The sequence below is a fragment of the Xanthomonas dyei genome (assembly GCF_002939865.1).
Classification (GTDB): domain Bacteria; phylum Pseudomonadota; class Gammaproteobacteria; order Xanthomonadales; family Xanthomonadaceae; genus Xanthomonas; species Xanthomonas dyei.
The window spans coordinates 1-57,671 of the sequence record NZ_MDEE01000008.1 but is presented as its reverse complement, the minus strand read 5'-3'; the positions used below and the strand labels follow the sequence as shown (position 1 = coordinate 57,671).

Genomic DNA, 57,671 nt, shown 5'->3' with positions numbered 1-57,671 from the left:
GCAGCGCCGCGAAGGTCAATACGGGCTGGCCTGGGCCAACTTGCGCTACGTGCTCACCACCGGCAAGAACTGGAACGGCCCGATCAAGGACTTCCAGCTGACCATTCGCAAGCAGGCCGCCAGCGACATCCTCAGCCTGTGCTTCGACGGCGAGCTGAAAAAGATCGACCCGCTGACCTTCCAGTTCAAGCAGGCCAACTTCGTCCCGATGCGCGATCTGAACGTCTTGTTCGTGCGCGCGCCGGAGTAAACGCCAAAGCCCCACACGTAGGAGCGCACCCGGGCGCGATGGGGCTTTTCCGGTAAGGCTCATCACCGTCGTACGCGCCAACGCGCGTCAGGGTTCTTCTGCAAAACAAGCTTTGCCGGTAACGCCCATCGCGCCCAGGTGCGCTCCTACGCGGGTGTCGTTTCGTGTTGCGTTGCACGGCACAGCACAGCAAATCTATCGATTGCCCACCAACGACGACGGCAAACGTAGCGGGATCACACGTAGGAGCGCACCCGGGCGCGACCGCGCTTTCCAGACCAACCCCAATGGCCCACAGACTCACCGCTGCGCGTCAGTCCTCTTCCGGCGGCGGCAACACGATGCCGTCGGAGTCGATGGCGAGCTTGCCGGCCATCAGCACGGCCTGGGTACGGTTAGTGACGCCGAGCTTGCGCAGGATCGCAGTGACGTGCGCCTTGATGGTGGCTTCGGACACGCCAAGGTCGTAGGCGATCTGCTTATTGAGCCGGCCTGCGCCCAGCATCTGCAGCACGCGGAACTGTTGCGGGGTGAGATCGCGTAACCGTTGGCCGACCTCGCGCTCTTCGCTATCGGTGGGCGGCAGGTTTTGTGCTTCGGCCGGAATCCAACGTTCGCCGTCCAGCACGGTGGCCAACGCGCGGCCGATGGTGTCCGAGTCGGCGGATTTGGGAATGAATCCGAACGCACCATGGTCGATCGCACGCCGCATCACCGTGGGCTCTTCGCGTGCGGACACCACCACCACCGGCAACTGGGGATGCAGCGAGCGCATATGCACCAGCGCGCTGAAGCCCTGCGCACCCGGCATGTTGAGATCCATCAACAGCAGGTCCGCATCCGGTTGCGCATCGGCCAGCGTGTACAACGCATCCACGTTGTCGGCTTCGAACAGTTGCACGCCCGGCATGACCCGCTGCACCGCCCCGCGCAAGGCCTCGCGAAACAGGGGATGGTCATCGGCAATCAGCAGGGTGGTCATTGAGGGGCCGGGAATCGTGAGTCGGGAATGGGGAATCGCAACAGCAACAGCGCAGAGCGGCGAGGCAAATAATGGCAATTTCGGCGTGGTGAGGTTGAGGACGACAGTCGGCAGTGATCAGCTAGGTTGGCAATCCGCTTCAGCGGATCCCCAATCCCCAACCTCAACTCCCAGTCGCTCAGGGAATCGCTCTCACGATTCCCCAATCCCGATTCCCCATTCCCAACGCGCGTCAGCGCGTCAGCCGCTCATTGACCAGCGAATCCACCACCGACGGGTCGGCCAGGGTAGAGGTATCGCCGAGTTGATCGGGTGCGTTTTCGGCGATCTTGCGCAGGATGCGGCGCATGATCTTGCCCGAGCGCGTCTTCGGCAGGCCCGGTGCCCACTGCAGGTGATCGGGCGAGGCGATCGGGCCGATCTCCTTGCGCACCCAGTTCACCAGTTCCTTGTGCAGTTCTTCGCTGGGGTTTTCGCCGGCGATCAAGGTGACGTAGGCATAGATGCCCTGGCCCTTGACGTCGTGCGGGAAGCCCACCGCCGCCGCTTCGGCAACCTTGGGGTGCGAGACCAGCGCGCTTTCCACTTCGGCGGTGCCGATGCGGTGGCCGGACACGTTGATCACATCGTCCACGCGGCCGGTGATCCAGTAATAGCCATCGGCATCGCGGCGGCAGCCGTCACCGGTGAAGTAGCTGCCTGGATAGGTACGGAAATAGGTGTCGATGAACCGCTGGTGGTCGCCGTAGACGCTGCGCATCTGGCCCGGCCACGAATCCAGCAGCACCAGGTTGCCTTCGGTGGCGCCGTCCAGGATCTTGCCCTCGGCATCGACCAGCGCCGGTTGCACGCCGAAGAACGGCAGCGTGGCCGACCCCGGCTTGAGGTCGACCGCACCGGCCAGCGGCGAAATCAAAATGCCGCCGGTTTCGGTCTGCCACCAGGTGTCCACGATCGGGCAGCGGCTGTCGCCGACCACTTCGTAATACCAGCGCCAGGCTTCCGGATTGATCGGCTCGCCGACGCTGCCGAGCAGGCGCAGGCTCTTGCGCGAGGTCCGCTTGACCGGCGCTTCGCCATCGCGCATCAGCGCGCGGATCGCGGTGGGCGCGGTGTAGAACAGGGTGACCTGATGCTTGTCGATCACATCCCAGAAGCGCGAGACATTGGGGTAGTTGGGCACGCCTTCGAACATCACCGCAGTGGCGCCATTGGCGAGCGGGCCGTAGACGATGTAGCTGTGGCCGGTGACCCAACCCACGTCGGCCGTGCACCAATAGATGTCGTCCTCGCGCAGGTCGAACACCACTTCGTGCGTGTAGCTGGCAAACAATAGATAGCCGCCAGTGGTGTGCAGCACGCCCTTGGGCTTGCCGGTGGAGCCGGAGGTATAGAGGATGAACAACGGATCTTCCGCGTTCATGCGCTCGGGTTCGCATTCGGCCGGCTGGCCATCGACCACGTCATGGAACCAGCGATCGCGCGGCGCCTGCATGTCCACTGCGCCACCGGTATGGCGCACCACCAGAACGGTTTCGACCGTGTTGGTGCCGGGGATCTTCAGCGCCGCATCCACGTTGGCCTTGAGCGGAATCTTCTTGCCGCCGCGCAGACCTTCGTCGGCGGTGATGATCAGCTTGCTCTGGCAGTCGATCACGCGGTCGGCGATCGAGTTGGCGGCAAAGCCACCGAACACCACCGAGTGCACCGCACCGATGCGCGCGCAGGCGAGCATGGCCACGGCCGCATCGACGATCATCGGCAGGTAGATGGTGACCCGGTCGCCCTTCTGGACGCCGAGGTTGCGCAGCGCGTTGCCGAGCTTGCAGACGCGCTCGTACAACTCGCGGTAGGTGACCGGGTAGGATGCCGCATCCGGGCTGTCGGGTTCGAACAGCAACGCGGTCTTGTCGCCGCGCGTGGCGAGCTGGCGGTCCAGACAGTTGACGCTGGCGTTGAGCTCGCCATCGCCGAACCAGCGGATGTGGAAGTCGTCCAGCGCAAAGCTGACGTCCTTGACCTGGGTGGGTTGCTTGAACCAGTCCAGCCGCTGCGCGGCCTTGCCCCAGAACTGCTCGGGATGCTCGATCGATTCGCGGTACAGCGTTGCGTACTGCTCGCCATTGACGCGTGCGCCGTTAGCGAACGCGGGATCGACGGGATAAACATCAGCCATGGCACCCTCACTTGCGATGAACTTGTCGGGAGAGGGCGTTGCGGCTGCCCTCGGTAGGCAATCAGTGTGCCGTATCCATTCTGTCCCGGTGGTCAACGGCGCGTTAGACCATGGTCGTAACCGAAGGGCGTGCGCTGGCGCACATCCATTGCGGGTCCTGGTGCGACCATCGCTCACCCGGTGGAATGCTGCGTTGCAGCTACGACCAAAGGCGAATAGGCTGCAAAGCGCGGACTGCCTCACGCTCCGCACAGCATCGCCATTAAGCGCGAGGCCTTCATTGGGGAGAGGGTTCCATGAAACACCGTACTGCACCGCTGGTGCGCCATCCGTTGGCGGCCGCCTTGTTCGTGGCCAGCATCCTGCCAGGCGTCGCGTTTGCGCAGACGCCAAAGGAAAAGGCGCTGGAAGCACGTATTGCCGAGCTCGAGCGTCAGGTCCAACTGCTGGTGACCGCGCAGCAACAACAGCAGGGCCAGATTGCCCAGACGCAGACGCAGGTCACCGAGGTGCGCACCTTGCAGGCGCAGACTCCGCCCGCGCCTGCGCTCCCGGCCGGCAAGAAGCCGATCCAGCTGACCAGCATCACGCCGAACGCGTTGCCGGGGACAACGTTTCGTTACGGTGGTTTCATCAAGGCCGACTTCATGACTACCCGCACCAGCGACGGCGCATTGCCTGAAGGTGCGGTGGGGCGCTACCTGTACATCCCGACGCAGACGCCTGTCGGGGGGCAGGCGTCGAGCACCGATACCGACTTCCATGCCAAGTTCTCGCGCTTCAATCTGGGCGTGGACACGGTCACCGAAAACGGCGACAAGCTCACCGGCTTCATCGAACTGGATTTCTTCGGCAACGCGCTGGCCAACCAGGTCAACAATCTGTACGGCGGCACCTTGCGGCACGCCTACATGAGCTGGAACAACTGGCTGGCCGGCCAGACCTGGTCCAACTTCGTCGACTCCACGATCCTGCCGGAAGCGGCCGACATCGTCGGGCCGACCGACGGCGCGCTGTTCAGCCGTCAGACCCAGATCCGTTACACCCGCGGCGCTTTCAGCGTGTCGGCGGAAAATCCAGAAACGCTGACCACGCCATACCAGGGCGGCAACACCATCCTGGCCTCGGACCATGGCGCGATGCCGGATCTGACCGCGCGTTACAACTGGAAGGGCACCTGGGGCACGTTCGGCCTGTCTGCGATTGCACGCCAGTACCGCACCCGCAGCGCGCTGACCAACGACACCGACTTCGGCGGCGCCATCGCCGGCGGCGGCCGCTGGATCATCAACTCCAACAACGACCTGCGCTATCAGCTCAGCTACGGCGAAGGTCTTGGCCGCTATCTGGGCCTGGGCAACGGCTCGGATGTGGAAATCGACATGGATGGCAACATCCAGACCGTCAGCACCGTGGCCGGCTGGTTGGCCTGGCGCCACGATTACAACGCCAAGTTACGCAGCACCATCATGTATTCGCGCGTGGATTACGACCACGACATCGCCAATACCGGCGGGCTGGCGAGCAAGTCGCAGCAGAGCATCCGCGCCAACGTCTTCTATTCGCCGCTGCCCAAGGTCGATGTGGGTGCAGAGCTGATGTACGGCCGCCGCGAAGCAGAGAACGGTGATTCCGGCGACATCTCGCGCCTGCAGTTCACCACCAAGTACAGCTTCTAAGATTCACCCCGCCGGTGGCCCGCCACGCATGTGGACGGGCCGTGCCGCCCGCACTCCAGGAGACAGACCATGACCGTCTCGAATGACGCATTGATCGCCAAGATCGATGCCAATCCGAAGTACCACGCGCTCAAACGCCAACGCAACACGCTGGGCTGGACGCTGACCGTGCTGATGTTGCTCGCCTACTACGGCTACATCGGCCTGATTGCCTTCGACAAGGAATTCCTCGCCAAGCCGATCGGCGCCGGGGTGACCTCGATCGGCATTCCGATCGCGATCGGGGTGATGGTGTTCACCATCATCATCACCGCCATCTACGTGCGTCGTGCCAACAGCACCTACGACCAGCTGACCGCGCAGATCCTGGAGGAAGCCCGCAAATGAGCAAGACTTCGCGCCTTCTTCTGATTTTGGCCGGCCTGCTGCCGGCCGGCCTCGCGCTGGCCGCCGGTGGCGACATGGGCCAGGTCGACAAGCAGCCCACCAACTGGGTGGCGATCGGCATGTTCGGCTTCTTCGTGCTGGGCACCTTGTGGATCACCAAATGGGCGGCGGCCAAGACCAAGTCGGCCGCCGACTTCTACACCGCCGGCGGCGGCATCACCGGCTTCCAGAACGGCCTGGCGATCGCCGGCGACTTCATGTCGGCGGCTTCGTTCCTGGGCATCACCGCGGCGGTGATGGCCAACGGCTACGACGGCTTGATCTATGCGATCGGCTTTCTGGTCGGTTGGCCGATCCTGACCTTCCTGATGGCCGAACGGCTGCGCAACCTCGGCAAGTACACCTTCGCCGACGTGGCCGGCTATCGCTTCGCACCGACCGCCATCCGCAGCTTCGCCGCTTCCGGCACGCTGGTTGTGGTGCTGTTCTATCTGATCGCACAGATGGTCGGTGCCGGTGCGCTAATCAAGCTGCTGTTCGGGCTGGATTACTGGGTCGCGGTGACCCTGGTCGGCGTGCTGATGATGGTCTACGTGTTGTTCGGCGGCATGACCGCCACCACCTGGGTGCAGATCATCAAGGCGGTGCTGCTGCTGACCGGCGTGACCTTCATGGCCGTGGCGATCATGTGGCACTTCAACTTCAGCTTCGAGGCGCTGTTTGCCGAGGGCGTGCGGGTGAAGACCGCGATTGCGGCCAACGGCGGCGCATCGCCCGACGACGCGGCCAAGGCTGGCCTGGCGATCATGGGCCCGGGCGGTTTCGTGAAGGACCCGATCTCGGCGATCTCGTTCGGCATGGCGCTGATGTTCGGTACCGCCGGCCTGCCGCACATCCTGATGCGCTTCTTCACCGTCCCCGATGCCAAGCAGGCACGCAAGTCGGTGCTGTGGGCCACCACCTGGATCGGCTACTTCTACATCCTGATCTTCATCATCGGCTTCGGTGCGATCGCCCTGGTGCTGACCAACCCGCAGTTTGCGGACGTCACCACCGGCACCATCCACGGCGGCAAGGGGGCGGCCAACATGGCGGCGGTGCTGGTCGGCAATGCGGTCGGCGGCAACGTGTTCATGGGCTTCATCTCGGCGGTGGCCTTCGCCACCATCCTGGCGGTGGTTGCAGGGTTGACCCTGTCCGGTGCCTCGGCGGTGTCGCATGACCTGTACGCCACGGTGATCAAGAAGGGCAACCCGGCGCCGGGCTCGGAGCTGAAGGTCTCGCGCATGACCACCCTGGTGCTGGGTGTGATCGCGGTGCTGCTGGGCATCGTGTTCGAGAAGCAGAACGTGGCCTTCATGGTGTCGCTGGCCTTCGCCATCGCCGCCTCGGCCAACTTCCCGGTACTGATCCTGTCGTTGCTGTGGAAGAACTGCACCACGCGTGGCGCAGTGACCGGCGGTTTCCTGGGTCTGATTTCCTCGCTGGTGCTCACGGTGCTGTCGCCGTCGGTGTGGGTGGACACGCTGGGCAACGCGGCCGGGTCGGCGCCGTTCCCGTACACCTCGCCGGCACTGTTCTCGATGACGATTGGCTTTGTCGGCATCTGGCTGTTCTCGGTGCTGGATCGCAGCCCGCAGGCGGCCAACGAACGCGCAGCGTTCAAGGCGCAGCAGATCCGTGCCGAAACCGGCCTGGGTGCCAGCGGTGCGTCGGGTCACTGAGTGCAGCGTCACTGGATGTAGTCGCAAGACGCCGGCCTAGTGCCGGCGTTTTGCGTTTTGGAGTCCTTCGGACCAGGCAGCGTCGCTGCTGCCACGTATCCATGCGCATCCGCAGAAGCCAAGGCTCTGTCTGTATCGCTCGACCGTGCGCGCAGTTGCCGATGCCGGCGGCGATCCAATGTCGGGATTACCCAGGCACGGCGCGACATCAGACATCGGTGCGCAGGCGCCCGCCGCGTTACGCGCAGGGAAACCAATCGCCGCGTACTTGCGCGCCAACGATGCGATCGCCGTCGTCCACTTCGTTTTTCACGCAACGCCTGCGCGATCGCGAACAACCGCAACACCAGCGAAGAAATTAAGTCATCGATAGTGACTAAATTGGCTCGCAAGCCGAACGCTGATCACGCACGGCTTGGCCTCTCCCCCGGCATCGACCGGCTGGCGAGTGCGCTGCAAGCGAGTTCGCCGATTGCGTCGACCCGTCGGCTCTCGTCCATCCCTTGCCCTTCCTGCACCTACGAGCCGGGACACAGAGACCATGCTTACCCTCCTCGCTCCACATCCGCTGGCGCGCGCCTGCCGCCTGCTCGGCGCACTGGCCCTGCTGGCGGCACTGCCGCAGTTGGCACTGGCCGCCTGCAGCGACAGCTCCGACGTCAAGATGCAACGCATCCTGTTCAACTCCTCCAATACCGTCGTGCTGGCGCACCGCGGCTTATGGGGCAACTACGCCGGCATCGCCGACATGCCGGAAAACTCGCGTGGTTCGCTGCAGACTGCCAACGACCAATGCATGGATGGCGTGGAGCTGGACGTCAAGCTCACCAGCGATGGCGTGCCGGTGTTGCTGCACGACTACAACCTGGGGCGCACCACCACGGTGTGGCAGCACCATCCGGGGGTGAAGTACGACCCGATCACCAATCAGGGCGTAAACCCATCCGTGTTGGTCACCCCGTGGTCGGAAGTCAGCCAGTTGTTCCTGCTGGCGCCGAATCGTCGTACCACCACCGGCTATCACGTGCCGCGTGTGGATGAGCTGTTCGCCTATTACAAACAGCGCCAGCTGCGCACACCGATGGTGTTAGATATCAAGGACGCCAAAACCGTGCGTGCGGTCAGCAGTGCAGCCAATAAGGTGTTTGGCATCGCTTCCGGCAGCTACGTCGCCGCCAAGGTCAATGCAACGCTGTACACCAGTCGCGATGCTTACCGTGCCGATGGCAGCGGCATGGTCGGCATTCCGGTGTTCACCACCAACATGCTGGGCAAGATCAATGTGCGCCAGACGATCTCGGCATGGATGAACTCGGGTAACCAGACGATGGAGATCAACGTCAAACAACTCGGCGGCTTGCTGCAGAGCGATGCCGATTTCATTCGCGAGCGTGGTTATCGCGTGGGCGTGTTCCAGGCAATTCCGGACGGCCCGTCTGCCGGCAAGTTCTATCAGAACAGCGGCGCTTGTTGCTACGCGCTGTCGGATCTGTATTTCTCTTACGCCGGTGGCCGCGACACGGCCGACAATCGCGGCAATCTGGATTTCATCGTGCGCGACGAGGCCTTCGGCCTGATCACCAGCGACAACCCGAAAGCGGCCATCGCCTACCTGCATGCGCGCGGCAAGCACGACTAAGAGCGACTCACAAAACGACTGCGCGGCCGCCAGGCGGGCGCGGACGGTGCTCTGAATCGGCATGTATCACTCATACACGTCGGTTCTGAGCGCGCCGTCCACGCCCACCTGACGACCGCTCACTACGTTGTGTTAGCCGCTTCAAGCAGCTGTTACCGGCCCGTGCGGGCCGGCTGTCCCGGCGACGGCACCTGCCGCCGCCGGTTCATGCCATCACGGAGATTGCCCATGTTTTCCACATCGCATTTTTTCAAAGTGCTTTCGCTGAGCCTTGCCTGCTGCACGCCGCTGGCGCAGGCCGCCACGGCCGATGCACACCTGCAGGCTGGCCCGGCTTCCGGAAAGGTGCTGCAGATCGGGCAGCAGACGTTCACTGTGCCGGAATATCGCGCGCTGGCCCTGGCCGATCTGCCGCAAAACGCCAATCCGGCCGTTGCGGCCGACCCGAGTTTCGTTCGCGAATTTGCCGACCGGCTGCTGCTGGTGGACCAGGCGCGTCAGACGCATCTGCAAGACGACCCGGTGGTGGCCGCGCACATCCGTCAGGCCACCGATGCGATTCTTGCCGAGGCGATGCAGCGGCGCGCACGCGATGCCGCACCGATCGAGGCGACCCAGGTGCAAGCGCAGTTCGATGCGCATCCGCACGATTACGACGAGGTGCGCCTGAGCCATCTGTTCGTCGCGTTGCAGCCACAAGGCGATGCGCGGCGTGGCATACCGTTGACCGATGCGCAGGCGCTTGCACGCGCACAGCAGCTCAAGCAGCAGCTGGATGCCGGGACGCCCTTCGAAGAACTGGCGATGCGCGAATCCGACGATGGCAGCACCGCGGCCGAGGGCGGCCAGTTGTCATCGATTTTCCTGCGCAATGTGGCCGATGCCTTTGTTGCGCCGGTAGAGGGAATAGGCGTGGGGGAGGTGTCGGCCCCCGTGCGCGGGCCGGAGGGGTATCACCTGATTCGGGTGGATGCGCGTAGTCCCGCCACGCTGGAGACAGCGCGCGGGCAGATCGAAGTGCAATTGCGCGACCAGGCCGCCACCGCTGCACTGGAGCGTCTGCGCCAGGCCAATCCGTTGCAGTTCGATCGCGCCGCGCTGGAAGCGGCGCTGCGTTGATGCCGGCGCCTGCGCTGAACGTCGGCACGCAGCCATGCCATCGGCCCCGGCTGCTCTGGCCGGTGGCGGGTGCGATGTGTGTGATTGCAGCGGTGTCGGCAGCAGGGATGTGGGGCCTGCGCACGCCGGCTGCATCAGCTCTGCAGCGCAGCGTCGCTGCGCCCCAGTTGCTGCCTGCCGGCGTTGCGTCCGCGCAACCGTCTGCACGCGCCGCGCAGGGCCTGTTCGACAGCGCCATGCAACAGCTGGCCTGTCGCGACCAGGGCGAGGAACGCGCGGCGCAGATCGCGCACGGCGGCACGCACAGTCCGCCGTTGGACGCGCGTCGCTGCGTCGCCGGGACGCCGTTGCAGATCGAGGCACTGCTGCGCACGGCCGCAGCGCACGGCGATGCCGACGCGCAACGCTATCTGCTTGCACAGCATGTGACCGAGTTAATGCAACGTGCGGTGGCCGTCGCACCCGCCGGCATGCCCGCGCAACTGTCGGCGAGCGACGAACAGGAGGTGGCCGCGATTGTGGCCGAGCTGGAAACGCTGGCGCTAGCAGGCCATCGCGATGCCATCGAGACCCTGGCGCAGGTGGTGGAATCGCCGCTGTTGCACGCGCCCGATCCGGTGTATGCAGCCGCGTGGCGACTGGCCGCGCGGCAACCGCCGGGCCGCGCGCTGGATGCAGCCGCACCGTTGCAGGCAGAAGACGAGTTGCTGGAGTCGATGCCGCAACAGCAGCAGCAACAGGCACGTGCGCTGGCAGTGGAAGTGTTCGGCTATTGCTGCCGCACGCGTGTTGCGGCAGAACGGTGATGCGCCCTATCCAATGTAGTCGCCGAGCGCATGTGTGTTCGACGGCCAGGCACTGTGCGTGCCAGCGCCGCTGCAGCGCTGCCGCCACTCAACGGAAGTAGCGCGCCTTCAACGGCAGCGTTGCCGCGCCGATCGCGCACGCATCGGCCGGTGCTTCGGCCGGCAGCAGCAGTGGCATCGGGCGGCCCTGGCCGCGGCGCGGCTGGTTGTCGATCTGCACGGCGGCGATCAGCCGTTGCGCCAGATCGGCCGGCAGGCGGCCGCCGAAGACGATGGCTTCCGGGTCGCACACTGCAGTGATCGCCGAGACGATCAGCGACACGCCTGGCGCGCTGCGCGCGATCCAGCGATCGATTGCCGGCCATGCCGGGTCGTAGGCAGACAGCAACGCGCGCACATCCGGCAGCGCGATGCCGTCTTCTGCCACCAGTTCGCGTAGCAACTCCAGCGTGGCGCGCTCGAGCTGTTGCGCCGGCAGCATACCGGCGAACTCACCGGCGTTGCCGCGGGCGCCGCGCAGCACCTGGCCGTCGACCACCAGCCCGCCACCGAAGCCGTAACTGAGGTAGAGATAGGCGAAATCGCGATGCCGCCGGCCCACGCCCAGCATCGCTTCGCCCGCCGCTGCCACGCTGCCGTCGTTGTCCATCCACACCGGCTGGGTAAACGCATCGGCCAGCCACGGACACAGCGCGACCTGGCCCAAGGCGCGCAGCGGCTCGGGCGGATTGATGAAGGTGTCCACGCCGGTAAAAAACCCGCTCATCGCCACGCCGATGCCCAGCCGCGGGCCTGCATCGTCGACGCTCGCCAGCAACGCGGCATCGGCGGCCTGCAACTGGGTCAGCACGCCGTACAAGGTGGTATCGGTCAGCGCGACCTCGGTGACGGCCAGTACCGCACCGGAAAAATCCATCAGCGCCAGGCTCAGCGCATCGGTGGCGATGGAGATGCCCAGCGTGTGGCCGTGCCCCGCGTTCAACGACACCGCCACGCCCGGCTTGCCGCGCCCGGCGCGCGCGATGCCGCTGCCCAAGTGCACCATGCCGCGCGCCTGCAGGCCCTCGATCAGGCGCACTGCGGTCTGCACGGTCAGCCCGGTGCCGCGGCTCAGGTCGGCGCGGGTCAGCACCCCGGCCAGCCGCAAGCGGTCGAGCATGTCGCGCTCGTTGAGGCTCAAGCCGGGCACGGCGGGCGTGTGCGGTGGCAGCGCAAAGGCGGCGGGAGAGGCCATGGGGGAGGGTAGCGCGGGGGAGACACAAGCTTACCCGCCCGCGACTGAAATAATTAATTCACAGTAAGTTATTAAATTAGCCACCTCATCCTCGACCGGCCGCCCCATGTCCCGCCTCAGCACCCGCCCGTGCCCCCGCCTGTGTCTGCTGGCCCTGTGCGTCAGCGCCAGCCTGAGCGCCCATGCCGCCGAGCCGGCGCCGTCCCCGGCGGCTTCCGCCAGCGACGCACCCGTCCAGCTGGACACCGTGCAGGTCTCCGGCCAGCACCTGTCGATCCGCCAGGCCATCGGCGCCAAGCGCGAAGCGGCGGTGGTCTCCGATGGCGTGGCGGCCGACGATATCGGCTCGATCCCCGACTTCGGCCTGGGCGAGGCGTTGCAGCGCGTGCCGGGCGTGTCGATGGTGGTCAACAACGGCCGCGGCGAGGCGCAGTTCATGAGCCTGCGCGGCTTCAATCCCGACTACAACACGGTGCTCATCGACGGGGTGGCGCTGCCGTCCACCGAAACCAACCGGCGCGTGCAGTCGCTGGATGTGATTCCCGCATCGCTGGCGCAGCAGGTGGACATCTACAAAACCTTCAACGCCGACATGGACAGCAATGCCATCGGCGGCATCGCTGCGCTGCGCACGCGCAGCGCGTTCGATCACGACGGCCCGTTCGCCACCGTGCGCGCGAATCTGGCCGATTGGGAAAACCGCCGGCAGCTGCAAGGCAGCGGGCCGTCCGGGCAGGTACAGGGCAGTTTCAGCAACACCTTCGGGCCGGACCACCGCTTCGGTGTGGTGCTGTCGGCCGATTATTTCCGTCGCGATTCGTCGTCGTTGAACACCGCCATCGACAGCTACAGCTACTACGCCAACGGCGCGCGGCAGACCCTGGTCCCCACGCTGGACACCAACGGCATGGCGATCGCCCCGGACCGGTTCCGCCCGCTCAGCTACGACAACGTGCGTCAGCGCCGCAGCGTGTTCGGCAAGCTGGAATACGACGATGGCGATGCGCTGAAACTGGCGTTGAGCGCCGGCTCCTTCGAACACGGCAACGACGAACAACGCCGCTCGCAGTGGATCAACCGGGTCGGCAATGCGCTGGTGGCCGATGCCGACGACGGCCGCTACGCGCAGGGCAGCGCACAGACCGATGCCAACCGCTTCGACCAGACCCGCACGCTGCGCTATGCGCAAGCCAGCGGCAGCTTCCGCCTCAATCCGCAGGGCCACATCGATGTGTTGTTCAACCGTGCCACCGGCAAGTATCGACAAGACACGCGCGAAGACGTGTTCACTGCGGCCGCCTCCGCACGGCTGGGATTCGGCTACGCGCTGGGCAACGACACGCGCCCGACCATCGCCCTGGTCGACCCCGGCTACTACAGCAACCCGGCCAACTACCTGCAGTCGTACTTTCTGACCCGGGTGGAAAAGAGCAGCACCGATACCACCACGGTCAAGGTCGACTACAGCCAGAACGCCGATGCCGATGCGCAGGGATGGGGGCTGCGGACCGGCCTGCAGTACCGCGATCTGCAGCAGCGCTATAACCTGGACGAAGTGCGTCGCAATCCGCTCGGGCGGGTCAGCCTGGCGACGGTCGGGACCGACGATGCGCGCATCTGTCCGTATGCAGATTTCAGCTGCCTGCTGCTGGTCGACCCTGCGCGGGTGGCCGCGTTTGCGGCCGCTTCGCCAAGCGCCTACGTGCTGGCCAACACCAATGCGCGCAATAGCGCGATCGGCGATTTCCGCATCGACGAACGCAATGGCGCGGCCTACCTGATGGGCACCTGGCATGGCGAACGCACGCAGGCCACGTTCGGCCTGCGCAACGAGTATCTGCAGCGCGAGGTGCTCAGTGCGGTGCCGCAGCCGCTGAGCAGCACCACCAATTATCTGCAGCAATCCGACGCCAGCGACCGGCGCTTCTTGTTGCCATCGGCCAACCTTGCCTGGGACCTCACTCCGGCGCTGAAACTGCGCATGGCCGGTAGCCGCACCATCGGCCTGCCCACCTATGGCGATATCGGCCAGAACAGCAGCCCGGTGGTCGATACCACCGGCCTCACCATCAACCGCAGCATCGCCAACCCGCAGCTGCGCCCACGCCGCGCCGACAATCTGGACCTGTCGCTGGAGTGGTACCCGGACCAGGATTCGCAGGTGTCGATGGCCGTGTTCCACAAGCGCATCGACGACGAGATCGTGCGCGTCACCAACACCGATCTGCAGCGCGATCCCGGTGGGCTGGTCGGCACGTATCAGGTCACCACCACCCAGGCGATCAATACCGGCGCGGCCAGCGTGCGCGGCGTCGAGTTCACCGCCATCGATACGCGGTTCGATTTTCTGCCGGGTGCGTGGTCGCATCTGGGCGCGATGGCCAATCTGACCGTGCTCGACCCGCGCACCGCCGACGTGCAGATGAGCGATGGCAGCCTGCGCGCGCTGCCCGGCCTGATGGAATCGCCCAAGCGCAGCGCCAATGCCTCGCTGCTGTACGACCTCGGCCGCTTCAGTGCACGCGTCAGCGCCAATTACACCGGTCTGCAATTGCTGTCCGCAGCCACCGACAACCGCGTCAATGATCGCTACTACGATGCCATCACCAGCTACGACGCACAGCTGGCGTGGCGCTTGTCCAGCAAGCTGCGCATGACCGTGCAGGGCCGCAACCTCAGCAACGCGCGGCTGACCCGCGTCATCGGCGCCGATCAGCAATTGATGCGCGAGCAACTGGATAACGGCCGCGCGTATTACCTGGGAGTGGACTATGCGTTCTGATCGACGCTTTGCTGCGGCACTGGGTATTTGTCTGATGGCCGCATGCATCGGCAATGCGTGTGCCGACCAAGCGGCCACGCCCGCAGCAACGCCGCCGTTCGTGGCGATGGAGACCATCGTCAGCGGCAATTGCTGGGGCCAATGGCCCGACGACGTGCTGGCGGCGGTAACCCGCTGCAAACCGGCCGCGCACAATCGTATTGCGTTGCAGGTGCTCGACGATGCCGACGGCCCGGCACGCGTGGGCAGCGACGCGGCACCCTGCAGTGGCGCGCGCTGCATCGGCCTGGCACAGCTGCTGCAGTCGGCACCGGCGCAAGCGCTGCTGTTGCGCACACCACCGGCACGCATCGATGCGGTCCTGGCTGCGCTGGATCACGCGCAGGCGCGTGCGCGCGCGACCATCGAGCCGCTGGTGCAACCGGTGCCCGCACCTGCCGCGCCGGTCACGCTGGCGCCGGGCGTGCGCTATTGGCGCCAGCGCGTGGATGGCCCACAGCCGGTGATGCTGCACATCGCCCAGATCGACCTGACCACGCCGGGCCTGCACCTGGTCGGCACGCATGGCGACCGCAGCGGCGGTGGCGAATTTCTCGCCAACCCCACCACTGCCTTCGTGCGCGATAACGGGCTGGCGTTGGCGATCAATGCCGACTATTTCTTACCGTTCGATGGTGGTCATTTGTTCGACAAGGCGTTCGTCCCGGCAGCCGGGCAGGGCGTCACTGCCGAAGGCCTGGCCATCGACGATGGCCACCTCGATTCGGCCGCCGCAACCAGTGATGCGCGCGTCGATGCCGCTTTTTGCGTGAGCGCGCGCAACGCCGTGCGCATCGTGCGCGCCAGTTGCCCGTCCGGCACGCGCGTCGGTGTGGGCGCCGGCCCGCTGCTGTTGCTCGATGGCAAGCGCCAACCGCGCGAAGCCACCCAAGCCGACTACTACGACGGCCCCGAGCCGCGCAGCGCGCTGGGCCTGGACCGCGCCGGCACAATCCTGTGGATGGTGGTGGCCGACGGCCGCCAACCCGGCTACAGCGCCGGCATGACGCTGGACGCGCTGACCGCCGTGCTGCAGCAGCTCGGTGCCTATGCGGCCATCAACCTGGACGGCGGCGGCTCCAGCACCCTGGCCGCCCGCGTGGACGGCCGCGTGCGCACGCTCAACCGCCCCATCCACACCGGCATTCCGGGCCGCGAACGCCCGGTCGCCAACCAGTTGGGTGTGCGGATCGTGGGGCAGCCCTGAGGCGTCGGCAGATGGCGCGGTACCATTGGTGGTTTGGACCACGGCCCCCGCCATGAAGATCGCCTCCTGGAACGTCAACTCGCTCAACGTGCGCCTGCCGCACCTGCAACAGTGGCTCACCGATGTCGCGCCGGACGTGGTGGGCATCCAGGAAACCAAGCTGGAAGACCACAAGTTCCCGGATGCGGCGCTGGCCGCGCTTGGGTACCGCAGCGTGTTCTGCGGGCAGAAGACTTACAACGGCGTGGCGATCCTGTCGCGCGCGCCGGCGTTGGACGTGCAGATGGGCATCCCCGGGTTCGATGACGTGCAACAGCGCGTCATCGCCGCCACCGTCGATGGCGTGCGCATCATCAATCTGTACGTGGTCAACGGCCAGGACGTGGGCACCGACAAATACGCCTACAAACTGCGCTGGCTCGATGCGGTGCACGCCTGGATCGCGCAGGAGCTGCAGCGCCATCCGCAGTTGGTGGTGCTGGGCGACTTCAATATCGCCCCGGACGCGCGCGACGTGCACGACCCGGTGGTGTGGAACGAGACCCACATCCTCACCTCCACCGCCGAGCGCGCCGCGCTGGAAAAATTGCTGGCGCTGGGCCTGCACGATGCGTTCCGTTTGCACCATGACCAAGCCGAGCAGTTCAGCTGGTGGGATTACCGCCAGGCCGCGTACCGCCGCAACCTGGGGCTGCGCATCGACCTGACCCTGGTGTCGGATGCGCTGCGCGCACGTGCGGTGGCGGCGGGCATCGACCGCGAACCGCGCACCTGGGAGCGGCCCAGCGACCATGCACCGGCCTGGGTGCAACTGGCGGAGGTGGGCGCATGAGCGAGCGTCACCTGCGTCGCAGCACGCACAAGATCGGCGACGTGACGCTGGGGCCGGTCCACCGTTTGAGCTGCCATTGCGGCGCCGTGCAGATCGACCTGGAATTGCCGCACGGCCTGCTCGATCCACGCCGTTGCGATTGTTCGATGTGCCGCCGTCGTGGCGCCATCGTCGCCTCGGTCGCGCTCGATGGCCTGCACGTCCGGCAGGGCGAAGACGTGCTGCGCCTGTATCAGTTCAACACGCACGCCGCCGCGCATTATTTCTGCGGCGTGTGCGGCATCTACACCCATCACCGCCGCCGCTCCAATCCCAACGAATACGGCTACAACGTCGGCTGCCTGGACGGCGTCAACCCGTACGCGCTGAACATTGCGGTGCAGGTGCACGATGGCGTCAACCATCCGGCAGATCGCGCCGCTGCCGGCAGCTGAAACGACACTGCCCGGGCAAGCCCGGGCAGTGTCGTCACCGATGTGGCGCGATTCAGATCGGCTAACCAATCGACCGCGTAGTCGTTGGGTGCGCGGACGGTGCTCGAAGCCAGTATGTACCGCTCGTACGCTGCGGTTCTCCCGTGCCGTCCATCTCCACCGGCGACTGCTCTTTAGCCGTTCTTAAAGCGACCAGCAAAACAGCCATGAGACTACTGGGTGGATGCGGCCGATGCCCGGAGGCATATGCCGCGCGTACGCTAAGATGACGCCGTGTTATCCGCATGCACCTGACGGCCGCACCCACCAGTTTGTCCGACGCTGTTAGCGCAACCGGCCACGGGTAAACAGATTGACGATGGCCAGCAGAATCACCGCACCCACCAGCGACCAGACAAAGGTCATCAGCGTGATCGCCTGATTGATGCCGCCGCCTAAGAACCAGCCGGCGATCATGGCACCGACGATGCCGACCACCACATTGAGAATGATGCCCTGCTGTGCATCGCGACGCATGATGATGCTGGCCAGCCAACCCACGATGCCGCCGATGATCAACCAGATGATGATGCCCATGGTGCCAATCTCCTCGTTCGCTTGCACCGGGAGTGGTGCATGCGCGCCATTGGACGCAGCGCGCCGTGAAGCAGCTGTCGCGTGCGACCCACGCACTGTCCAAGCGTTGGGGTTGGTGTGCACGGCGTGACAGCGCACGCTGGGTGGCAGCATGGCCCGGTGCAGCTATGGCTATGCCCGCATCGGCCCGGTGAGCGCGGCGAACCGCAGGCGCGGCAGCTGCTAGGCCCGGCCCTGGCGATCGACCCGGCCGCGGTGCCGCTGCTGCGCGATGCGCGTGGTCGCCCTTCGCTGCAGCCGGCGCTGCCCGACTGGGATACCGGCTGGAGCCACAGTGGCGATTACTTGCTGGTCGGGCTGGGCCGCGGCGTGCGGCTGGGGGTGGATCTGGAACGCATCCGCGCCCGCCCGCGCCTGCTGGACATCGCGCAGCGTTTCTTTCATCCGGACGAACTGGCGTTGCTGGCGGCGCTGGAGGCCGATGCGCAACAGGCGCTATTTTTCCGCCTGTGGTGCGCCAAGGAGGCCTTGCTCAAGGCCTACGGGCATGGCCTGTCGTTCGGTCTGCATCGGCTTGCGTACGCCGTTGACTCGGATGGCGCATTGCACCTGCAGTGGTGCGACCCCGAACTAGGTGATGCCGCACAGTGGCAGCTGCACGAATGGTGGGCCGCGCCGGACTGCCGCGCCGCGTTGGCGTTCTATCCTCAGCCCGCCGCGTGAGGCCCCGCGCCATACGGCAGGATCGGCTGACGGAACTGCGCCACGCCATCGAGATCGCGCAAGGTCACCGTCAACACGCCGCTGGCGCCGTCGATCTCCACCTCGCCGAAGAACTGATACCCGGCCAACGGTGAGGTGTTCGGCGCGGGCGGCGCCTTCTGGAACACGACCGTCGGGCCGAAGGTGGCATCCAGCGCATTCGGCCCGAAGCTGCCGGCATTGAGCGGGCCGCCGACAAATTCCCAGAACGGCTCGAACTGCTGAAACGCCGCGCGGTCCGGGTGGTAGTAATGCGCGGCGCAATAATGCACATCGGCCGTCAGCCACACCGTGTTGCGGATGCGCGCGCGGCTGATGAAGCGTAGCAGCGCGGCGATCTCCTGCTCGCGTCCGCGCGGCGCGCCGTCATCGCCGTTGGCGATCGCTTCCCAGCGCAGGTGCCCGTTACCATCTTCGCCATCGGGGACCTGCAAACCGATCGGCATGTCGGCGGCAATCACCTTCCACTGCGCGCGTGAGCCGGCCAGCTCGCGCTGCAACCAGGCCAGCTGCTCGACCCCGAGAAATGCGGTGTCCGCGCTTGGCGTGGGTTGCAGATTGTCGCTGTTGGCAGCGCGATAACTGCGCATGTCCAACACGAATACATCCAGCAGCGGGCCATAGCCGATCTTGCGATAGATGCGCCCATTGCCATCGGCGCGCACCCCGCGCATCGGGGCGTATTCCAGGAACGCCTTGCGCGCACGTGTGGCTAGCACGCCGATGTCGCGCACCTGGTAGCGCGCATCCAGTTGCTTGCCGGGCGACCAGTTGTTGGTGGTTTCGTGGTCGTCCCATTGCCACAGTTGCGGCACCTCGGCATTGAAGCGGCGCACATGGTCGTCGAGCAGGTTGTAGCGGTAGTTGCCGCGAAATTCGTCCAGCGTTTCGGCCACCTTGCTCTTGGCCGCGGTGGTGAGATTGCGCCAGCGTTTGCCGTCTTCCACGGTGAGTTCGGCCGGGATCGGGCTGTCGGCGTAGATGGTGTCGCCGCTATGCAGGAAGAAATCCGGGTTGCGTGCGCGCATCGCGCTTTAGATGCGCATGCCGCCGATGTCGGGATTGATGCCGAAGCCCTGGCCCACGGTGTCGCCGCTCCAGACAAAACGCACATCGCGGCGCGTCTGTGGTGCGCTACGCAGATGGCCATGCACCGGCGCACTCAGTACACCGCTGTCGGCGTCCTCGAAACGCACCCGATAGAAGATTTCCTGATCGCACGGCAACCCGCCCAGGTCCGCGCGCGCGGTGAAATCGTGGGCGGGTACCGCCATGCCTCCCTCCACGCGGCGCGCCTGGCGCAGGCTGGGCCGCGTATCCCATTCCACCCGCATCCGCGCCGGGCGGTCTGCGCGGCTCCACAGCAGTGCGCGACCGTCGCGCACATCGCCGCTCTGCACGCCATCGGTGATGATCGGTCGCCCGGAGGGCGCGGCCAGGCTGCGTGCAGACCCACCGCCGGCGGCCGGCAGCAACAGCCCGGCGCCCAAACCTTGCAACACGCGGCGGCGCGCGGGATCGGAAGCGGTCATGGGGTGTCCTTCGCACAACGGGGGAGCCTGCAGATGTAGCGCCGCTGTCTTACCGCTGCGTGTCCGGCAACGGCACAGCTCCAGGCCGCGTGACCGGGATCACGCCGATGCCGGCCAGGGATGCGCCGGCATCGGCGGACGGGATATTCGCAATGCGTCGCCGTATCGCGGCCGCCAGCCGATGCGGTGAACCGCCGGCCGATTGTGTCGATGCACGCTCCGGTTGCTTCAGATCATTCCCGCGAGCATCGACGCTTCCCGCTTCCCGCTTCCCGCTTCCCGCTTCCCAATCCCCAATCCCCAATCCCCAATCCCCAATCCCCAATCCCCAATCCCCAATCCCGCCACGCCACGCCACGCCCACCTGCGATAATCGCGGCATGAACGATGCCGCACTTCCCCCCGATGTCTCCGCCGCGCTGGCGCATGGCCTGCAGGCCCAATCCCTGAATGCGGATTTCGCCGCGCCGTTGCTGCGCTATCTCACGCTGCTGGTGCGCTGGAACAAGACCTACAACCTCACCGCCGTGCGCGACCCGCGCGAGATGGTCACCCGCCATCTGCTCGATTCGCTGGCCATGCAGCCGTACATCGCCAGCGGTACCCTGGCCGATCTGGGCACCGGCCCCGGCCTGCCCGGTATCCCGCTGGCGATCACCCGCCCGCAGCTGCAGGTGACCCTGGTGGAAAGCAACGGCAAGAAGGCGCGCTTCATGCGCGAGGCCTTGCGTCACCTGGCGCTGGGCAATGCGCGCGTGGCCGAGTCGCGCGCCGAAGCGCTGGATGAGCAGGCCGCCTACGACCACCTCACCGCCCGCGCGCTGGATACGTTGGCCGGCATCATCGACGTCGGTGGTCACCTGCTGCGCCCGGGCGGCAGCCTGCTGGCGATGAAGGGGGTCTACCCGCACGAGGAAATCGCCGCGCTCCCGGCCGGCTGGACGCTGGCCGAGGTACACCCGCTGCAGGTGCCTGGCCTGGATGGCGAACGGCATCTGGTGGTAGTGCGTAAGGCCTGAGCCGAAGCCACGTTTATCTGCCTCGAGCGGCCCTCACCCCGACCCTTTCCCGCAAGCGGGAGAGGGGGCGATACTGCCCTCGCCAAGCGCGTCACGTCCTTTACCTCCGGCGAACCTTTACCTCCGGCGAAGAGGTGACGACCGGCTTCTGACAAGCCCACCACGTCTCTTCCCCCGCCTACGGGGGAAGGTGCCCGCAGGGCGGATGGGGGCAGTCCCTGACTCGCCCCGCCATATCAATCCAGCCGCCGATACTCCAGCCACACCCGTGCGCCGGCCCGCGTTGGGACTTCCGGCCCATGGCAGCGCTCCCGGGGGCTGCCATGATCGGGCGTTCGCTCCAGATCAGGCTCTCCGCACGTGACCTCTCCTCTCGCCGCTGCACTCTCGCTCGCCCTGCTGGGCCTGTCCTTCGGCGCTGTCGCCGCTCCGCCCGTCGCCGCTCCGGCCACGCTGACTGCCGAAGCACCTGCCGACGCGCGCTTCCGCGCGATCTACGAAAAAGAGTGGGCATGGCGTCAGGCCGAAACCGGCCAGGCCGATGAAGACACCGACACCACCGGCGACAACACCAAGCTGCCGGACGTCGGCGCGACCGCGCAGCAGGCGCGTCTAGCAGTGTGGGAGGGTGTGCTCAAGCAGCTCGACGGCATCGACCCCAAGCAGCTCTCGTCCGCCAACCAGGTCAACCTTGCGATCTATCGCCCGCAGGTGGAAAACCTCGCGGCCGAAGTGCGTCTGCGGCTGTACGAGATGCCGTTCAATTCCGACAGCTCGTTCTGGTCCAACCTGGGCTTCATGGCGCAGCGGCCAATGAAGACCGCCGCCGAGTACCGTGCCTATATCGCGCGCTTGAACGATGTGCCGCGCTATTTCGACCAGCAGATCGTCAACATGCGCACCGGGCTGGCGCGCGGCTTCAGCGTGCCGCGCGCGGTGCTGGACGGGCGCGATGTCTCCATCGCCACCGTCGCCGAGGTCAAGGACCCCACCGAGTCCACCTTCTACGCGCCGTTCAAGCAACTGCCGGCGCAGATCCCGGCCGCCGAGCAGGCGCAGTTGCGTGCGCAGGCCAAGACTGCGGTCAGCGGCGCGGTGCTTCCGGCCTACGCCAAGTTGCTGACCTTTTTCCGCACCGACTACATGCCCAAGGCGCGCACTACTTTGGCCGCCGAAGCGCTGCCCGATGGCAAGGCGTTTTATCGTCAGCAGATCCGCGAATACACCACGCTGGAATTGACGCCCGAGCAGATCCACCAGATCGGCCTGGACGAGGTGGCGCGCATCCAGACCCAGATGAACGCCATCATCCAGCAGGTGGGGTTCAAGGGCAGCTTCGCGCAGTTCCTCAGCTTCCTGCGCACCGACCCGCAGTTCTACGCCAAGACCCCGCAGGAGCTGCTCGATCGCGCCGCATGGATCTCCAAGCGCGTGGACGGGCAGGTGGGCAAGTTCATCGGCACATTGCCGCGCGGGCGCTTCACCATCAAGCCGGTGCCGGCCGATATCGCGCCGTTCTGGACCGCCGGGCGCGGCGGCGCCACGACTTACTGGGTCAACACCTACAACCTGCCGTCGCGGCCGCTGTACAACCTGCCGGCGCTGACCTTGCACGAGTCTTCGCCCGGCCATTCCTTGCAGGGCTCGCTCGCATTGGAGCAGGGCGAGCAGCCGGCATTCCGGCGCGAAAACTACATTTCCGCCTATGGCGAAGGCTGGGCGCTGTACACCGAAAAACTCGGCCAGGAGATGGGCATCTACGAGACCCCGTACGAGGAATTCGGCCGGCTCACCTACGAAATGTGGCGCGCCTGCCGGCTGGTGATCGACACCGGCGTACACCACGACGGCTGGACCCGCGAGCAGGCGCTGGCCTATCTGCGCGACCGCACCGCGCTCAGCGAGCATGAAGTCACCACCGAAGTGGACCGCTACATCTCCTGGCCCGGCCAGGCGCTGAGCTACAAGCTGGGCGAGATCACCATCGTCAAGCTGCGCGCCGAGGCCGAACAGGAGCTGGGCGAGCGCTTCGACATCAAGGCCTTCCACGACGTGGTGCTGAAGCAGGGCTCGGTCACCCTGCCGGTGCTGGAGCAGCAGGTGCGTGCGTTTATCGCCCAGAGCAAGGCGCGCCCGGCCGATGCCAAGCGGGTCCGCACCGTGGCGCCGTGATGGCTAGGAGCACTGGGAGCACTTGGAGCGGCGGACAGGACCACCTGTAGAGCGTCTGATCTGTGGTTGGGCTGCAGGGCCCTTGCCCGCCCACCATCACGGGACACACCGTGAATCCGTCCCTGGAGGCTCTTACGCGGCATCCATGCCGCGTAAGGTCCCGCGACGGTGGGCGGGCAAGGACCAGTGGACATGGTCGGTATGAACGGTAGGAGCAGTGCTTGATGCGCGTTGTCGGATCGTGACGCGCCGGCGCAATGTTTGATGTGCAGCGCGCTACAAGCGGCTTTTACGCGACCACCGACCAACGTTCTGGTGCGGTGTCCCCGCCGCTTGCGGGACCGTTGGCGGCATGGATGCCGCCACCGAGCCCCCAGGGACGGGTTCACGGCGTGTCCCGCGAGCGGTGAGGGCACCGCACCCTCGGCCCACCAAGGCTCTGCCCTGAGCTTCCAACTAAGAGCGGCTAACAAAACGTAGCGAAGCGGTCGTTAGGTGAGTGCGGGTGGCGCGCTCAGAACCGGAGTGTAGGAGTGGTACATGCCGCACCGAGCACCGACCGCACCCGCCTGGCGGCCGCGCAGTGGTGCTGTTGGCCGCTCTTAGCCGTGCATGCGATTGTGTAACTACCCTGGCCCCGATACGCTGCGCCCCATGTTGCTTCGCCGCGCCCGCCTGTTGCACCCTCTGCTGCGCCTGATGGCGTTGGCGGTGCTGGTCATGGGCGTGCTGGTCGCGCCGGTTGCCTGTGCACTGGGCGATGTGCATGCGCTGGCGCACGACCAGGCGCATCTGGACGACAGCGCGCCGCACGGCCACGACGGCGCCGATGAAGACGATGCCGGCGAGCGCGATGGTGCTGGCCTGCTGCATGCGTTGATGCACAGCGGTTACTGCCATGGGCATAGCCCGGCGATGCTGCCTGCCATCGCCTGGGGTCCACTGCCGATGCGCGCACACGCGCAGCCGGCCGCGCTGACCTCCGACTACCGTTCGCATCTGATCGATACCTTGCTGCGGCCCCCGATCGCGGCCTGATGCCTTGCCGGCGGCTGCCGGCCTGTCCATCGATCCCGATTCGCGGAGATACCCTCATGTGGTTGCGACTGGCGGCACTTGCCGCCTTCGCGGTCGTGCCGTGCGCCATGGCGCAGGACGTACCGCCCCAAACCGTGCTTACGTTGGACGACGCCATCGCGCGCGTCGCTGCCAAGCACCCCGATCTACGTCTGGCCGACGGCCAGCAGGCCGTGCTCACCGCCGAGGCGCAGCGCGATGCGTTGCGCCCGCCGTTGCGCATCGGCGCGGAGATCGAAAACGTATTCGGCAGCGGGCCGACCCGCGCGCTGGACCAGGCCGAACTCACCGTCACCCTGGCCAGCGTGCTCGAACGCGGCGGCAAGCTGGATGCGCGCCGCACCCTGGCGCAGGCGCGCATCGATGCGCTGGCTCCGCAACGTGCCATCGCGCGGTTGGACGTGCTGGCCGACGTGGCGCGGCGCTATCTGGCCACTACCGCCGCCCGCCAGCGCCACACCATCGCGCTGGAAACCCTGGCGCAGCGCCAACGCACCGTGGCCGCCGCCCGCCAGCGGCTGCAGGCCGGCGCATCGCCCGAATCGGTCCTGCTCACCGCACAGGCCCTGCAGGCGCGTGCGGAACTGGACCGCGACCGCGCGCAGCTGGAGGTGGCCGCGGCACGTCGGCAACTGGCGTTGCTATGGGGCGCGCGCAGCATCGAGGCCGACCAGATCAGCGGCGATGCCTTGCAGCTGCCGGCCATCCCGGAGTTCGAGGTGCTGGCGCAGTTACTCGACAGCACACCGGAGCTGGCGCGCTTGAACAACGAGCAGCGCCTGCGTGATGCGCGGCTGCAGCTGGCCCGCAGCCAGGCCAGCCCGGACCTGGACTGGCAAGTAGGTGTGCGCCGGCTCGAAGGCAACAACGCCACCGCGCTGGTCGGCAGTGTGTCGCTCGCACTGGGCAGCGCCGGTCGCGCGCAGCCGGACATCCGCGCCGCGCAGGCCGAGCTATCGCTGCTGGACATCGAACGCCAATCGCAGGCCTTGCAGCTGTACGCCACCTTGGCCGATGCGCATGGGCGTTACCGCGCCGGCCAGCTGGAAGTGGCGCGCATGCGCGAGGAGGTGCTGCCCGCGCTGGCACGCGCCGATACCGCTGCAGAGCGGGCTTACCGCGCCGGAGCCACCAGTTATCTGGATTGGGCGCAGCTGCAGGCGCAGCGCAGCGATGCACGGCAGCAGCAACTCGCTGCCGCCGTGGAAGCGCAGAGCGCATTGATCGAAATCCAGCGGCTGACCGGGCAACCGTTCGTGGTCACGGCGGAGACGACGCCATGACGACGACCATCCAGATGTACGCGCGGTTGCACACACCGTTGCACGCTATCTCGCCCGCACCGCTAGCCGTAACCTGCACCGCAGACGCTACCCACGCGGGCACCGCTACGCGCACGCAGCCGCAGCCGCCTCGCCGCACCTCACTCGCTGCATCGCTCGGCGCACCGCGCCGGCATTCCAAAGGATCTCGTTCGATGACGCCATACATTTTTGCGCCGCTGTTGCTGGCGCTGCTGCTCGGCGGTTGCGGCCGCGCCGACGAAGACGCCCACGGCCATGCAGGCAGCGAGGCCGGCCATGCCGAAGAGGGTGGCGGTGCCGAGGAGGGCGGCATTGCCGAGCACGCCGACGAGGCCAAAGGCAAACACGGCGGCCGGCTGCTCAGCCAGGACGGCGACAGCGTGGAGCTTGCGATTGCCGAAGACGGCCGCCCGCCGACGTTCCAGGCCTGGCTGTATCGCGATGGCAAACCAGTGCCGGCCAGCGCCGGCAGCGTGGAGGTCAAGACCACGCGGCTGGGGGGCAAGGTCGACACCTATCCGCTGCGTGCGCAGGCCGACGGAAGCCTGCTGGCCGCCAGCGAAGTAGGCGAGCCGCATTCGTTCGATGTGGAAGTGCGCGCCAGCGTGCAGGGCAAGACGCATCGCTGGACCTATTCCAGCTACGAAGGCCGCACCACGATCGCCGCCAAGATTGCGCAGGACGCCGGTATCCGCATGGCGCCGGTGGGTGCCGGCAGCATCGCCGATCAGCACGAGGTGCAAGGCCTGCTGACGCCGGCAGAAGGTGCGCAGGCGCAGGCGACCGCGCGCTTTCCCGGGCCGGTACGCAGCTTGCGTGTCAACGTCGGCGATCAGGTGCGTGCCGGCCAGGTGCTGGCCACGGTGGAGAGCAATCTCAGCCTGACCACCTACTCGGTCACCGCGCCGATCAGCGGCACCGTGCTGGCGCGTCACGCCAGCCTGGGCAGCAACGCGGGTGAGGGCCAATCGCTGTTCGAGATCGCGGATCTGTCGAGCCTGTGGGTGGATCTGCACATCTTCGGCGCCGACGCCGGGCATATCGCCGCCGGCGCGCCGGTGACGGTGACGCGCATCAGCGATGGCGTGGTGGCGCAAACCGTCCTGGAGCGCGTGTTGCCGGGCACGGCCACGGCCAGCCAGAGCACGGTGGCACGCGCGGTGTTGCGCAATACCGACGGGTCCTGGCGACCAGGCTCGGCAGTGAAGGCGCGGGTGACGGTCGCGCAGCAGCCGGCCGCGATGGTGGTGCCGGTGGGAGCCTTGCAGCAGTTTCGCGACTGGGATGTGGTGTTTGTGCGCGTGGGCGATGTGTACGAGGCGCGGCCGGTGACGTTGGGCGCGCGCGACGCGCAGCAGGTGGAGCTGGTTTCGGGCGTGTCGCCGGGCGACACGGTGGTGGTGGAGCAGAGTTATCTGGTGAAGGCCGACATCGAGAAGTCGGGGGCATCGCATGATCATTGATCAGCGTGTTTCCGGTTTGATTCGAAGCCGACCGCATGTGCGTGCTTGGGAGCGACTCTTCTCTTGTGCGCTTTTAAGCCACGCTCCCGGTAAGCACGGGTGCGGCGATCTCCTCGATCATCGTGCGTGGAGGTGGGCGTCATGCTGACCAACATCATTCGGTTTGCGATCGCGCAGCGGTGGTTGATGCTGGCGCTCACGGGGGTATTGATCGCGATCGGGGCGTGGAGTTTTTCGCGCTTGCCGATCGATGCCACGCCGGACATCACCAATGTGCAGGTGCAGGTCAATACCGCAGCGCCGGGGTATTCGCCGCTGGAGTCGGAGCAGCGGGTGACGTTTCCGTTGGAGACGGTGCTGGCGGGATTACCGGGGTTGGAGTCGACGCGCTCGCTGTCGCGCTATGGCTTGTCGCAGGTAACCGCCGTGTTTGCCGATGGCACCGATCTGTACTTTGCGCGGCAGCAGGTGGCCGAGCGTTTGCAGCAGGTCAAATCGCAGTTACCGGCCGAGCTTGAGCCGCAATTGGGGCCGATCGCTACCGGCCTGGGCGAGATCTTCATGTACACCGTGGAGGCCAAGCCCAATGCGCGCAAATCCGACGGCACCGCGTGGACGGCGACCGATCTGCGCACCCTGCAGGATTGGGTGGTGCGGCCGCAGTTGCGCAATGTGCCCGGCGTCACCGAGGTCAACACCATCGGCGGCTATGCGCGGCAGATCCATATCACGCCCGATCCGGCGCGCCTGGTCGCGTTGGGCTTTACGCTGGATGACGTGGCGCAGGCGGTAGAAGCGAATAATCGCAACATCGGTGCCGGCTATATCGAACGGAACGGGCAGCAGTTTCTGGTGCGCGTGCCGGGACAGGTGGATGACATCGCGCAGATCGGCGCGATCGTGCTGGATCGCCGCGAAGGCGTGCCGATCCGGGTACGCGATGTGGCGCAGGTCGGCGAAGGCCGCGAGTTGCGCACCGGGGCCGCCACGCAGGACGGCACCGAAGTGGTGCTCGGCACGGTGTTCATGCTGGTCGGCGCCAATAGCCGCACGGTGTCGCAAGCGGCCGCCGAGCGCCTGAAAGTGGCCAACGCCAGCTTGCCGGCCGGCGTGCAGGCGGTGCCGGTGTACGACCGCACCGCGTTGGTCGACCGCACCATCGTCACCGTCGCCAAGAACCTGATCGAAGGCGCCTTGTTGGTGATCGTGGTGTTGTTCCTGCTGCTGGGCAATGTGCGTGCGGCATTGATCACTGCGGCGGTGATTCCGTTGGCGATGTTGTTCACCCTCACCGGCATGGTGCGCGGTGGCGTGTCCGGCAATCTGATGAGCCTGGGTGCGCTGGATTTCGGCTTGATCGTCGATGGTGCGGTGATCATCGTGGAGAACTGCCTGCGTCGCTTCGGCGAAGCGCAGCTGCGACTTGGGCGTGTGCTCGATCGCGACGAACGCTTTGCACTCACTGCCGAGGCCACCGCCGAGGTGATCCGTCCCAGCCTGTTCGGCCTGGGCATCATCACCGCGGTGTATCTGCCGGTGTTCGCGCTCACCGGCATCGAAGGCAAGATGTTCCACCCGATGGCCATCACCGTGGTGCTGGCGCTGAGCGGAGCGATGCTGTTGTCGCTGACCTTCGTGCCGGCGGCGATCGCCTTGCTGCTCGGCGGCAAGGTGGCCGAGCATGAAAACCGCGCAATGCGCTGGGCGCGCGGTGTGTATGCGCCCTTGCTGGATCGCGCGCTGCGACACGGGCGCTGGGTCGGCATTGCGGCGCTGGTCACGGTAGCGCTGTGTGCGGTGCTATCCACACGGCTGGGCAGCGAATTCATCCCCAATCTGGATGAAGGCGATGTCGCCCTGCATGCCTTGCGCATTCCCGGCACCAGCCTGGAACAAGCCATCACCATGCAATCCACCCTGGAAAAACGCATCAAGCAATTTCCTGAAGTGGCGCATGTGTTCGGCAAGCTCGGCACCGCCGAAGTGGCCACCGACCCGATGCCGCCATCGGTGGCCGATACGTTCTTGATCATGCATCCGCGTGCGCAATGGCCGGACCCGCGCAAGCCCAAGGCGCAGTTGGTGGCCGAGATCGAAGCGGCGGTGAAACAGCTGCCTGGCAACAACTACGAGTTCACCCAGCCGATCCAGATGCGCATGAACGAGCTGATTTCCGGCGTGCGTGCGGATGTGGCGATCAAGGTCTACGGCGACGATCTGGAAACCCTGGTGAAAGTGGGGCAGCGCGTGCAGGAGATCGCCAGCAGCGTGCCCGGCGCAGCCGATGTCAGCCTGGAACAGGCCACCGGCCTGCCGATGCTGGCGGTGGTGCCCGATCGCGCAGCACTGGCCGGCTACGGGCTCAATCCCGGTGTGGTGCAGGACACCGTGGCCGCTGCGGTGGGCGGGCAGGAGGCCGGGCAATTGTTTGAAGGCGACCGTCGTTTCGACATCGTGGTACGGCTGCCGGAGGGCTTGCGTCAGGACCCGGCAGCCTTGGCGGATCTGCCGATCCCGCTGCGCGGCGATGGCGAGCGTGGCGATGCCGACGAATCCAGCCGCGCGGCCGGCTGGCGCAGCGGCGAGCCGACCACCGTGCCGCTACGTGAGGTCGCCAAGATCGAGACCGTACTTGGCCCGAACCAGATCAATCGCGAAGACGGCAAGCGCCGCATCGTCATCACCGCCAACGTGCGCGACCGCGATCTGGGCGGTTTCGTGGCGGAGGTGCAGCAGCGTGTGCAGGCGGAGGTCGCCTTGCCCACCGGTTACTGGATCGGCTATGGCGGCACCTTCGAGCAACTGATCTCCGCCGGCCAGCGCCTGGCCTGGGTGGTGCCGGGCACCTTGTTGCTGATCTTCGCGCTGTTGTACTGGTCGTTCGGTTCGTTGCGCGATGCGGTGGTGGTGTTCAGCGGCGTGCCGTTGGCGCTGACCGGTGGCGTGGTGGCCTTGGCCATGCGTGGGTTGGCGTTGTCGATCTCGGCCGGTGTCGGCTTCATCGCGTTGTCGGGCGTGGCGGTGCTCAATGGCTTGGTGATGATCGCCTTCATCCGTGGCTTGCGCGCCGACGGCATGCCGTTGGAGCAGGCCCTGCGCGAAGGCGCATTGTCGCGCCTGCGGCCGGTGTTAATGACCGCGCTGGTTGCCGCGCTGGGCTTCGTGCCGATGGCCTTCAACGTCGGCGCCGGTGCGGAGGTGCAGCGCCCGCTGGCGACAGTGGTGATCGGCGGCATCGTCTCGTCCACCTTGCTCACCTTGCTGGTGTTGCCGGTGCTGTATCGGTGGCTGCATCGGGAGCGATCAGGGCGATCCAGAGCTGTTGTCGCGGCAACGCCACGCGGGGGGCGACGCATGAGCAAGTCCTGTTGCGGGTGTAGCAAGACACTTGGGATGTTGCAGCGATGCAGGCCCGTCAGCGGCGCGTGCTTTGGTGGGTGTTGGCGATCAATGTCGGCGCCTTTGCGCTGATGCTGGCAGGTGCGCTGCACAGTGGCGCCGCCTCGCTGCTGTCCGGCAGCCTGGATAATCTGGGCGATGCGCTCACGTACGCACTGAGCCTGGCGGTGGTGGGCGCCAGCCTGGCGGCCAAGGCGCGGGTGGCCTTGCTCAAGGCCGGGTTGATCCTGCTGGCGGCGCTGGCGGTGGCGGCGGAAATCGGCTGGAAACTGGCTCACCCGCAGTTGCCGTTGTTCCAGAGCATGGGCGTGGTGGCGGCGCTGAACGTTGCCGCCAATCTGGCATGCCTGCGCCTGCTGTGGCCGTACCGCAACGGCGACATCAATCTGGCGTCGACGTGGGCCTGCTCGCGCAACGATGTCTACGAGGGCATTGCGGTGCTGGCTGCCAGTGCGGCGGTGTGGGCGTTCGGCAGCGGTTGGCCCGACCTGGTGATCGCGGTGGCGTTGCTGCTGCTGTTCCTGCGCTCGGCCTGGCAGGTGGCGCATGCAGCCCTGGCGGAGTTGCACCAGGCCTCTGCGATGGCGCAGGCCGGGGGCGGCTGATCGACGCCTGCGCACGCGCCGGGTAGATGCCGTGCGCAGGCGGGCTCGCTGTAAGTGCTTGCGATACAAGGAATTGCCGTGCATAATGCGCGGCTCGCTGTGGCCGGATCGCTCCGGATGGCGGCACTCAGCGCGATGGGGTTGCCGGCCGGTTCCAGCGTAAGTTCTTGATTCCCAACGTTGCGTGGCAGCTTGATGCTGTCGGGGCCGCCGCTCCCCAGGCTATGGGTGGCAATTCATTTATCGAGGTGCGTAATGTCCCGCGTATGCCAAGTGTCCGGCAAGCGTGTGCAGACGGGTAACAACGTCTCCCACGCAAACAACAGAACCCGTCGTCGCTTCCTGCCTAACCTGCACGAGCGCCGTTTCTGGGTCGCCAGCGAAAACCGCTGGGTGAAGCTCCGTGTCTCCGCGCATGCATTGCGCACCATCGACAAGAACGGGATTGATGCCGTTCTGAAAGAGCTGCGTGCGCGCGGCGAAAAGGTCTGAGGAGTAAGCAGTCATGGCAAAAGGCAAGCGTGACAAGATTCGTATGATTTCCTCGGCCGCTACCGGCCACTTCTACACCACGGATAAGAACAAGAAAAACACTCCGGGGAAGATGGAAATGATGAAGTACGACCCCGTCGTGCGTAAGCACGTGATGTACAAGGAAGGCAAGATCAAGTAATCCACCGATTACGCGATCTGCATCCAAGCAAACACCCGCCGAAAGGCGGGTGTTTGCGTTTGGGGAATCGATCCCGACATTCTCGATTGCCGTAACGCGTTCGATCGGCCAACGTTGATGCACGGGTTGTGTTGCGCCCTGCAAACGTTGGGATGCAGTTTGGTTGGCTGCATTCGTTTCCCCCTGCGGCAGAGGGCGAAGGGGGAAGCGGTGGGGTTTCATTTCTGTAGGCGCGTGGCGACGCGTTTGATATCGCAGGCGGTGACACTCTCTGCGTCGCCCCTCATCCGCCCCGTCGGGGCACCTTCTCCCGCTGGGAGAAGGAATCGCTAGAGCCCACGCGCGCGCAATTGCGCGTCCAGGCGTGGATACACGCGTCGCGCGTTGCCTTCGAACACCTTGCGCTTGTCTGCATCGGAGATCGCCAGTGCATCGATATAGCGTTTGGTGTCGTCGAAATAATGCCCTGTCTGCGGGTCGATGCCACGCACCGCGCCGACCATTTCCGAGCCGAACAGGATGTTGTCGATGTCGATCACCTCGAACAGCAGGTCGATCCCGGGTTGGTGATACACGCAGGTATCGAAGAACACGTTGCGCATCACGTGCGTGGATAACGGCGGCTTGCCCAACATGTCGGCCAGGCCGCGGAAGCGACCCCAGTGATACGGAACGGCGCCACCGCCGTGCGGGATGATGAAGCGCAGCTGCGGAAAATCGGCGAACAAGTCGCCTTCCAGAAACTGCATGAAGGCAGTGGTGTCGGCGTTGAGGTAATGCGCGCCGGTGGCGTGGAAATTGGCGTTGCAACTGCCCGATACATGCACCATTGCCGGCACATCCAGCTCGACCATTTTTTCGAAGAACGGGTACCAGGCGCGATCGGTCAACGGCAGGCCGGTCCAGTGCCCACCGGATGGATCTGGATTGAGATTGCAGCCGACAAATCCGAGCTCGGTGACGCAGCGTTCCAGCTCCTGGATCGAGTGCGCGATCGACACGCCCGGCGACTGCGGCAGCTGGCACACGCCGATAAAGCTGTGCGGATACAGCTGCACCACGCGGCCGATGAGGTCGTTGCAATGCCGCGTCCATACCTGGCTCACGGCTTCGTTGCCGATGTGGTGCGCCATGGTGCTGGCACGTGGCGAGAAGATCGTCATGTCCGCACCGCGCTCACGCAGCAGGCGCAATTGATGCTGCTCGATGCTGTCGCGCAGCTGATCATCGGAGATGTGCGGATACACCGGTGCGGGCAGGCTTGCGTCGGTGTAATGCGCAATCTGCGCCTTGCGAAACGCATCGTGTGCAGCGGGTGCGGTGGTGTAATGGCCGTGGCAGTCGATGATCATGGCGATGCTCGTTGAAGTGCGGGTCGGATCCGTCGGGCGCGTTCGGGTGAAGGCGTGCAGCGTGTGACAGCAGCCACTGCTGCGTGTGCGTCTGCCCAGCCGCCAGTCGCACGCAGTCTTTGAGCGGGTGTGCCATCGTTATCGCCCTCCACCACGGCGTCTCCGGAATGCGTTTGTCGCGGTGCGCGGCGATTCGACGGCACTGCATCAGTACGTGCATGCCGCTGCACGTGCGTCGTTTCCCGCTTCAAGCTGCACCCCAGGCCGCCCGCCGCGCCCACCACGTAGGAGCGCACCCGAGCGCGACCGGCATTCGATCCGCTGCAGGTGCTGCTCCCCGTCTGCCACGCACCTGCCTGGCATATTCCCGGCCGGCAACGCGTTACCGAGATGTCACGGGACGTTGCGCCGATGTGCGATCCGCAGCGGCGCAAGCACACGCGCTTGCATGACAACGCAGACGACACCGGGCAGCACATCGACGATCGGACGTGTGCAGGGCGCGCACCACCATCCCCCTGCTCGAACCAGCCTGACGCTGGCAACACAGCCCGAGACTGGCAGTGCTTACCCAAACAACACCCCATCGAACAATTTGCGTGCCGTCCTGACCACCGCGGCGCGCACCACTGCGCCATGTGCATCGCGTTCGATGACGCAGCCGGTCATGCCGCTGGGGTGCTCCACGTCCACCTGCGGGATGTTGCCGCCGGGCAGCTGCGCCAGCGCGTGCGCGGGCGACTCCGGCAGCAGGCACGCGGTGGCGACGGTGACAGCGCCGAGCACGCCGATCGAGGCATGGCAGCGGTGCGGGATGAACGAGCGCACGCTGATCGCGCCACCGTTGCGCGGTGCGGCCACCAGCATCATCTTCGGCACTGTCGCTGCACTGACATCGCCCAACTGCATCACCGGGCCGGCCTGCAGGCGAATGGATTCCAGCCGTGCTTTGAGTGCGTCATCCGCATCCAGCGTGGCACGGTCTTCATACCCGCTGATCCCGACATCGGCAGCGCGCAGCACCACGCATGGCATGCCGTTGTCGATCAGCGTCACCGCCACGCCATCGAGCATGTCCACGGCGCGCCCGGTGGGCAACAGCGCGCCGCAGGAGGAACCTGCGATCTCGGCGAATGCCAACGCAATTGGGGCGGCAGTGCCCGGCACGCCGTCGATGCGCGCATCGCCCGCATACGTGACCCGGCCGCCGGGCGTGCGCACGGTGGCCGTTGCCAGGGTGCCGGTGTTGCGCATGAAGATGCGCACGTCGGTCTGCCCGTCGCGCGTGGGCAGCAGGCCGCGCTCCAGCGCGAAGGGCGCCACGCCGGCCAGCATGTTGCCGCAATTCTGCGCATCGCTGACCTGCGCCTGCTCGACCGCCACCTGTAAGAACAAATAGTCCACATCGGCATCGGCGCGTGTGGAGCGCGACACCACCGCGACCTTGGAGGTGAGCGGGTCGGCGCCACCCATGCCGTCGATCTGGCGCAGGTCCGGCGAGCCGAAGGCACGCAGCAGCAAGGCATCGCGTGCTGCAGTGTCGGCGGGCAAGTCGTCGGCGAGAAAAAAGCCGCCCTTGGAGGTGCCGCCGCGCATCCACATCGCGCGCACCTGCTCAGACATAACGCAGCCCCTTGGCCGCCAGGCGCTCGCGCATGGCGTAGAGATCCAGGCCCAGTTCGCCGCGCGCCAGACGTTCGCGCTTGGTCAGTTCGCGCGCTTCGCGGGCCTGCGCTTCGGCCAGCACGGCGGCCGCAGTGGCGCGCGGCACCACGCACACGCCATCGTCGTCGGCCACCACCACATCGCCGGGCTGGATCAGTTGCCCGGCGCAGACCAGCGGTACGTTGACCGAGCCCAGCGTCTCCTTGATGGTGCCTTGCGCGCAGATGGCGCGGCTCCACGCAGGGAACTGCATGGCGGTGAGGTCGCGCACGTCGCGCACGCCGGCATCGATGATCAGCCCGCGGCAGCCGCGCGCCTGTGCCGAGGTGGCCAGCAGATCGCCGAAGTAGCCGTCGCAGCAGTCGCTGGTGGGCGCCACCACCAGCACGTCGCCGGGCTGCAGCTGTTCGATGGCCACATGCATCATCCAGTTGTCGCCCGGCGGTAACGACACCGTGATCGCGGTGCCGGCGATGCGGCAGCCGGCGTAGATCGGGCGCAGCCGGTGATGCAGCAGACCGCTGCGGCCTTGCGCCTCGTGCACGGTGGCCACGCCGGCCTGTGCCAGCCCGTCCACGAGGGCGATCGGGGTGCGCGCAACCTGGGTGACGACCTGGCTCATCCATCCATCCTCGTTAGTGCTGCGCCAAGTCTGAGCGGCAAGAGTCAATCAGCTCAAGATTCATTTGAGGTATGCGTATTGATTTTGCTTATAGTTAGAGCATGCCATCGATGCCCGAGCCGAACCTGCGTCATCTGTATGCCCTGGTCGTGGTGCACCGGCTGGGCAGCATCAGCGCGGCTGCGCCGCAGGTGAATCTGTCGCAGCCGGCCTTGACCCAGGCGGTGGCGCGCCTGGAACAGCAGCTGGGTGTGCGGCTGTTCGAGCGGCAGCCGGGCGGGATGGCCGCCACCGAGGCCACCCAGCTGGTGGTGCCGCGGATCGAGCGCGCCTTGGCGCATCTGGGGCGTGGCATCCGGGTGGCGCGGCGTGCGCTGCGGCTGCCGGCGCGCCCCGGTCTGGAGCGACGGGTCTCGTTGGGCCAGCTGCAGGCGCTGGTGGCGGTGGACGTGGCAGGCAGCTATTCGCTGGCGGGCGTGCAGCTGGGCGTGTCGCAGCCGGCGGTCTACCGCGCGGTGCAGGCGTTGGCCGATGTGATCGAGGTGCCGCTGACCATGCGCCGCGGCAAGGCGATGCAGCCCACGCCGGTGGCGGAGCGGTTGCTGCGGCAGGTGCGGCTGGCGCTGGCGGAGGTGCGCGCCGCGCTCGATGAAGTAGCCGCCCTGCGCTCGCAGCATGCCGGGCGGGTTGTGGTGGGGGTGATGCCGTTGGCGCGTGCGATCCTGTTGCCGCAGGCATTGGCGCGGTTTGCGCGTGCGCACCCGGCTGCCAGCATCGGCGTGGTGGAAGGTCCGTATGCGGAGTTGCTGGCGCATCTGCGCGAGGGCGGGCTGGACCTGCTGATCGGTGCATTACGCGACCCGCTGCCGGTGCGCGACGTGCTGCAGGAGCCGCTGTTCGACGACGAGCCGGTGATCGTGGCCCGCAGCGGGCACCCGTTGGCGGGTAAGGCGTACCCCTTTGCGCAGCTGCTCGACTACCCCTGGGTGATGGCCGCGGCGGGCACGCCGGTGCGCGAGCGCTGGGAGCGCATGTTCCGCGACCGGCAGCTGGAGCCGCCGCCGCTACGCATCGAATGCGGCGCCGAGCTGACCGTGCGCGGCCTGTTGCTGGAAGACGATTGGCTGACCTTGATGTCGCGCGACCAGTTCCTGTTCGAGCGCCGCGCCGGCCTGTTGCGCGAGATCGGCAGCGCCGGGCCGCGCTTGCGTCGGCAGATTGGCATGACCACGCGCAGCGACTGGCACCCCACGCGCGCGCAGACCGCCTTCGTGCAGACGCTGCGGCAGGTGTGCGCCGAGCGCGTGCATCCGGCGGCGGCAGATGCCGGCCCGTTTCGCCATTGCCTCCAGCCGATGGGCACCGCGCCGTTGCGTTTACGCGCAGCCGGGTCAGAATCGGCTTCCTCATGAGAATGGAGCGCTGATGCTGCCCGACTGGTCGCAAGGCACCTGGCTGCTGGCACTGGACTGGGCGATCCGCCTGGTGGCGCTGCTCTGGATTCCCAGCCGCACCACGCCTGGTGCGGCGCGCAGCTGGCTGTTGTTGATCGGCTTTGTGCCGGTGGTCGGGCTGCCGCTGTATCTGTTGCTCGGCCAACCGTGGGTGTCGCGGCTGCGCGTGGAGCGGCAGGCGACCGCCTCGCAGGTGATCCGCGAGCAGCAGTTGCCCTTGCATGCGCTGCGCTGGACGCCGCAGGCCGACAGCAGCAGTGCCGAGGTGGTGCCGCTGATCGAACGGCAGGGCGACTTCATGCCCACCTTAGGCAATGCGGTGGAATTGCTCGACGACTACGCGCAGTCGCTGCAGTCCCTGATCGCCGCCATCGATGCCGCCGAAAAACGCGTGCATCTGCTGTATTACCTGATGTTCGACGATGCAGTGGGCGATGCGGTGGTGGCGGCGCTACAGCGGGCAAACGCGCGTGGCGTGCGCTGCCGCGTGCTGCTCGATGCGGTAGGCGCCAAGCGCGGCCTGCGGCGTTATCGCAAGCGCTTGCAGGCCGATGGCATCGAGGTGCTGGCCGTGCTGCCCGGTGGGTTGCGCTGGCGTCGCAGCGGGCGCATGGATCTGCGCAATCACCGCAAGATTGCGGTGGTCGACAACCAGGTGGGCTTTGTCGGTTCGCAGAATCTGGCCGACGCCGGCTTTATCGATGGCGTGCCCAATCGCGAGCTGGTGGCGCGCGTGCGCGGGCCGGTGGTCAATCATCTGGAAGCGGTGTTCGCCAGCGACTGGTTCACCGAAACCGGGCAGCGCCTGGATGTCTGGCCGGATGCGCCTGTCTGCGAGGCCAATATCGCCACCCAGTTATTGCCCAGCGGGCCGGCGTATCCGTTCGAAAATGCGCGCGATGCGATCAATGCGATGATCCATCTGGCACGACGAAGAGTGGTGCTGGTGACGCCGTACTTCGTGCCGGACGAAGCCTTGCTGAGCGCCTTGCGCATCGCCGCAGTGTCGGGCGTGGATGTGCAGCTGATCCTGTCCGAGCGCAACAACCAGCGGCTGGCGGCGTGGGCACAAGATGCGTATTTCGACGAACTGCTGCGCTGTGGAGTAAAGATTGCGCTGTACCGCCCGCACTTCCTGCATGCCAAGCACCTGAGCGTGGACGACGACATTGCGCTGGTGGGCTCGATCAATCTGGATATCCGCTCGTTTGCGCTCAACGCCGAGATCGGCATGGTGTGCTACGACCGCACCGTGGTGCAGCGGCTGCGGGACATCGAACAAGACTATCTGGCCCACGCGCGGCAGCTGGATCTGGCGCAGTGGCAGCGCCGTCCGGCCTGGCGACGCAGTCGCGAAGGCATCGCGCGGCTGGCCGATGCGTTGATGTAGTAGCCTGCGGTCAGTCCGGGCGCATCACCTGGAACACGTTTCCCTCCGGGTCGCGGCCGTCGTACATCTGGTAAGCGAAGCCCGCATCGCGTTTGAGTTCATCCACACGCACGCCTGCGCTGCGCAGTTGCTCGCGATGGGCGGCCAGATCGGAGGCGATGGCGAACACCAACTTGGTGGTCGAACCTGCCGTCGGTGCCCCGTTGGATGCGGGCGATGACGGCTGCTGTCGGTCCCTGTCGCCCATCAGGTGCAGCGCCAGTTCGATCTGGCCCGCCGCCAGCACGACCCACTGATCGGTAATCTCCTCGATGACCGGAGGCGCGAAGTGGGTCTGGTAGAACGCCTTGGCCACGGCGACCTCGCGGACATAGATGATGCGCCTGACCAATGCGATGGACATCCTGTGGGCCTCCCGCGGCGTTTGCCGAGCGTGCGCGGCTGATCGTACGTATTCTGATGCCGAGACGGGTGGCAACCGCTCCGCCCCTTGGAGCGGCTGGCGACGCGCCTGCGCAGCCAAGGGGTGCGGTGACCGAGGGGTCTGGTGCAGCCATCGCCTACAATGCGGCAATGAACACATCGCGTGATCCCGGCGTTGCAGCGATCGCCATCGTCGGAGGCGGCGCTTCCGGCGTGCTGGTGGCCTTGCAGCTGCTGCATCAGGCGACCACGCCGCTGCGGATCGTGTTGATCGAGCCGCACCCGGTGCTGGGCGAGGGCGTGGCGTATGCCACCGCACGCCCCGAGCATCTGTTGAACGTGCCCGCCGCGCGCATGAGCGCGCTGGCCGATGCGCCGCAGGATTTTGTCGACTATCTGCGCACGCACGCATGCTGCCCGGAGCTGGACGACGCGCAGCTGCCGCAACAGTGTGTCGGGCGCAGGCATTACGCCCCGTACCTGCGCGATCGTCTGCAGGCCGCGCGTGCAACCAGCCCTGCGACCTTGCGCGTGCGCACCGCACGTGTGCAGACCCTGCAGCCCAACGCAGACGGCGCGCTGTTGCAGCTGGATGACGGACACACCGTGCAGGCCGCCGCCGTGGTGTTGGCGGTCGGTAATGCGCTGCGCCCGTTGCCGTTGCGTGGTGCCACCGGCCTGTCGGCGGCGCAACGGGTGGAAGCCTGGGATACCGAGGCGGTGGCCGCGCTACCGCACGACGACGCCGTGTGCATCGTCGGTTCGGGGCTGAGCATGGCCGATACCGTGGTGACGCTGGCCGCGCAGGCACATCGCGGCGCGGTGCATGTGGTGTCGCGGCATGGTCTGCTGCCCTTGCCGCATGCGCATGGCGCCGCCGCAGACTTCGACCCGCAACCGCTGCTTGCGCTGCCGTTGCGCGCACGCATGCGTGCGTTGCGCCAGCACGCCGGCGTGGCGCTGGCGCAGGGGTTGCCGTGGCAGAGCGTGATGGAACGCATCCGACCATTGAGTCAGGCCTTGTGGCAGACCTTGTCGGCGGCCGATCAACGCCGTTTCCTGCGGCATGTGGTGCGCTATTGGGATGTGCACCGGCATCGCATCGCTGCGCCGGTGCATGCGCAGTTGCAGGCAATGCAGGCGCGTGGGCAACTGCAGGTGCATCGCGCGCGGCTGGATGTGGCCTTCGAGGTAGGTGCATGCGTGCGTGTGAGTGCCGGCGCCGCCAGTGCCGGGCATGCGTTGCAGCTGGATGTGCAGACGCTGGTCAATGCCACGGGCGTTGAAATGCGCGTACAGGCGATGCGTAACCCGTTGTTGCAGCAGTTGCTGGGGCAGGGCATTGCGACGGCCGGCCCGCACGGCATCGGCGTGGATACCGCTGCCGATGCCAGCCTGATCGATGCCAACGGCCACGCGAACCCGCGTCTGCGGGTGATCGGCAGCCTGCGGATCGGTTCGTTGTGGGAAAGCCTGGCAGTGCCGGAGCTTCGCGAACAGGCCAAGACGATTGCGCGCGACGTGCTGATGCTGCTGCGGCGCTGATCGATCGGCCCCGAAATTCAACGGGAGCCGGGTGTTGTTCCCTTCTCCCATCGGGAGAAGGTGCACCGTAGGGGCGGATGAGGGTGCGTGCGAAGCCTCGCAATTCCAACCGCTTCATCGCAATCTCAGCCGCAGCGACGTCACAACCGGTAAAATGCGCCGGTGGATGTCTCTCATTTGCTCGATCATTTAAACCCCGCCCAGCGCGAGGCCGTTTCCGCGCCGCCGGGGCATTACCTCGTGCTGGCCGGCGCCGGCTCCGGCAAGACGCGCGTGCTGATCCATCGCATTGCCTGGCTCAACGAAGTCCAGGGCGTGCCCAACCACGGCATCTTTGCGGTGACCTTCACCAACAAGGCCGCCGGCGAGATGCGTCACCGCACCGACCTGCAGCTGCGTAACGGCAGCCGCGGGATGTGGATCGGCACCTTCCATGGGCTGGCGCATCGGCTGTTGCGCCTGCATTGGCAGGACGCGCGGCTGCCTGAAGGCTTCCAGGTCATGGACAGCGACGACCAGCTGCGGCTGGTCAAGCGCGTGGTGCAGTCGCTGGAACTGGACGAGAGCAAGTATCCGCCCAAGCAGATGAGCTGGTGGATCAACGAGCAGAAGGACGAAGGCCGCCGTCCGCAGCATATCCAGCCCGAGCCCAACGACGATTGGACCGAGGTGCGCCGGCAGGTGTATGCGGCCTATCAGGAACGTTGCGACCGCTCCGGGCTGCTGGATTTCGCCGAGCTGCTGCTGCGCGCGCACGAACTGCTGCGCGACACCCCGGCATTGCTGGCGCATTACCGCGCACGCTTTCGCGAAATTCTGGTGGACGAGTTCCAGGACACCAACGCCATCCAGTACGCCTTCGTGCGCGTGCTGGCCGGCGAGACCGGGCATGTGTTCGTGGTCGGCGACGACGACCAGGCGATCTATGGCTGGCGCGGTGCCAAGGTCGAGAACGTGCAGAAGTTCCTCAAGGATTTCCCCGGCGCGCAAACGGTGCGGCTGGAGCAGAACTACCGTTCCAGCGCCAATATCCTGGGCGCAGCCAATGCGGTGATCGCGCACAACCCGGACCGTATCGGCAAGCAGCTGTGGACCGATTCCGGCGATGGCGACCCGATCGATCTGTACGCGGCCTACAACGAGGTGGACGAGGCGCGCTATGCGGTGGAGCGTGCGCGCCAGTGGGTGCGCGATGGCGGCAGCTACGGCGAAGTGGCGGTGCTGTATCGCAGTAACGCGCAATCGCGCGCGCTGGAAGAAGCGCTGATTTCCGAGCAATTGCCGTACCGCGTGTATGGCGGCATGCGCTTTTTCGAGCGCGCCGAAATCAAGGATGCGCTGGCCTACCTGCGCCTGCTCACCAACCGCAGCGACGATGCCGCCTTCGAACGCGCGGTCAATACGCCCACGCGTGGTATCGGCGACCGCACGCTGGACGAAGTGCGCCGGCTGGCACGCGCCAATGCGTTGTCGTTGTGGGAAGCGGCAATGCTGGCCACGCAGGAAAACAGCCTGGCTGCGCGTGCGCGCAATGCCTTGGCGACCTTCCTGAGCCTGGTCGGCCAGTTGCATGCCGAAACCGGGCAGATGGAGCTGGCCGAACGCATCGACCACGTGCTGATGCGCTCGGGCTTGCGCGAGCATTGGGCCAAGGAAAGCCGCAGCGGGCTGGATTCGGAATCGCGTACCGAGAACCTGGACGAACTGGTGTCGGTGGCCTCGCGCTTCACCCGGCCGGACGACGAAGACAGCCAGGGCATGACCGAGCTGGTTGCGTTTCTGGCGTACGCCTCGCTGGAAGCCGGCGAAGGCCAGGCGCAGGCCGGCGAAGAAGGCGTGCAGTTGATGACGCTGCATTCGGCCAAGGGTCTGGAGTTTCCGATCGTGTTTCTGGTCGGCCTGGAAGATGGCTTGTTTCCGAGTGCGCGGTCGCTGGAAGAAAGCGGCCGGCTGGAAGAAGAACGGCGTCTGGCGTATGTGGGCATCACCCGCGCACGGCAGAAGCTGGTGCTGTGCTACGCCGAATCGCGCCGCATCCATGGCCAGGACAACTACAACGTCCCATCGCGGTTCTTGCGCGAGATCCCGCGCGAGCTGCTGAACGAAGTGCGCCCCAAGGTGCAGGTTTCGCGCACCGCCTCGTTGGGCGCAGCACGTGGCGGGCCGGTGCACGGAATCGTGGAGACCGCGCCGATCAAACTCGGCGCCAACGTCGAGCACCCTACTTTCGGCGGCGGCGTGGTCGTCGATTACGAAGGCAACGGTGCGCATGCGCGCGTGCAGGTGCAGTTCGACGAGGTAGGCGCCAAATGGCTGGTGATGGCGTACGCGAATCTGACGGTGATGTAGCTAGGCGATGGCGCGCTTTCTCTTCTTCCTGCAGGCAGGTGCGGCGCGCAGTTCCGGATGAGGGTGGGGCGCGGTGACGGAGCGTCATCTTCGTGTCCAGGCCGTTCCAGCACCGTATCGCGCCGTTGTGCGCTGCCCGATGCATTCGCCACAGCATTCGTGACACGCTGCGGTCGAACCGACTGCATGAAGACACACGGCCCGATGCACACCGAAAAACAGAAAATGCTCGCAGGCGAGCTGTACAACGCTGCCGATGAAGCGTTGCAGGCCGATCAGGCGGCCGCTGCCGAGTGGATGGCGCGTTACAACGCAGCTGGCCTGCAGACGGCTGAGCAGCGGCACGCGCTCTTGTGCGAGCGGTTGGCCGAGGTGGGCGCGGGCGCGGTGATCCGCCCGCCATTTCATTGCGACTACGGCTACAACATCCGTCTGGGTGCCGGTGTCTTTCTCAATTTCAATTGTGTGATTCTGGATATCTGCGAGGTCAGTATCGGCGAGGGCACGCAGGTGGGGCCTGCGGTGCAGTTCTATGCTGCCGACCATCCACGCGATGCGGCCGGCCGTGCCAGCGGTCTGGAATTTGGACGCCCGATTCGCATTGGGTGCAACGTGTGGATTGGTGGCGGGGCGATCATCCTGCCGGGCGTGAGCATTGGCGACGATGCGTTGATCGGCGCAGGCGCGGTGGTCACCCGCGATGTCCCCGCAGGTGCCACGGCAGTGGGCAATCCGGCGCGCGTGCGCGAGATGCGGCCTGATCCGGATGCCGTAGCGACGGATTGAGCGCAGTGAAAGACGCGTTGCGTGCGATGTGATCGATCTTGCATGCAGTGCACGTAGGAGCAAAAACACCATGAGTCGCCACGCCAGCAATTGCAGCATTGATCCACATCAAGGCAGCCATCACCCGCGCCTGTCATCGTAAATCCGGCACCAGCCAACGGCAGCACTGCCACCCTTGCAGGAGGTCACCATGTACAAACGTATTCTCATCGCCATCGATGCATCCGAGCTGTCGCATCGCGGCTTGTTTCAGGGACTGGAATTGGCCAAGGCGACCGGTGCCAAGGTCGACATCGTCACCGTGTCCGAGCCGTGGGCGATGGGCATGTACGACGCGATGGGCTGGAGCGTGGGGTACGAGGCGAGCCCGGAATATCGCGCCGAGCGCGAAGCCGCTGCCGAAAAGATTCTGCGTCCTGCACTGGAATTGGCGGCGGCTGCCAATCTCAAGGCCACGCCACGGCATGTGCTGGACCGCTTCGCCGCCGAGGGCATCGTGCAGATCGCAGAAGAATGCAGAAGCGATCTCATCATCATGACCTCGCATGGGCGACGTGGCGTGCGCCGCATGCTGCTCGGCAGCCAGACCGTGGAAGTGCTCACGCACAGCACGATTCCGGTGCTGGTGATTCGTTGAGGCCGATATTAAGTTGTTGATGAGCAGGCATGCAGACGTCCCATCGGGTTGTCACACGTAGCAGCGCACCCGGGCGCGATGGAGCGTTCCCGGTAATGCCAGTCGCGCCCAGGTGCGCTCCTACGTAGTGTTTATAGTCTCCGGTGTGCACGAGGCAGACAAGAACACGATGAATGGACGTGCAGTCTGATGCATGCACGCTTTTGTAGGAGCGCCCCTGGGCGCGATGGGGCGTCCCGGTGAAGCCCGTCGCGCCCAGGTGCGCTCCTACGCAACCCACCGTGCTTAGCCCTTTATCGGCTCCGTCTGCGCCGCAAAGCGTGGCGACGGTCGGGCGAGCCGGCGCAGTGCTTCGGTATGCACCAGCGGGGAGCCATGGGTGGGTGTGACCGCGCCGCTGCGGATCGATGCGTACTCGGGTTGTGCGTCCTGGCCAAGCTCGCGCATGAAGCGCCACATCGGCATGTAGTGGCCGCGGCGCGGCGCCGGTGCGTGCGGCGTGGCGCGGCATTGGCGGCGCCACTGCATCGGCGGCATGCCGAAGCGCTGCTGGAAGGCGCGCTGGAACTGCCGCTCCGAGGCAAACCCCATTTCGTACAGCAACCAGGTGAGGCTGCACTCCGGGTAGGCCTGCAGGTAGCGGTGCGCGGTGCACAGGCGCTGCTCGCGGATATAACTGGCGACGCCGCCACGCGACTGGAACAGCCGATACAACGACGCCCGCGACAGCGCGAACGCCTGTTGCAACGACTCGGTGCCGAGCTCGGCCTCACTGATGTGCTGCTCGATATAGGCCAGCAGATCGATCATCAGCGGCGCATGCGCCTGCATGGTCGAGGACGCTTGCGGAACGATGGCGCTGTAGTAGCTGATGCTCATGCGGTGCTGCCTGCGGCCCACTCCCCGGGGCCTGTCCTTTGATCAACCGAAAAAAGCATCGCCAACCCATCACGCCTCTTTCACGAAGTCGGCCGTGCATCACGCATCGGCACGATTGAGACGATTTGTCGGGTGAGCGCACAGGGCCATTCCTAGACTCGCCGCAACGCTGAAGAGGCGTCATCGCACGGCCTGCCGCTTGGGTCCGCGTGGTGCGGCAGTTGCGGGCAAGCCCGCAGCACCGGCGTCGCACGCAGGCTCCAGGCGATCGGCCGGGCCGGCGATATCCAGGCCACAAGACAGCGCACGTGCGCCGCACGTTGGCGCAACGGGCAAGCTCAATCGGAGATCAGGCATGGCCAGCAGTCAGAAGTTCATCGCCCGCAATCGGGCGCCACGCGTGCAGATCGAATACGACGTAGAGGTCTACGGCGCGCAGAAGAAAGTGCAGATTCCGTTCGTGATGGGGGTGATGTCGGACCTGTCCGGTGCCAACGCCGGCGAACTGCCTTCGCTGGACGAGCGCAAGGCATTGGAGATCGACGTCGACAACTTCGACAGCCGGCTGCAGTCGATGCGCCCGCGTGCGCAGTTCAAGGTGCCCAACACGCTTACCGGCGAAGGCGAGCTGGCGGTGGACATCACCTTCGAAAGCATGGACGACTTTTCCCCGGCCGCCATCGCGCGCAAGGTCGCGCCGCTGGCCAAGTTGCTCGAAGCACGCACGCAGTTGGCCAACCTGGACACCTATATGGACGGCAAGGCCGGCGCCGAGCAGCTGATTGCCAATGCCATCCGCGACCCGGCGTTGCTGCAGTCGCTGGTGTCGGCGGCCAAGCCTGCCTCCGAGCCGGAAGGAGCCTGACGCCATGTCCGCCACCGAAGCCGCACTGGCCAGCAGCAGTACCGACACCAGCGAGCAGGGCGATTTTGCCGCGCTGCTCAATCGCGAGTTCCGCCCCAAGAGCGAACGCGCCAAGGAAGAAGTGGAAGCGGCGGTACGCACGCTCGCCGAGCAGGTGCTCAACCGCAGCGATGTGGTCAGCGAAGACGTCTCGCAAACCATCAAGGCCTATATCGCCGAGATCGACCGCACGCTCACCGAACAGCTCAACCAGATCCTGCATCACGCCGATCTGCAGCAGCTCGAAGGTGCCTGGCGCGGCCTGCATTACCTGGTCAACAACACCGAGACCGATCAGCAGCTCAAGATCCGCGTGCTGAACATCAGCAAGAAGGAACTGGGTAAGGTGCTCAAGCGCTACAAGGGCACCGCGTGGGATCAGAGCCCCATCTTCAAGAAGGTCTACGAGCAGGAATACGGCCAGCTCGGCGGCGAGCCGTATGGCTGCCTGGTCGGCGATTACTACTTCGACCAGAGCCCGCCGGATGTGGAGCTGCTCAACGGTATTGCACAGGTTGCTGCGGCTGCGCACGCGCCATTCATTGCCGCGGCCGCGCCCAAGTTGATGGGCATGGACAACTGGAACGAGCTGTCCAACCCGCGCGATCTGGCCAAGATCTTTTCCACGCCCGATTACGCCGCATGGCGCTCGCTGCGCGAGTCGGAAGACTCCAAGTACATTGGTCTGGCGATGCCGCGCACGCTGTCGCGCCTGCCGTATGGTGCGGCCACCAGCCCGGTGGACGAATTCGATTTCGAAGAAGAGACCGCCGGTGCCGATTCCAATAAATACACCTGGCAAAACGCTGCCTATGCGATGGCGGTGAACATCAACCGCTCGTTCAAGCAGTATGGCTGGTGCTCGCGGATTCGCGGCATCGAATCCGGCGGGGCGGTGGAAGGGCTGCCGACGCATACCTTCCCCACCGACGACGGTGGCGTGGACATGAAGTGCCCCACCGAAGTGGCGATCACCGACCGCCGGTCGGCCGAGCTGGACAAGATGGGCCTGATGCCGCTGGTGCATCGCAAGAACTCTGACATGGCCGCCTTCATCAGCGCGCAGTCCTTGAACAAGCCCGACGAATACGACGACCCGGATGCCACCGCCAATGCCGCATTGGGCGCGCGCCTGCCGTACATGTTTGCGTGCTGCCGCTTTGCGCATTACCTCAAGTGCATCGTGCGCGACAAGATTGGTAGCTTCAGCAGCCGCGAGCAGATGCAGAGCTGGCTGGGCAAGTGGATCTTGAATTACGTCGACGGCGATCCGGCCAACTCGAGCGAAGAGTACAAGGCCAGCCATCCGCTGGCCGCCGCCGAAGTGGTGGTGGAGGAAGTGGAAGGTGCTCCGGGCTACTACACCTCCAAGTTCTTCCTGAAGCCGCATTACCAACTGGAAGGTTTGACCGTCTCATTGCGTTTGGTTTCCCGGTTGCCGTCTCAGGCCAAGGCCTGAGCCCAGCCACGATCCGTTGATCCTGTCGGGATCGTCCCATTCAGTCCGATATCTCAAGGAGTAATTCATGGCGTTCGACATGCATATCAAGTTCAAGGGCGGTAGTGTGGCCATCGAAGGCAGCTCCGGCCACTCCAAACACAAGGGTGAGATTCCCGTACTCGCCTGGTCCTGGGGGGCCAGCAACTCTGGCGATCTTCATAGCGCTGGTGGCTCGTCCGGTGGTGGCAAGGCACATGTGCAGGATATTTCGCTCACGAAATACGTGGACAAGAGTTCGAATGCTTTGCTGCAGGCCGCTTGTACCGGCGCGCGTCTGGAGGAAGCATGGCTTTACGTGACCAACGCCACGGGCGAGCAGACCGATTATGTGACGTTGCATTTATCCAATGGCGTACTTGTTACTTCCGTATCGACGGGTGGCTCTGGCGGTGAGGATCGGCTGACCGAGAACATCACCCTGCACTTCGGTAAATTTCAATACAGCTTCCAGCCGCAAAAGCCTGACGGCTCTGCTGACGGCGCTGCAAAGCCGTTTGTGTACGACATGCAGCAGGTTGCCAAGGGCGCCTAACTGACGCAGCAAACAGCGAGCACGCTTGCAGCGTAGCCGTACGCCGCTGCACACGTGTTCCTGCGGTGCCGTACGCCGGCACCGCTACCTTCTTCGATAAGGACGCGCGCGATGGATGCTACCGCACAGAACTTGCTTGCCCGCGGCGAGCCGGCGCAGGCGTTGCAGCAATTGGTGCAGCAGGTGCGTCGGCAACCGGCCGATGCTGCGCAGCGCGTGTTTTTGTTTCAGCTGCTGGCCGTCCTGGGCCAGTGGTCGCGTGCGGCCGACCAGCTACGCGCCTGCCTGGAGCTGGATGGCGGCAGTGCACCGATGGTGCACACCTACCAGCGCGTGTTGCAGGCAGAACAGACGCGCGCTGCGGTATTTGCCGGCGACTGCGTGCCTACCGTGATCGGCGCACCCGATGCCTGGATGGCGCTGCACCTGCAGGCCTTGCAGTTATCGCTACGCGGCAATGCAGCGCAGGCGGCCGAACTGCGCGAGCAGGCGTTTGCGCAGGCACCGGCCATCGGTGGCACGCTGGATGGCGTGCGGTTCGAGTGGCTGGCCGATGCGGATGCACGCTTCGGCCCGTGCGTCGAACTGATCCTGGACACCGGCTATGCGTGGGCACCGCTGCATCAGGTGCAGCAGCTGCGCTTCGAAGCGCCCAGCGATTTACGCGACACCGTATGGGCGCCGGTAAGCGTGTTGTGGCGTAATGGCGGCCAGGCGTTTGCGTACATGCCGGTGCGCTATCCCGGCAGCGAACACCTGGATGCGGGCGAGCTGCAACTGGCGCGTCGCACCGAATGGACCGAAGGTGCGCAGGGCGAAATCGGCCTGGGCCAACGCATGCTCAGCACCGAGTCGCGCGAGGTTGCGCTGCTCGAGGTGCGCGAGCTGCAGTTCGACGCGTCCTGACCGATATGGCCGAGCTCACCACCACCGAACGCTTGCAGCCCTCGCTGCTGGACCGGCTCACCGATGCCGCGCCCAGCCAACGCGAAGAGAGCCGCGATCAACGCGTGATTTCGGCAACGCGCCTGCGCGAATACGTGATCCGCGATCTGTCGTGGCTGTTGAATGCAGTGAATCTGGAAACCAGCCGGCCGCTGGACGCGCATCCGCAGATCCGTCGCTCGGTGCTCAACTTCGGCATCCCCGATCTGGCCGGCGCAGCCGTGGCCGGCATCGATGCGGCCGCGCTGCAGCAGCGCATTCGCGACGCCATCCTCGCCTTCGAACCACGCCTGATCGCCGACACCTTGCGCGTCAGCGTGCACGCCGACGCTGCACGCATGGACAAGCGCTCGCTGCTGTTCACCATCCAATCGGAGATGTGGGCGCAGCCGCTGCCGCTGAACTTGTATCTGAAGACCGCGCTGGACCTGGAAACCGGGCGGCTCGAAGTGATGGAGGGCCACGGCTAATCCCATGGATCCGCGCCTGCTCCCGTACTACACCCGCGAATTGCAGCACGTGCGCGACATGGGCGCCGAGTTTGCGCGCGAGTACCCCAAGATCGCCGGGCGGCTGGGGCTGGATGCGTTCGAATGCGCCGACCCGTATGTGGAGCGCCTGCTCGAAGGGTTCGCGTTTCTGGCCGCGCGCGTGCAGCTCAAGCTGGACGCGCAGTACCCGGTCTTTACCCAGCACTTGCTGGAAATGGTCTACCCGCATTATCTGGCGCCGCTGCCCTCGATGGCAGTGGTGCAGTTGCAGCCGGATCTGAAAGACAGCGGCTTGAGCGCCGGTGTCGACGTGCCGCGCCATAGCGCGCTGCGTAGCCTGATCGGTGCCGGTGAGCGCACCGCCTGCGAGTTTCGCACCGCGCATGCGGTGACGCTGTGGCCGCTGCAGTTGGCCGAGGCCAAGTATCTGGAATCGCCGGCTGCGCTGGCGGCGGCCGGGATCGCATTGCCCGCCGGGCGCAGCGTGCGTGCTGGCATCCGCTTGCGCTTTGAGCTGGTGGGCGGTACGCAGACCCAAGGCCTGGCCTTGGATCGGCTGCCGCTGTTCCTGGCCGGCGCCGACGGCCTGCCCAAGCGGCTGTACGAACAACTGCATGCCGACACCAGCGCCGTGCTGGTACGTGGCAGCGATGCGCAGGGCGCGACCGTGCAGACGCTGCAAGGCGCCGATGCGTTGCAGATGCGCGGGTACGCCGACGACGACAGCTTGATCCCGTATGACGGTCGCTCGTTCAGTGGCTACCGGTTGCTGCAGGAATACTTCGCCTGCCCGGAGCGCTTTCTGTTCGCAGAAATCACCGGTCTGCGCTCTGCATTGCGTCGCCTGCACGGCACCAGTTTCGAGGTGGTGATCTTGCTGGAACGCAGCGTGCCCAGCCTGGCGGCCGCAGTCAGTGCCGAACACCTCAAGCTGTTCTGTACGCCGGCGATCAATCTGTTCGAACGCCGCGCCGACCGTATCCATCTGCAGACCGGCCAGCACGAATATCACGTGCTGGCCGATCGCACCCGGCCGATGGATTTCGAGATCCATCATCTGGGCGAGGTGGAAGGTTTCGGCGACCGCCAGGAACCGGAACAACGCTTCACCGCGTTCTATGGCGGCGACGCACACACTTGGCATGCGCGGCATGGCGCGTTCTACACCATGCGCCGCGAGCCACGCCTGCTGTCGGCGCGGCAACGCCGCGATGGGGCGCGCTCCAGTTATGTGGGCAGCGAGGTGTTCGTCAGCCTGGTCGACGCAAACGATCAGGCGCATGCCAGCAATCTGCGTCAGCTCGGGCTGCAGTTGTGGTGCAGCAATCGGGACCTGCCGTTGCACATGCCGGTGGGCAAGGGCACCACCGACTTCAGCATGGACAGCGGTGTGCCGGTGCGCAGCGTGCGCTGCGTGGCCGGGCCGACCAAGCCGCGCCCGGCCGTGTCCGACGGACAAACCGCGTGGCGCCTGCTCAGCCAATTGCAGCTCAATTATCTGTCGCTGTTCGAAGATGGCCCCAACGGTGCGGCGGCGCTGCGCGAGATCCTCACCCTGTATTGCGACCCGTTCGATGCCTCGGCACAGCGGCAGATCGAAGGGGTCAAGCAGGTCACCGGCACGCCGATCGTGCGACGCATTCCGGTGCCGGGTCCGATCACATTCGGCCGTGGTCTGGAGATCACGCTCACTTGCGAAGACGCCGCCTTCGAAGGCACCGGCGCGTTTCTGCTGACCTCGGTGCTGCGGCACTTCTTTGCGCGCTATGTCTCGGTGAATTCCTTTACTGAAACCGTGCTGCGCACCACCGAACGCAACGAGGTGGCCCGATGGCCCGCCCAGCCCGGCTCCCGACCGCGCCTGTAAGCGCCGGTGCTGCCGCGCTGGAACAGGCGCTGCAGACCCGGCCCCAGGACTTCACCCCGTTTGCGGCGCTGCGCGCGATCGAGCGTTGCCATCCGTTGCAGCCGCGCCTGGGCGAATCCGCCCGTGCGGTGGACGACGTGGTACGCCTGCGGCACACCCCATCGCTGGCATTCGCGCCGCACGCACTGGACCGCTACACACCGGCGCACGACGCGCAACCGGCGGCGCTGTACGGGCTGTTTCTTGGCCTGTTCGGCCCCAACGCGCCGTTGCCGCTACACCTGACCGAATACGCCATCGAGCGTGCGCTGCAAGCCAAGGATGGCACCTTCGCTGCATTTGCCGATGTGTTCCATCACCGCATGCTCAGCCTGTTCTATCGCGCCTGGGCGCAGGCGCAGCCCACCGTGCAGGCCGAGCGACCGGCCAGCGATCAGTTCCGTGCGTGGCTGGATGCGCTGGTCGGTATCGCCAGCCCGCATCTGCGCAAGCGCGATGCATTGCCCGACGATGCGCGCCGCTATCACGCCGGCCGGTTTGGCGCTGCCACGCGCACACCGGAAGGCTTGCGCGCCGTGCTGCAGCAGCTGTTCGACTGGCCGGTGCAGGTGCAGGAATTCATTGCCGAATGGATGCGGCTCCCCGCCGATGCGCAGTTGCAATTGGGCCTTGGCCCACGCAATGCGCGGCTCGGTGTGGACAGCGTGGTCGGTGCGCAGGTGCGTGGTGCGCAACAGCGTGTGCGGATTCGGCTGGGGCCGCTGCCGCGCATCGCGTTTCAACGCTTCCTGCCCGGTGGCCACGCGCTACGCCAACTTACCGCGGCGGTACGCAGCTATCTGGGCGACGAATTCGGCTGGGAGCTGCAGCTGCTGCTCCAGGCCGACGAAGTCCCCACCCCGCACCTGGCACGCAATAGCCGCTTGGGCCTGGATACCTGGCTCGGCCGGCGCGCCTGGAGCGTTGCCGACGCCGACGAGGTGCTGCTCCGCCCCTCCGGCTGATCGCACCGCTACCACTGCCGCTCACACACACGCTCACACGCAACGTACCGACTTCGAAGGACGCATCATGGCCGAGATCTCCCGCAGTGCCCTGTTCGGCAAGCTCAATCCACTGGCCTATCGCGGCATCGAAAGTGCCACGGTGTTCTGCAAGCTGCGCGGTAACCCGTATGTGGAGTTGGTGCACTGGCTGCATCAGCTGCTGCAGCTGCAGGACTCGGACCTGCACCGCATCATCAAGCACTTCCAACTCAATCCTTCCACGCTGGCGCGCGATGTCACCGCCGCGCTGGACGGACTGCCGCGCGGCTCCACCGCCGTCACCGATCTATCGGCCAATGTCGAAGAAGCCGTGGAGCGTGGTTGGGTGTATGCCTCGCTCAGCTTCGGCGAGGCGCAGGTGCGCACCGGTTACCTGGTCGTCGGCATCTTGAGCGTGCGCGGTCTACGCAACGCGCTGCTGACGATCTCCAAGGAGTTCGACAAGCTCAAGCCCGCCGTGCTCAACGAGCACTTCGCGCAGATCGTGGCCGGCTCGCCGGAAGATGGACTGCTGCCCAGCGATGGGTTTTCGCTCGGTCACAGTGCGGCGCCGGGCGAAGCCAGCGGTGCCATCGCCCCGGCCGCGATGGGCAAGCAGGAAGCGCTGAAGAAATTCACCAGCGATCTCACCGCGCAAGCGCGCGAGGGCAAGCTGGACCCGATCATCGGCCGCGACGACGAGATTCGCCAGGTGGTGGACATCCTGATGCGTCGCCGCCAGAACAACCCCATCCTGGTCGGCGAGGCTGGCGTGGGCAAGACCGCGGTGGTGGAAGGCTTCGCGCAGCGCATCGCACGCGGCGACGTGCCGCCTGCATTGAAGGACGTGCAACTGCGCACGCTGGATGTGGGCCTGTTGCAGGCCGGCGCCAGCATGAAGGGCGAGTTCGAGCAGCGCCTGCGCGCGGTCATCGACGAAGTGCAGGCCAGCCCCAAGCCGATCATCCTGTTCGTGGATGAAACCCACACCTTGGTCGGCGCCGGTGGCGCGGCCGGCACCGGCGATGCCGCCAACCTGCTCAAGCCGGCACTGGCGCGCGGCACCTTGCGCACCGTGGGCGCGACGACCTTTGCCGAATACAAGAAGTACATCGAAAAAGACCCGGCGCTGAGCCGACGATTCCAGGCCGTGCAGGTGGACGAGCCGGACGAGGCCAAGGCCGTGCGCATGATGCGCGGCGTCGCTTCAATGATGGAGCAGCACCACAGCGTGCAGATCCTTGACGAGGCGCTGGAGGCGGCGGTCAAGCTCAGCCACCGCTATATCCCCGCGCGCCAGTTGCCGGATAAATCGGTGAGCCTGCTCGACACCGCGTGCGCGCGCGTTGCAGTGAGCCTGCATGCCACGCCAGCGGAAGTGGACGACAGCCGCCGCCGCATCGAATCGCTGGATACCGAACACGCCATCATCGAACGCGAGCGTGCGATCGGCATCGTGGTGGATGAGCGCGCGGCTGCGTGTGCCGGCTTGCTCGATGGCGAGCGTCGCCGCTTGCATGACCTGGAACAGCGCTGGGTGTCCGAGAAAACACTGGTCGATGAACTGTTGTCGCTACGCGCACAACTACGCAGCGGCAACGCCCCGGTCGAAGGCACCGGCAGTGCGTTGGAAGCCGAGGCAGAACAGGATGCCTCCGGCGATACCGCCGTGCTCGACGCACCGGTGCAAGTGGATCGCGACACGCTACTGGCGCGCCTGCAACTGGTGCAGGCCGAACTGGCCGCGTTGCAAGGCGAATCGCCGCTGATCCTGCCCACCGTCGATTATCAAGCCGTCGCCGCCGTGGTCGCCGACTGGACCGGCATCCCGGTCGGGCGCATGGCGCGCAACGAGATCGACACTGTGTTGCGCCTGCCCGAGTTGCTGGCCAAGCGCGTCATCGGCCAGGACCACGCCATGGAGATGATCGCCAAGCGCATCCAGACCAGCCGCGCCGGCCTGGATAACCCGGACAAACCGATCGGCGTGTTCCTGCTGGCCGGCACCTCCGGCGTCGGCAAGACCGAAACCGCACTCGCCCTGGCAGAGACGCTGTACGGCGGCGAACAAAACCTGATCACCATCAACATGAGCGAGTACCAGGAAGCGCACACCGTCTCCTCGCTCAAGGGCGCACCGCCGGGTTATGTGGGCTACGGCGAAGGTGGCGTGCTCACCGAAGCGGTGCGCCGCAAACCCTACTCGGTGGTGCTGCTGGATGAAGTGGAAAAAGCGCACCCGGACGTGCACGAACTTTTCTTCCAGGTCTTCGACAAAGGCTGGATGGAAGACGGCGAAGGCCGCCGCATCGACTTCCGCAACACCCTCATCATCCTCACCAGCAACGCCGGCACCGACCTTATCGCCAGCCTGTGCAAGGACCCGGAGCTGATGCCGGATCCGGAGGGCATGGCCAAGGCATTACGCGAACCGTTGTTGAAGGTGTTTCCGCCGGCATTGCTCGGGCGGCTGGTGGCAATTCCGTACTACCCGCTGAGCAACGACATGCTCGGCCAGATCGTGCGGCTGCAGTTGAACCGCATCAAGAAGCGGATCGAGGCGCGCTACAGGATTCCGTTCGAGTATGACGCGTCTGTTGTCGAGCTGGTGGTGAGCCGGTGTATCGAAAGCGAATCGGGTGGACGGATGATCGATGCGATTTTGACCAATTCGATGTTGCCGGAAATTTCGCGGGAGTTTCTCAACCGGACGATCGAGGGAGTGTCGATAGCAAGGGTGAAGGTCGGCGCCGGCGAAACAGCGTTTTTGTATGAATTCGCCTGAACTCGAGCCGGGCGATGGTCTGCCACCACGCCGCCGGCTGCCGGGCAAGGGGTATTCCGGTTCCGTCCCTTTATGCCCACCTTTCAAGCTGCGCAGAACGGCGCGCTCTCCGCTCATTGCGGATGTGCGGTCGGCTATCCGCGGAATATCCAAATGAGGCGCTCGACATGGGTTTTCAAAAATTGAATTTCAGGGATTTCGATAATCGGCGTGACATCATCTATGGGATTCAGCCTGACCGGACGAGTTTCGTATTTAATCATTTGAAGCTGAAGCCGCCTCAGCTGAGGCGCAAGGACATTCCGTTATTTATCGATGCCTACGATGACCTGAACGCTCCCGGGATAAAGAACACCGATCATCTTGTGTCGACCCGCGACCAGCACCGGGACGCGGTCCTGAAGGCGTATCCCGAAGCGTCGCCGGGTCTGTTCAAGCTGAATACAAACGCCTACGACCGAAAGAAGTCGAAAGGCAGCCTCTATTGGGCCGCGCAAAATGGAATTCATGTCCATTTCGTCATGCACATGCTTGCGACGGTCGAAAGCCAACGCATGGTGGCTGGAAAAACCTCGAAATTCGGCGGAACTGTGAGCTCAGGTGACGTTCCAGCTGGCAGTGCGGTGGAAAGCCGTTTCTCGTTCGGGGAGAACGATTACACGGATGAATACAAGAACAAGTCGCGCAACGTAACGGGTTCGGAACTGCGATGGATCTACCGAATGAGAGGAAACGTCCTGGTCCGGACTTACGTGCAGTTCTGGAAGTCCGAAGACGGAAAGATGTTTGAGCAATGCATGCCGCCCTGGGATTGGGGCGATCCTTACGATGCGATTTGGTCCGGCTATGCCCCCCAGCGGGAAGGGTTCTACAACTCGCTGTTGAGCCCCGGTTCGGTTTGAGCGGTGGAAGAGCGCGGGAGTGCGGCGGGACTCGTCTGGCATGTTCTGCGGCTTTCGGGCGGATGGCGATGTCCGCAATTATCTAAAAGATGTGAAGAAATCTAAAAATACGACCGAAATTGATTGAAGGGGTTGAGAATGAAAATTCTGTTCTGGAACACGCTTCGGCTGGGCAGTGGAACTACCGGCGAAAAGGCGGTGTTGGCGGAGGGTGTAATAGCCGAGGCGTTCAATGAAGGCGCGGAGTTCGCGGTACTCTGCGAAGTCACTTCGGATACGACATTGGGCGACGCGTCGATCGACAAGGCGCTGGTGATGGCGAGGCGGGGCAAAAAGAAGCAGTCTTCGCAGCTGGGCTATGCAGCGCTTGACAATGAATTTACTGCGGCCGCGTGTGTGGCCTACCAGCCGCCGCCATTCGCCGACGTTTTCGGGTTCAGTGCGTATAGGAAGGGCGGCAATGCGTTCGCAAATCACAGCAAACGCTATGTGGCACGTCTGGAGGGCGGGGGCGATGTGGATTGCTACGTCTATCATGCCAACGCCAGTACCAAAGCGGCGTACCTGGTAGCCTGGATCGTTGAAGCGCTTCGGCAGACAAAACGGCGGTTCATCCTGTTCGGCGACCTTAACTGCGAACCCGCCGTCCTGATCGACTACATCCGCTACAACCATCAGCATGGAAATGACGTCGGCGCTCCGGAGGACTTCATCGTTGCTTTTTCCGGGCCGACACATAACGCGAGGAATGGGGCGACCAAGGTCTACGATTACGCGATCGCCGCGAACAAGACGGCCGTGACTGTGGATTCAATGAATATTGCCGGGGTTATGTCGAGGGCGGCCATGTCCGATCACCTGCCCATTTACATCACCTTTTCCTAGCGGTGTCGCGAACGCGACATCTGGCGGCGATCGGCGGTGGCGAGTCACGGGTGGTGCGATTGCGGCGACAGCAAGGCGATCAGCGGAAGGCCAATTGCGATGGAGACGCCATTCGGTTCGGGTGCCCTCTGGGAGCGTTTGAATGTGAGTCGTGCCACTCTATGCGCAATACTTGGTGGCCTCCCAATCCACCCGTTCCGGCCATGTCCCACTTCCCTCTCAGTCCATTCCCGACCGAGGGTAACGGGGTCAGGTTCTTAGGTATCCCGACGTTTTTAAGGTACCAGGGTCATCTGCTCGCGCACTGCGTCGGGCAGTGTGCGCAAGCGTTCTCGCCAGCCTGAGACAGGTTCCATCGGTCAACGTCGGATCAACGCCTCGCGGCCGACACGCAGTGTCGAGTAGAGCTTGCGCTGACTGTTGCGGGGCGACAGCCAGTGCGCGATGCCGGTGGCTTCGCAGCCCAGCCCTGCCAGCCAGCTGGCGAAGGTGGCCAGCGTATTGAGCAACAACAGGATCTGCAAGCGCTCACCGCGACGGGTCAGGCTGTCTTCCATCGCCTGACCGTAGCGATGCGACTTCAGATCCCGAAATGCCAGCTCGATCTGCATCCTTCGTGCGTACAGGTTGACCAACTGCTTTGCGCTGGGCGCTTGCAGTTGTGGGGAGGCGACGATCAGCCATGGCTCGCGCTCACGCGCTGCTGCTTTCAAACTTGAGGATGCGCGCGAGACCTTTGCAGGTGAGCGTCGATTGCGTTGCCGACGCGACGTCCCTGCGGTGTCTTGGCATAGAGCACCAGACGGCAATCGAGTGGATCGCTGCGATTGGCCTGCATCGGTGGCAATGCGTGTGCACGG

General features: G+C 65.5%; 44 protein-coding genes, 2 other RNA genes and 4 pseudogenes (1 of these 50 running past the window's edge). 38 read left to right on the top strand and 12 right to left on the bottom strand.

The genetic code is table 11. The features are described from left to right. On the top strand, positions 1 to 250 hold the 3' end of the coding sequence (locus tag XdyCFBP7245_RS07925; protein WP_104615156.1) for a DUF4424 domain-containing protein. Its footprint begins 656 nt before the window's first position; the window shows 250 of its 906 coding nt (coding positions 657-906); its start codon lies beyond the left edge, outside the window; its stop codon occupies positions 248 to 250. Between the two features lie 313 nt (positions 251 to 563). On the opposite strand, the gene XdyCFBP7245_RS07920 is transcribed toward XdyCFBP7245_RS07925, so the two are convergent. Beyond that, positions 564 to 1,232, bottom strand: a complete 669-nt coding sequence (locus XdyCFBP7245_RS07920; protein WP_104615155.1) for a response regulator transcription factor — start codon at positions 1,230 to 1,232, stop codon at positions 564 to 566. A 232-nt stretch (positions 1,233 to 1,464) separates the two neighbouring features. After that, positions 1,465 to 3,408 carry an acetate--CoA ligase gene (acs, locus tag XdyCFBP7245_RS07915; protein WP_104615154.1) on the bottom strand — a complete coding sequence of 648 codons (1,944 nt, stop codon included), beginning with the start codon at positions 3,406 to 3,408 and terminating at the stop codon, positions 1,465 to 1,467. Between the two features lie 296 nt (positions 3,409 to 3,704). On the opposite strand from acs, the gene XdyCFBP7245_RS07910 reads away from it, so the two are divergent. From XdyCFBP7245_RS07910 to XdyCFBP7245_RS07880, 7 genes are all read left to right on the top strand, one after another. Then, entirely contained in the window at positions 3,705 to 5,087 is a 1,383-nt protein-coding gene (locus XdyCFBP7245_RS07910) for a DcaP family trimeric outer membrane transporter (protein WP_170068565.1), read from the top strand. A 69-nt stretch (positions 5,088 to 5,156) separates the two neighbouring features. After that, on the top strand, positions 5,157 to 5,474 hold the full coding sequence (locus XdyCFBP7245_RS07905) for a DUF485 domain-containing protein (protein WP_104615153.1): 318 nt from the start codon (positions 5,157 to 5,159) through the stop codon (positions 5,472 to 5,474). Then, the gene (locus XdyCFBP7245_RS07900; RefSeq protein ID WP_104615152.1) at positions 5,471 to 7,198 is read left to right on the top strand and encodes a cation acetate symporter; all 1,728 of its coding nucleotides are present in this window, start codon (positions 5,471 to 5,473) and stop codon (positions 7,196 to 7,198) included. Before XdyCFBP7245_RS07905 ends, XdyCFBP7245_RS07900 begins: the two co-directional genes overlap by 4 nt. Positions 7,199 to 7,829: 631 nt before the next feature. Next, complete coding sequence (locus XdyCFBP7245_RS07895; protein ID WP_211287659.1) at positions 7,830 to 8,837, top strand: glycerophosphodiester phosphodiesterase family protein; 1,008 nt, start codon at positions 7,830 to 7,832, stop codon at positions 8,835 to 8,837. A gap of 61 nt (positions 8,838 to 8,898) precedes the next feature. Continuing rightward, positions 8,899 to 8,975: non-coding RNA, sX9 sRNA (locus XdyCFBP7245_RS07890), on the top strand. Between the two features lie 90 nt (positions 8,976 to 9,065). Further along, on the top strand, positions 9,066 to 9,956 hold the full coding sequence (locus XdyCFBP7245_RS07885; protein ID WP_104615150.1) for a peptidylprolyl isomerase: 891 nt from the start codon (positions 9,066 to 9,068) through the stop codon (positions 9,954 to 9,956). A 107-nt stretch (positions 9,957 to 10,063) separates the two neighbouring features. Beyond that, positions 10,064 to 10,762 (top strand): hypothetical protein, encoded by a 699-nt coding sequence (locus XdyCFBP7245_RS07880; RefSeq protein WP_386261484.1) that lies wholly within the window; start codon positions 10,064 to 10,066, stop codon positions 10,760 to 10,762. A gap of 88 nt (positions 10,763 to 10,850) precedes the next feature. On the opposite strand, the gene XdyCFBP7245_RS07875 is transcribed toward XdyCFBP7245_RS07880, so the two are convergent. Beyond that, positions 10,851 to 11,996: an ROK family transcriptional regulator gene (locus tag XdyCFBP7245_RS07875; RefSeq protein ID WP_104615149.1), complete on the bottom strand. Its 1,146-nt coding sequence runs from the start codon at positions 11,994 to 11,996 to the stop codon at positions 10,851 to 10,853. A 106-nt stretch (positions 11,997 to 12,102) separates the two neighbouring features. Here XdyCFBP7245_RS07875 and XdyCFBP7245_RS07870 point away from each other — a divergent pair, with 106 nt between their 5' ends. The 4 genes from XdyCFBP7245_RS07870 to XdyCFBP7245_RS07855 are packed head-to-tail and all read left to right on the top strand — an operon-like array spanning position 12,103 to position 17,290. Continuing rightward, complete coding sequence (locus XdyCFBP7245_RS07870; protein WP_104615148.1) at positions 12,103 to 14,778, top strand: TonB-dependent receptor; 2,676 nt, start codon at positions 12,103 to 12,105, stop codon at positions 14,776 to 14,778. Further along, positions 14,768 to 16,024: a phosphodiester glycosidase family protein gene (locus XdyCFBP7245_RS07865; protein WP_104615147.1), complete on the top strand. Its 1,257-nt coding sequence runs from the start codon at positions 14,768 to 14,770 to the stop codon at positions 16,022 to 16,024. Before XdyCFBP7245_RS07870 ends, XdyCFBP7245_RS07865 begins: the two co-directional genes overlap by 11 nt. Before the next feature lie 52 nt (positions 16,025 to 16,076). After that, a complete protein-coding gene (gene xth / locus XdyCFBP7245_RS07860; RefSeq protein ID WP_104615146.1) occupies positions 16,077 to 16,856 on the top strand; it encodes an exodeoxyribonuclease III in 780 nt (259 codons plus the stop codon). After that, on the top strand, positions 16,853 to 17,290 hold the full coding sequence (locus XdyCFBP7245_RS07855) for a GFA family protein (RefSeq protein ID WP_104615145.1): 438 nt from the start codon (positions 16,853 to 16,855) through the stop codon (positions 17,288 to 17,290). The genes xth and XdyCFBP7245_RS07855 overlap by 4 nt, the downstream gene beginning before the upstream one ends. 324 nt (positions 17,291 to 17,614) lie before the next feature. Here the strand turns inward: XdyCFBP7245_RS07855 and XdyCFBP7245_RS07850 are convergent, their stop codons facing one another. Beyond that, positions 17,615 to 17,866, bottom strand: coding sequence for a GlsB/YeaQ/YmgE family stress response membrane protein (locus tag XdyCFBP7245_RS07850; RefSeq protein ID WP_104615144.1), 252 nt, complete (start codon positions 17,864 to 17,866; stop codon positions 17,615 to 17,617). A 126-nt stretch (positions 17,867 to 17,992) separates the two neighbouring features. Here XdyCFBP7245_RS07850 and XdyCFBP7245_RS07845 point away from each other — a divergent pair, with 126 nt between their 5' ends. Then, positions 17,993 to 18,589 carry a 4'-phosphopantetheinyl transferase family protein gene (locus XdyCFBP7245_RS07845; protein ID WP_104615206.1) on the top strand — a complete coding sequence of 199 codons (597 nt, stop codon included), beginning with the start codon at positions 17,993 to 17,995 and terminating at the stop codon, positions 18,587 to 18,589. On the opposite strand, the pseudogene XdyCFBP7245_RS07840 reads toward XdyCFBP7245_RS07845, so the two are convergent. Then, a pseudogene (locus XdyCFBP7245_RS07840) lies at positions 18,574 to 20,160 on the bottom strand (alkaline phosphatase D family protein). The gene XdyCFBP7245_RS07845 and the pseudogene XdyCFBP7245_RS07840 sit on opposite strands and share 16 nt — an antisense overlap. Positions 20,161 to 20,540: 380 nt before the next feature. Here XdyCFBP7245_RS07840 and rsmG point away from each other — a divergent pair. Then, positions 20,541 to 21,179 carry a 16S rRNA (guanine(527)-N(7))-methyltransferase RsmG gene (gene rsmG, locus XdyCFBP7245_RS07830; RefSeq protein ID WP_104615142.1) on the top strand — a complete coding sequence of 213 codons (639 nt, stop codon included), beginning with the start codon at positions 20,541 to 20,543 and terminating at the stop codon, positions 21,177 to 21,179. Between the two features lie 360 nt (positions 21,180 to 21,539). Continuing rightward, positions 21,540 to 23,351, top strand: coding sequence for a DUF885 domain-containing protein (locus XdyCFBP7245_RS07825; RefSeq protein WP_104615141.1), 1,812 nt, complete (start codon positions 21,540 to 21,542; stop codon positions 23,349 to 23,351). Between the two features lie 464 nt (positions 23,352 to 23,815). Here XdyCFBP7245_RS07825 and XdyCFBP7245_RS07815 read toward each other — a convergent pair. Further along, a non-coding RNA gene (locus XdyCFBP7245_RS07815) (sX9 sRNA) lies at positions 23,816 to 23,893 on the bottom strand. 112 nt (positions 23,894 to 24,005) lie between these two features. Between XdyCFBP7245_RS07815 and XdyCFBP7245_RS07810 the strand changes: the two genes are divergently transcribed. From XdyCFBP7245_RS07810 to rpmG, 7 genes and pseudogenes are all read left to right on the top strand, one after another. Then, positions 24,006 to 24,389 carry a hypothetical protein gene (locus XdyCFBP7245_RS07810; RefSeq protein WP_170068563.1) on the top strand — a complete coding sequence of 128 codons (384 nt, stop codon included), beginning with the start codon at positions 24,006 to 24,008 and terminating at the stop codon, positions 24,387 to 24,389. 56 nt (positions 24,390 to 24,445) lie between these two features. Then, positions 24,446 to 25,711, top strand: coding sequence for a TolC family protein (locus tag XdyCFBP7245_RS07805; protein ID WP_104615140.1), 1,266 nt, complete (start codon positions 24,446 to 24,448; stop codon positions 25,709 to 25,711). A 194-nt stretch (positions 25,712 to 25,905) separates the two neighbouring features. Beyond that, positions 25,906 to 27,195 carry an efflux RND transporter periplasmic adaptor subunit gene (locus tag XdyCFBP7245_RS07800; protein WP_104615139.1) on the top strand — a complete coding sequence of 430 codons (1,290 nt, stop codon included), beginning with the start codon at positions 25,906 to 25,908 and terminating at the stop codon, positions 27,193 to 27,195. Between the two features lie 141 nt (positions 27,196 to 27,336). Next, positions 27,337 to 30,507, top strand: a pseudogene (locus XdyCFBP7245_RS07795) (efflux RND transporter permease subunit); the annotation flags it as partial. A gap of 92 nt (positions 30,508 to 30,599) precedes the next feature. Then, the gene (locus XdyCFBP7245_RS07790; protein WP_104615138.1) at positions 30,600 to 31,199 is read left to right on the top strand and encodes a cation diffusion facilitator family transporter; all 600 of its coding nucleotides are present in this window, start codon (positions 30,600 to 30,602) and stop codon (positions 31,197 to 31,199) included. 255 nt (positions 31,200 to 31,454) lie between these two features. Continuing rightward, positions 31,455 to 31,691, top strand: coding sequence for a 50S ribosomal protein L28 (rpmB, locus tag XdyCFBP7245_RS07785; protein ID WP_002809459.1), 237 nt, complete (start codon positions 31,455 to 31,457; stop codon positions 31,689 to 31,691). Positions 31,692 to 31,704: 13 nt separating this feature from the next. Further along, positions 31,705 to 31,872 carry a 50S ribosomal protein L33 gene (rpmG, locus tag XdyCFBP7245_RS07780; RefSeq protein WP_002809462.1) on the top strand — a complete coding sequence of 56 codons (168 nt, stop codon included), beginning with the start codon at positions 31,705 to 31,707 and terminating at the stop codon, positions 31,870 to 31,872. 329 nt (positions 31,873 to 32,201) lie between these two features. Here the strand turns inward: rpmG and XdyCFBP7245_RS07775 are convergent, their stop codons facing one another. The 3 genes from XdyCFBP7245_RS07775 to XdyCFBP7245_RS07765 form a co-directional block, all read right to left on the bottom strand. Further along, positions 32,202 to 33,224 (bottom strand): amidohydrolase family protein, encoded by a 1,023-nt coding sequence (locus XdyCFBP7245_RS07775; protein WP_104615137.1) that lies wholly within the window; start codon positions 33,222 to 33,224, stop codon positions 32,202 to 32,204. 567 nt (positions 33,225 to 33,791) lie between these two features. Beyond that, positions 33,792 to 34,847: a 4-oxalomesaconate tautomerase gene (locus tag XdyCFBP7245_RS07770; RefSeq protein ID WP_104615136.1), complete on the bottom strand. Its 1,056-nt coding sequence runs from the start codon at positions 34,845 to 34,847 to the stop codon at positions 33,792 to 33,794. Further along, complete coding sequence (locus XdyCFBP7245_RS07765) at positions 34,840 to 35,511, bottom strand: 4-carboxy-4-hydroxy-2-oxoadipate aldolase/oxaloacetate decarboxylase (RefSeq protein ID WP_104615135.1); 672 nt, start codon at positions 35,509 to 35,511, stop codon at positions 34,840 to 34,842. The genes XdyCFBP7245_RS07770 and XdyCFBP7245_RS07765 overlap by 8 nt, the downstream gene beginning before the upstream one ends. Positions 35,512 to 35,612: 101 nt before the next feature. On the opposite strand from XdyCFBP7245_RS07765, the gene XdyCFBP7245_RS07760 reads away from it, so the two are divergent. Together XdyCFBP7245_RS07760 and cls are read left to right on the top strand one after the other, a co-directional pair. Further along, positions 35,613 to 36,923, top strand: a complete 1,311-nt coding sequence (locus XdyCFBP7245_RS07760; RefSeq protein WP_170068562.1) for a LysR family transcriptional regulator — start codon at positions 35,613 to 35,615, stop codon at positions 36,921 to 36,923. 13 nt (positions 36,924 to 36,936) lie between these two features. Beyond that, positions 36,937 to 38,355 (top strand): cardiolipin synthase, encoded by a 1,419-nt coding sequence (cls, locus tag XdyCFBP7245_RS07755; protein ID WP_104615133.1) that lies wholly within the window; start codon positions 36,937 to 36,939, stop codon positions 38,353 to 38,355. 10 nt (positions 38,356 to 38,365) lie between these two features. Here cls and XdyCFBP7245_RS07750 read toward each other — a convergent pair whose 3' ends face one another. After that, positions 38,366 to 38,758, bottom strand: coding sequence for a VOC family protein (locus XdyCFBP7245_RS07750; RefSeq protein ID WP_104615132.1), 393 nt, complete (start codon positions 38,756 to 38,758; stop codon positions 38,366 to 38,368). 170 nt (positions 38,759 to 38,928) lie between these two features. Here XdyCFBP7245_RS07750 and XdyCFBP7245_RS07745 point away from each other — a divergent pair, with 170 nt between their 5' ends. The 4 genes from XdyCFBP7245_RS07745 to XdyCFBP7245_RS07730 all read left to right on the top strand — a co-directional run bounded on the left by XdyCFBP7245_RS07745 (position 38,929) and on the right by XdyCFBP7245_RS07730 (position 44,095). Further along, positions 38,929 to 40,323 carry an FAD/NAD(P)-binding protein gene (locus XdyCFBP7245_RS07745; protein WP_104615131.1) on the top strand — a complete coding sequence of 465 codons (1,395 nt, stop codon included), beginning with the start codon at positions 38,929 to 38,931 and terminating at the stop codon, positions 40,321 to 40,323. 162 nt (positions 40,324 to 40,485) lie between these two features. Beyond that, positions 40,486 to 42,672, top strand: a complete 2,187-nt coding sequence (gene uvrD, locus XdyCFBP7245_RS07740; protein ID WP_104615130.1) for a DNA helicase II — start codon at positions 40,486 to 40,488, stop codon at positions 42,670 to 42,672. A gap of 204 nt (positions 42,673 to 42,876) precedes the next feature. Further along, positions 42,877 to 43,458 carry a sugar O-acetyltransferase gene (locus XdyCFBP7245_RS07735; protein ID WP_104615129.1) on the top strand — a complete coding sequence of 194 codons (582 nt, stop codon included), beginning with the start codon at positions 42,877 to 42,879 and terminating at the stop codon, positions 43,456 to 43,458. A 190-nt stretch (positions 43,459 to 43,648) separates the two neighbouring features. Beyond that, a complete protein-coding gene (locus tag XdyCFBP7245_RS07730) occupies positions 43,649 to 44,095 on the top strand; it encodes a universal stress protein (protein ID WP_104615204.1) in 447 nt (148 codons plus the stop codon). A gap of 285 nt (positions 44,096 to 44,380) precedes the next feature. Here the strand turns inward: XdyCFBP7245_RS07730 and tagK are convergent. After that, positions 44,381 to 45,039: pseudogene (gene tagK, locus XdyCFBP7245_RS07725) on the bottom strand (transcriptional regulator TagK). Positions 45,040 to 45,329: 290 nt separating this feature from the next. On the opposite strand from tagK, the gene tssB reads away from it, so the two are divergent. The 10 genes from tssB (at position 45,330) to XdyCFBP7245_RS07675 (ending at position 56,811) form a co-directional block, all read left to right on the top strand. Continuing rightward, positions 45,330 to 45,839 carry a type VI secretion system contractile sheath small subunit gene (gene tssB, locus XdyCFBP7245_RS07720; RefSeq protein ID WP_008572540.1) on the top strand — a complete coding sequence of 170 codons (510 nt, stop codon included), beginning with the start codon at positions 45,330 to 45,332 and terminating at the stop codon, positions 45,837 to 45,839. Between the two features lie 4 nt (positions 45,840 to 45,843). Next, positions 45,844 to 47,337 carry a type VI secretion system contractile sheath large subunit gene (gene tssC / locus XdyCFBP7245_RS07715; RefSeq protein WP_104615128.1) on the top strand — a complete coding sequence of 498 codons (1,494 nt, stop codon included), beginning with the start codon at positions 45,844 to 45,846 and terminating at the stop codon, positions 47,335 to 47,337. A 67-nt stretch (positions 47,338 to 47,404) separates the two neighbouring features. Beyond that, positions 47,405 to 47,911 (top strand): Hcp family type VI secretion system effector, encoded by a 507-nt coding sequence (locus tag XdyCFBP7245_RS07710; RefSeq protein ID WP_104615127.1) that lies wholly within the window; start codon positions 47,405 to 47,407, stop codon positions 47,909 to 47,911. A gap of 111 nt (positions 47,912 to 48,022) precedes the next feature. Beyond that, positions 48,023 to 48,817, top strand: coding sequence for a type VI secretion system accessory protein TagJ (locus XdyCFBP7245_RS07705; RefSeq protein ID WP_104615126.1), 795 nt, complete (start codon positions 48,023 to 48,025; stop codon positions 48,815 to 48,817). 5 nt (positions 48,818 to 48,822) lie between these two features. Beyond that, positions 48,823 to 49,326 (top strand): type VI secretion system baseplate subunit TssE, encoded by a 504-nt coding sequence (gene tssE / locus XdyCFBP7245_RS07700; RefSeq protein WP_104615125.1) that lies wholly within the window; start codon positions 48,823 to 48,825, stop codon positions 49,324 to 49,326. 4 nt (positions 49,327 to 49,330) lie between these two features. Then, entirely contained in the window at positions 49,331 to 51,214 is a 1,884-nt protein-coding gene (gene tssF / locus XdyCFBP7245_RS07695; RefSeq protein WP_104615124.1) for a type VI secretion system baseplate subunit TssF, read from the top strand. Next, positions 51,178 to 52,218, top strand: coding sequence for a type VI secretion system baseplate subunit TssG (tssG, locus tag XdyCFBP7245_RS07690; protein ID WP_104615123.1), 1,041 nt, complete (start codon positions 51,178 to 51,180; stop codon positions 52,216 to 52,218). Before tssF ends, tssG begins: the two co-directional genes overlap by 37 nt. 67 nt (positions 52,219 to 52,285) lie before the next feature. Beyond that, positions 52,286 to 55,024 (top strand): type VI secretion system ATPase TssH, encoded by a 2,739-nt coding sequence (gene tssH, locus XdyCFBP7245_RS07685; RefSeq protein WP_104615122.1) that lies wholly within the window; start codon positions 52,286 to 52,288, stop codon positions 55,022 to 55,024. Positions 55,025 to 55,191: 167 nt separating this feature from the next. Continuing rightward, positions 55,192 to 55,926: a hypothetical protein gene (locus XdyCFBP7245_RS07680; RefSeq protein ID WP_146091655.1), complete on the top strand. Its 735-nt coding sequence runs from the start codon at positions 55,192 to 55,194 to the stop codon at positions 55,924 to 55,926. 138 nt (positions 55,927 to 56,064) lie between these two features. After that, positions 56,065 to 56,811, top strand: coding sequence for an exonuclease/endonuclease/phosphatase family protein (locus tag XdyCFBP7245_RS07675; protein WP_104615120.1), 747 nt, complete (start codon positions 56,065 to 56,067; stop codon positions 56,809 to 56,811). 275 nt (positions 56,812 to 57,086) lie between these two features. On the opposite strand, the pseudogene XdyCFBP7245_RS07670 reads toward XdyCFBP7245_RS07675, so the two are convergent. Next, positions 57,087 to 57,671 (bottom strand): annotated as a pseudogene (locus XdyCFBP7245_RS07670) (transposase); the annotation flags it as partial.

Coding starts and splice junctions, on each gene's coding strand:
- XdyCFBP7245_RS07920 (WP_104615155.1), bottom strand. CDS start 1,232: ATGACCACCCTGCTGATTGCCGATGACCATCCCCTGTTTCGCGAGGCC.
- acs (WP_104615154.1), bottom strand. CDS start 3,408: ATGGCTGATGTTTATCCCGTCGATCCCGCGTTCGCTAACGGCGCACGC.
- XdyCFBP7245_RS07910 (WP_170068565.1), top strand. CDS start 3,705: ATGAAACACCGTACTGCACCGCTGGTGCGCCATCCGTTGGCGGCCGCC.
- XdyCFBP7245_RS07905 (WP_104615153.1), top strand. CDS start 5,157: ATGACCGTCTCGAATGACGCATTGATCGCCAAGATCGATGCCAATCCG.
- XdyCFBP7245_RS07900 (WP_104615152.1), top strand. CDS start 5,471: ATGAGCAAGACTTCGCGCCTTCTTCTGATTTTGGCCGGCCTGCTGCCG.
- XdyCFBP7245_RS07885 (WP_104615150.1), top strand. CDS start 9,066: ATGTTTTCCACATCGCATTTTTTCAAAGTGCTTTCGCTGAGCCTTGCC.
- XdyCFBP7245_RS07880 (WP_386261484.1), top strand. CDS start 10,064: ATGTGGGGCCTGCGCACGCCGGCTGCATCAGCTCTGCAGCGCAGCGTC.
- XdyCFBP7245_RS07875 (WP_104615149.1), bottom strand. CDS start 11,996: ATGGCCTCTCCCGCCGCCTTTGCGCTGCCACCGCACACGCCCGCCGTG.
- XdyCFBP7245_RS07870 (WP_104615148.1), top strand. CDS start 12,103: ATGTCCCGCCTCAGCACCCGCCCGTGCCCCCGCCTGTGTCTGCTGGCC.
- XdyCFBP7245_RS07865 (WP_104615147.1), top strand. CDS start 14,768: ATGCGTTCTGATCGACGCTTTGCTGCGGCACTGGGTATTTGTCTGATG.
- xth (WP_104615146.1), top strand. CDS start 16,077: ATGAAGATCGCCTCCTGGAACGTCAACTCGCTCAACGTGCGCCTGCCG.
- XdyCFBP7245_RS07855 (WP_104615145.1), top strand. CDS start 16,853: ATGAGCGAGCGTCACCTGCGTCGCAGCACGCACAAGATCGGCGACGTG.
- XdyCFBP7245_RS07850 (WP_104615144.1), bottom strand. CDS start 17,866: ATGGGCATCATCATCTGGTTGATCATCGGCGGCATCGTGGGTTGGCTG.
- rsmG (WP_104615142.1), top strand. CDS start 20,541: ATGAACGATGCCGCACTTCCCCCCGATGTCTCCGCCGCGCTGGCGCAT.
- XdyCFBP7245_RS07810 (WP_170068563.1), top strand. CDS start 24,006: ATGTTGCTTCGCCGCGCCCGCCTGTTGCACCCTCTGCTGCGCCTGATG.
- XdyCFBP7245_RS07805 (WP_104615140.1), top strand. CDS start 24,446: ATGTGGTTGCGACTGGCGGCACTTGCCGCCTTCGCGGTCGTGCCGTGC.
- XdyCFBP7245_RS07800 (WP_104615139.1), top strand. CDS start 25,906: ATGACGCCATACATTTTTGCGCCGCTGTTGCTGGCGCTGCTGCTCGGC.
- XdyCFBP7245_RS07790 (WP_104615138.1), top strand. CDS start 30,600: ATGCAGGCCCGTCAGCGGCGCGTGCTTTGGTGGGTGTTGGCGATCAAT.
- rpmB (WP_002809459.1), top strand. CDS start 31,455: ATGTCCCGCGTATGCCAAGTGTCCGGCAAGCGTGTGCAGACGGGTAAC.
- rpmG (WP_002809462.1), top strand. CDS start 31,705: ATGGCAAAAGGCAAGCGTGACAAGATTCGTATGATTTCCTCGGCCGCT.
- XdyCFBP7245_RS07775 (WP_104615137.1), bottom strand. CDS start 33,224: ATGATCATCGACTGCCACGGCCATTACACCACCGCACCCGCTGCACAC.
- XdyCFBP7245_RS07770 (WP_104615136.1), bottom strand. CDS start 34,847: ATGTCTGAGCAGGTGCGCGCGATGTGGATGCGCGGCGGCACCTCCAAG.
- XdyCFBP7245_RS07765 (WP_104615135.1), bottom strand. CDS start 35,511: ATGAGCCAGGTCGTCACCCAGGTTGCGCGCACCCCGATCGCCCTCGTG.
- XdyCFBP7245_RS07760 (WP_170068562.1), top strand. CDS start 35,613: ATGCCATCGATGCCCGAGCCGAACCTGCGTCATCTGTATGCCCTGGTC.
- cls (WP_104615133.1), top strand. CDS start 36,937: ATGCTGCCCGACTGGTCGCAAGGCACCTGGCTGCTGGCACTGGACTGG.
- XdyCFBP7245_RS07750 (WP_104615132.1), bottom strand. CDS start 38,758: ATGTCCATCGCATTGGTCAGGCGCATCATCTATGTCCGCGAGGTCGCC.
- XdyCFBP7245_RS07745 (WP_104615131.1), top strand. CDS start 38,929: ATGAACACATCGCGTGATCCCGGCGTTGCAGCGATCGCCATCGTCGGA.
- XdyCFBP7245_RS07735 (WP_104615129.1), top strand. CDS start 42,877: ATGCACACCGAAAAACAGAAAATGCTCGCAGGCGAGCTGTACAACGCT.
- XdyCFBP7245_RS07730 (WP_104615204.1), top strand. CDS start 43,649: ATGTACAAACGTATTCTCATCGCCATCGATGCATCCGAGCTGTCGCAT.
- tssB (WP_008572540.1), top strand. CDS start 45,330: ATGGCCAGCAGTCAGAAGTTCATCGCCCGCAATCGGGCGCCACGCGTG.
- tssC (WP_104615128.1), top strand. CDS start 45,844: ATGTCCGCCACCGAAGCCGCACTGGCCAGCAGCAGTACCGACACCAGC.
- XdyCFBP7245_RS07710 (WP_104615127.1), top strand. CDS start 47,405: ATGGCGTTCGACATGCATATCAAGTTCAAGGGCGGTAGTGTGGCCATC.
- XdyCFBP7245_RS07705 (WP_104615126.1), top strand. CDS start 48,023: ATGGATGCTACCGCACAGAACTTGCTTGCCCGCGGCGAGCCGGCGCAG.
- tssE (WP_104615125.1), top strand. CDS start 48,823: ATGGCCGAGCTCACCACCACCGAACGCTTGCAGCCCTCGCTGCTGGAC.
- tssF (WP_104615124.1), top strand. CDS start 49,331: ATGGATCCGCGCCTGCTCCCGTACTACACCCGCGAATTGCAGCACGTG.
- tssG (WP_104615123.1), top strand. CDS start 51,178: ATGGCCCGCCCAGCCCGGCTCCCGACCGCGCCTGTAAGCGCCGGTGCT.
- tssH (WP_104615122.1), top strand. CDS start 52,286: ATGGCCGAGATCTCCCGCAGTGCCCTGTTCGGCAAGCTCAATCCACTG.
- XdyCFBP7245_RS07680 (WP_146091655.1), top strand. CDS start 55,192: ATGGGTTTTCAAAAATTGAATTTCAGGGATTTCGATAATCGGCGTGAC.
- XdyCFBP7245_RS07675 (WP_104615120.1), top strand. CDS start 56,065: ATGAAAATTCTGTTCTGGAACACGCTTCGGCTGGGCAGTGGAACTACC.